Origin of the sequence: Micromonospora sp. CB01531, from assembly GCF_001905095.1 — a bacterium.
GTDB lineage: Bacteria > Actinomycetota > Actinomycetes > Mycobacteriales > Micromonosporaceae > Micromonospora.
This window is the reverse complement of record NZ_LWLS01000112.1, coordinates 1-56,519: the sequence shown is the minus strand read 5'-3', so window position 1 is coordinate 56,519 and position 56,519 is coordinate 1. Positions and strand designations below refer to the sequence as shown.

Here is a 56,519-nt window from a genome sequence, read left to right as displayed (position 1 = left end):
GCTACGGAAACCGGGAACTGAAGATCTACTCGTACGAGGTGCTCGTCGGCTCCTGAGAGCAGGCCTCCTCGAGAGCCGGGGAGCACCGGAACCGGGTGACCGCGGGGACAAGCTCGGCCAGATTGATCCGGACGGCCGGACTTCGGAGCGTCGAGGCAACCTGGCCAGCATCAGGTCAGCAGTACAACGCCGGGCAACTCCCTGCGGACCGGACAGGGTGGGTTCTGCGAATGCGCGGTGATCGGCATCGGGGACCTGAACTTCGACAGGGAGAAAACCCGAGAGAAGCACGGCCGCCGAAGGTGGTTCCGCCATCTCATCTCCGGCATGCCCACAGGCAAACTCCGCGCCCGGATCACGTCCATAGCCCAAGCGGTCGGGGTCGCGATCATCGCAGTCGACCCCGCCTACACGTCACAGTGGGGCGCCCAGCACTGGCAGAAGCCACTGACCAGCAAACGCCGCAAGACAACCCGCCACGACGCCGCCGTGGCGATCGGACGACGCGCCCGGGGACACCCGATCCGGCGACGGACGACACGGCCCGTGCCCACCGGAGTGATGAGCAGGGGCATCGGATCGCCCAGGCCGGACCGGGAACCCCGAGCGCGAGGGAACCCGTCCCCGCAATCCCGGACCCGCGGGGGCACGATCTGTGTGCGCCGGCTACGGAGCGAACGCGGGGGACCAGTGTGCACAACACCGTTCGGGGCACGCGGCTGAGCACCTGCAACTCATGCTCAGTCCATAGGAACGGTACCTGTGACCGTTGTTGATCTCATCGAGGAGAATGTGGTGCCAATACGCCAGATCCGAAAGGAATGGCCCGGCGCCGGACATGTGCCAGGGTGGACGTTGTGAACCTGGACGGGCGCCGGACGCGTTTCGAGGCCCTGGCGCCGACCATGATCGACGCGTTGCGCCGGTATCTCGTCCGGCGTACCGACGCGGCAACCGCCGACGACGTGCTGTCTGAGACAATGCTGGTCTGCTGGCGCCGCTTCGACGAGATGCCCGGCGATCATCTGCCCTGGGCGTACGGTGTGGCCCGGCGCTGCCTGGGCAATGCCGAGCGCACGCAGCGTCGGCAGAACCGCTTGGTCGCGCGGATCGCCGCGATTGACCCGCCGCAGAGCGTGGCGGAGGAGCCGCCGCTGCGGGACGAGGCACTCACCGCCGCACTATCTCGGCTGCGCGCCGAGGATGCCGAACTGCTGCGGCTGTGGGCCTGGGAAGAACTCGCCCCGGCACAGATCGCCGTGGTCCTCGGGATCTCCGCGAACGCGGCCAGTATACGGCTGCATCGGGCCAAACAGAGACTGCGCGAGGAACTGCGAAAGGTTGGTGACCTGGCCGGACATGAGGAGTCGACAGGAGGGAGATGGCTATGACTGACGATGACCTGTGGGCGCGGCTGCGTCGCGTCGACCCGGCGGCATCGCTGATGCCAATCGCTCCCGACCGGGTTTCGCGACTCTTGGAGGAGACCATGACCGATGCCACTGCTCCGCCCAATGCCACAGCGCATCGTGCCACCATCGGCCGGTATCGGTTCGTTGCCCTGGCTGCGGCGGCGCTCGTGGCGCTCGCCATCGCCAGCGGTTGGAGTCTGATGCGCCCACAGAACACCACGCCTGCGGGGATCGCGGCGGCTACGCCTTCTCAGCCGACCGCGGTGGCCACGCCTTCAAAGCCGACCGCGGTGGCCACGCCCTCTAGGGCGATCCCGACGCCTCAGCCGCCGTCGATCACCCGGCTCACCGCCGCCGGGCGCGAACAGGGCAGGTGCCAAGCACCGTCGCCGCAGAGCCTTGCCACCCAGGCCGACTTCGTGTTCGCCGGTAGGGTGACCGGAATCTCCGGCGACGTGGTCACGCTGCAGGTCACGCATCTCTATAAGGGCGCGACGACCGACGTGGTCCGGGTGACTCAAGAGGACGACACCGCAGTGGAGCTGCTGGGCGGCGTCAGCTTCGCAACCGGCGAGAAGTACCTAGTCGCGTCGTTCGAGGGCGGCGTGATGGGCTGTGGCTACAGCGGCGTGGCAGACACACCGGACCTGCAAGAGCTCTACGAACGGGCGTTCTGAGTAGGCACGAGCCGTCGGCCGCGGAGGTGGTCGACGGCTCGCCGGCGTGGTGGGTGCTACGTTCACCGCGTTTCCAAGGCACCGTTGTGGATCCTCGCCGTGCCGGCGAGCGACTCCCCATCTGGTGGTTGGGGGGCCTCCGCGGGACAACTGATCCGCGCGCCGTCAGAGTGGGCGGCGGGGGTCACGCCGGGACTGGCCGGCCACCGGGAGGTATCGGCCGGCTCAAGGGTGCGTGACCACGTTGGGCAGCACGACGGCTGTGGGGATGGGGGTCCGCCGCCGGGGGTGCGGGTGGCGATGATGGCGGTCGTGGTGAGGTCGTGGACCGGGCCAGGCAGTGCGGGTGGGGCCCGGATCAGCCGCCCGGCGGCATCGGCCAGGACCTGCACGTTCACCCCGTGGCGCTTGCGCTTGCCGAGTGGTAGGGACGCTGGTCGGCGATCCGGTCGATCGGCGTGCCGTCGAGGATGGCGTACGCCAGCCGGACGGGTCGGCGCATCGCAGCGGCGAGGTCGTCGGCGCAGGCGGCAAGCATGTCGGCGGCTTCGCGCAGGTCCCGCCACACGGTGGTGATCGACGCCCCGAAACCGGCTGCGAGGCGGGTGAGGGTGTAGCGGTTGTGCAGGTGGGCCAGGGCCATCAGCGCCTGTTGCTGCGCGGGCAGCCGGTGCCAGCGGCCGCCCGGACGTGGGTGACGACACCTTGCGGTGGACATCAAGGGCACTGTCGTTGGGTGGTGCGCCGTGCGCAATGTTCGCGGCGGCCCTCCCGATCGGCACAGGTGACGACGACAGCTTCACCCCGGTGGGCTACTTGTGGCTGCGCTTGGCGGCCGCACCGCTGTCGATGTTGACGGCGAGGACGCCGCCGCGCCCATCCGTCGCCGTTGCGATGGTCGTCGAGTAACTGCTTGTCGATGCATTGGGTGGTGGTAGCAGTTGGCGGAGCATCCGCAGCAGTACGCCCGGCTGGTCGCCGATCTCGTTGAATCGCACGTCGAGGTAGTTCTCTAGTGTCCACTTGATCGAATCCTGCCACCGGACGGGGTGGTCGATATGCTCGGCGAGGGCAGTGGCGATGGTCGCTTGGAGATGTGGGCGGGCGGTGCGGTTGGCGACGACCGGAAGCCGTGGTTGCCTCATCTTGACGGCTGCTAGTGCCTGTGTGTAGGCGACGGCTGCGGGGTGCATGAGGGAGGAGTGGAACGGGCCGGAAACGTCCAGCCGCCGCACATCGAACGCGCCGGCGGCGAGGAGCACCTGTTCGGCCGCGACGATGTTGGCTGTCGACCCCGCCAGTACTGTCTGAGTCGGCGTGTTGAGGTTGACGAGTTCGACTGCGGTGAGGTTGGCGTCCGTGAGTGCGTGGTGGATTGCGGATACGGGCAGTCCGAGCACGGCCGTCATTGCACCGCTGATGCTGGCGGTCAGCTGGGCCCGTTGCAGTACCAGTCGCAGGCCTTCGTCGAAATCGAACACGCCGGCTGCTTCCAGCGCGTTGTATTCGCCGAGGCTGTGGCCGAGGGCAATGTCGGGTGGGCTGCCATGTTCGCGTAGCCACCGGCGGTAGGCCAGCGCGTTGACGGTGTATACGGCCGGTTGCGCGTATCGGGTGTGGCGTAGGGCATGTTGTGGGTCCTCCTGGCACAGTGCTGGCAGGTCGTAGCCGCAGATCGCGTTGGCGGTGGCCACGAGGTCGGGGAACTGGGCGAACAGGTCCCTGCCCATTCCGGGCCGTTGTGAGCCCTGGCCGGGGAACAAGATGGCTTCGGTGGTCATAGTGGCCCACCCGCGGGGTGGCGCCGCAGCAGCAGGCAGGCGTTGATGCCGGAGAAGCCGAAGCTGTTCGACATTGCGAGTTCGATCGGCATGTCGACGGAGCGGGTGCCGGCCAGGTGTGGTGCGTCGGCGTCCGGGTCGGTGGTGGCCGGGTTGGCGTGGACGAACCCGTCCCGCAGTTGGATGACGGTGGCGATGAGCTCGACCAGGCCAGCGGCGGCCAGGCAGTGTCCGGTCAGCGGCTTGGTCGAGTTAACCAGCGGGCGTGTCCCGGTGCCGAACACGGCGCGGATCGCGGCTGCCTCGCTGGCATCGCCGGCTCTCGAGCCGGTTGCGTGGGCGTTGAGGTAGTCGACTGCGGTGGGTTGTGCGCCGGTGTGTTCGAGTGCCCGCGTCATGGTGGCTGCCTGGCGGACGGGGTCGGGCTCGGTCCCGCGGTTGGCGTCCAGGGCCTGGGCCCAGCCGGCCAACACGGCGGCGGGTTCAATGCCGCGGGTGCGGGCCTGATCCAGAGGTTCCAGCGTCACGGCCGCGGCGCCGTGGCCGTAGACGAAGCCGGTGCGGTTGCGGTCAAACGGGCGGCACAGCTGCTGCGGTGCGGTCCGGATGTCGTCGGGGGCCAGCGCGCCGGCGGCCTCGAGCGCGCCCAGTTCCAGCGGCCCGAGCTCGGTTGCCGGCGCCACCACCAGGCAGTGTTGCAGGAATCCGGCGGTGATCAGGCGAGCGGCGGCGATCACGGCGAGCGCGGCGCTGGCTGAGGCACCGCCGATCGTGCAGCCTTCGCCGCGGATGCCCAGCAGTTCGGAGACCCGGCCGAGGACGTCGGTGTCGAGGTGGTTGGTGAAATACGAGGGGCGGGGTGGCTTGTTGCTGTTGGCGGCGGTGTACTGGCTGTCGTTGACGAGGTTGTTGCCGGCGACGATCAGACCGGCGGCGGCGAGGTCGCTGGCGGACATGTTCGCTGCTTGGACCGCCTGGGCGGCGACGCATGCGCCGGATCGGGCGGGAAGGCCGCCCTGCTGCACCACTCGGTCCCATGCGGATGCGGTCCGGGCGGGCAGGTTCGTGGCGGCCCAGTCGGAGAACGGGAAGTCGTGGAGGAGGGCGGCGACAGCGCCGGGCGCGCCGGGTGTCCGGACCCGGCGCAGTGCTGATGTTCCCTGTCGTAGCGTGGCGGTGAAGCTGTCGAGGGTCCAGGCGAGTGGGCTGAGGATCGCCATTCCGGTGATGGCGACGGGGACGCCGGCGGTCATGGTGTGCCCGCGTAGTCGATGGTGGGCGGTGGCGGGCTGGTGAACCAGTGGGTCCGGCGTTGGAACGGGTAGGGCGTCAGCGGCACGCGGCGTACGGCCGGGGCGGCGTGCTCGGCGGGCCACTGGTCTTGGCGGCCGGCGAGCCAGTCGGCTAGGGCGGGCGGGGGCGGCGGGCCGTTGCTGTCGCTCTCGCGGAGCGCGTGTGCGAGGCTGGTTGGGTCGGTGGCGTGGACGAGCCGCCGGTGTTGTAGGTGGGCCCTGCCTGCCTGCAGAGTATGGACGACTGCTGGCATCGCCGATGTGGGTAGGTCTTGGACGTGGTCGGCTAGGTCGGCGGCAAGGCACTGTAGCGCCTGCGGGTCGGCGGCGCTCATTGGTATCCAGTGTTGATCGGTGTGCGGTGGGGCTGGCGTGCGGGGATTGGGGTGGGGTGGGTCGGCGAGGGTCAGGTGGCCGCTGGACCCACCGACGCCGAAGGAGTTGACTCCCAGCAGTCGGGCCGGTTGGTCACCGGTGGGGGCGGGCCAGGGCAGGAGATGGTCGGCGATGCCCACCGCCGTTCCGGCTATCGGCATGCCTGGGTTGGGGATGCGGAACCCGGGCGTGGGTGGTATTTGGCCGAATCGAAGGATTAGCAGGGCTTTCATCAGGCTTGCGGCCCCGGCGGCACCTTCCAGGTGGCCGATGTTGGCTTTTACCGAGCCTACCCACAGTCGACCGGCGGGTCCAGCAGCGGTATGTGTGCCGAGCAGGTCCACCAGCGCGGCCACCTCGGTGGCGTCGCCGATGAGGGTGCCGGCCGCGTGTGCCTCGACGTAGCCCAGCTCCGTTGGTGTTGCGCCGGCTTGGGCGAGGGATCGGCGGATGAGTCGTACCTGTGAGTCGCGGTCGGTGCGGGTCAGCCCGCCGCTGCGGCCATCGTGGGAGAGTACGCATCCTTTGATTACCCCGTGGATGGGGTCCTGGTCGGCTATCGCGTCGGCCAGCCGCTTGAGGATGAAGCAGAACACCCCGTCTCCGCGGACGTAGCCATTGGCGTCGGCGTCGAAGCAGCGGGGGGTGCCGGAGGGCGAGACGGCGCCGAACTTCAGCATCACCGACTGCATGTACCCGTGGCCGAGCACATTGACGCCGCACGCTACTCCGAGATCGATTTCGCCGCTGCGTAGGCCGGAGACCGCGAGGCCGACCGTGGTCAGGCCGGCCGCGCATGCGTTGTCGAGGGTGATAGAGGGGCCGCGCCAGTCGTACTGGTAGGAGATGCGGTTGGCGTGGTAGGCGGGCAGCAGACCGAGGGCCGAGTACGGTTCGACCGCGGCCGCGTCGCGGGCCTGGTCGCGGAAGTCGTTGCTGGTGGTGGAGACGTAGACGCCGGCCTGGGCGCCGGCGGTGGTGCGCGGGTCGATCGCGGCGTCCTCGAGGGCCCGCCAGGTGGTCTCCAGCAGCAGCCGCTGCTGCGGGTCCATCCAGTTCGCCATGCGGGGGCTGATGGCGAAGAAGCGGGCGTCGAAGTCGGCTGGGTTTTCCAGCAGGCTGGCGCGTAGCGGTGCGGGCGCGGTGTATCCGGGGAGGCGGGCGTCGGGGACGTCGGCGATGAACTGTCGCGCGGCGGCCAGGTTGTCGCGGAACGAGTACAAATTGTCGGCGCCGGGCACCTGGCAGGCTGCGCCGACGACGGCGATGTCACCGCCGTTGTCGGTCGGGTTGCCGGTCATTCGTTGCCCGCTTCGCTCGGATCCGATCATGGCTTCGCCGGTGAAGCTGCGGCGCGAGCGGAGGCCGGGGGTCCGTAGTGGGCCGCAGCCCGCTGCCGGACCTCGGCATGGTTCCAGGAGGTCTGGTGCGGTTCCAGTTCGCGGCTCATGGCCGTGTCGGTGTCGGCCAGCATTGAAGCCGCGAGCTGCTGTTTGACCAGGGTGAGTGCGTGCCGGGGAGCTTGGGCGATGCGTTGGGCGATGTCGGTGGCGGTGGGCCATACCTGGTCGTGGGGCACGACGCGTACGTTGGCGCCGCGGTCGCGGAGTTCGGCTCCGTGGTATCCGCGGGCGGTCAGGATCATCTCGGTGCCTAGTGCCGAACCCATCCGTAGCGGCAGTAGGTGGGTGGTGCCGACGTACGGAGCGACGGCGTACTGCAGGAAGTTGGCGGCATAGACCGAGCGTTCGCTGAGTACCGGCACGTCGGCGTACAGACCCATCACGAGACCGCCGCCGATTGCGTGGCCCTGCATTGCCGCGACGACGGGCAGCGGGCAGTGCAGGAACGCGCGCGCGAACGGCTCGTACTCGTCGAAGGGCATTTCCTGATCGCCGCGCAGCAGGGCCTGCGGCGCGCCGGTGCAGAAGACGTTGCCGCAGCCGGTGACGAGTACCACTCGGGTGTCCGGGTGGGCGACGACTGCGGCTACCGCCTGGATGATGCCGTTGCGTAGCGGGGCGTGCAGTACGTTACGTCCTTCGACGTCCCTCATCTGGATGATGCCGACGTACTCGTCGATGCTGACGTGTACCGGTCCGAAGTCCTTGTTGTGTCTGCTGCTCATGGTTGGTCCTCGTTGGCGCGCAGGCGGTCGATGCGTTGGCGTACCTTAGGGTCGTCGAGCCGGCGGGCGAGGAGCTGGCCGGCGTAGAGCCCGTAGTCCGGCGCGACGGAAAACAGCAGCCGGTGCGAGGCTTTGAGCTGTTGCACGGTGTCGCGGTCGGTGCGGGCGATCGCGGCCATCAGTCGGCGTACGGCCTGGTGCGGGTCATCGGCGACCATGTCGACCAGGCCGGCCGATTCGGCTGCCTGCGCGTCGAGCGGCTCGGCGAGCAGCGACATGCGGAATACACGGTGTTCGCCGATGCGGCGGCTCAGCACCGGTGTGATCATTGCCGGGAGCAGGCCGTAGAAGACTTCGGGCAGCCGGAATGTCGCCTGCCGTCCGGCGATCAGCAGGTCGCAGGCCGCGGCCAGGCCGACGCCGCCGCCGGCGGCCGGGCCGTTGACCACCGCGATGGTGACCAGCGCGGTAGAGCGCAGCCGCCCAAGCAGCCGCCAGTACGATTCGTCAGCTCGGCCGGTGTGCCACTCGTCGGCCAGCGGTGGGTGGCGCAGATCCAGGCCGAGGCAGAATGCGTCGGCGTCGGAGGCTAGCACCAGCGCCCGGCAGGCCGGGTCCGTTTCGGCGCTGTCCAGTGCCCGGTGTAAGGCGGTCAGGCTGTCCGCGCGCAGGGTGTTGCCGGCCTCGCTGCGGTTGAGGGTCGCCCACAGTGCCCCGGGCCGGGTGGTGGTGAGGACCGGCGGCTCGTCGGTGTGCATCAGTTTTCCCTTTCCCACCAAACATAGTCGCGGTGGTAGTCGCTGATCTCGCGCAGCACCAGCCGTGGGGTCTCAGAATCCAGCAAGGGTGCGTACTGTTCGAGCGGCAGGCGGATATCCCGTACGCCGAGAACGGTGTCGCCCAGGTGTTCGACGATCTTGTCGTAGCTGGCGATGTCGAGGCGGTGCCGGGTGGCACTGGGAAGGTGGAGGCGGGCGTGGCGGTCGGCCGGGCCGCTGGTGACGGTCACCGGGTGGAACTCCGACGCGCAGCCTCCGCCGTAGCTGAACACCCCGATGCGGGCGCCGATGTCGAGGTCATTGTGGGCCAGGGCGCTGAGCAGAGCCAGTTGCGTCGACCCGGCGTAGATGTTCCCGGTGTGTTGAGGCAGGATCAGCGAAGCGGCGACGCGGGCGTCGAAGTCCTTCTCGATTGTGGCCGGCCCGTCGCCGGTGAGCCGGCGCAGCATGGTGCGGTGCGCGCCCTTGACCATTCCAGGGAACGGGGTGTGCATGGCCAAGGCGGCGAAGTCCGCGACGATGTCGGCGCCGCCGCGTCGTGCGGCGTAGGCGGCGAACGCACCTAGCAGGCAGTCGAGGTAGGACAGCAGTGACAGGTCGACGTCGACGCGGTCCACGGTGGGGAGGGGGCGGAAAAAGTCGGTGATCTCGTAGGAGAAACTGCCGCCTTCGCCCGGGTGCAGCGCCGCGATGATGGGCCGGCCGACCAGGATCGCCACCGCCCCGGCGCCCTGGCTGGGCTCGGCGTATCCGCCCCGCTGCGGTGCGGGAAGGTCACCGGCGATGACCAGGGCGCGGCTGTGCGGGGACGCTGCCACGAGCGCGGCCGCCGAGACCAGGGCGGCGGTGCCGGCGTAGCAGGCCTGTTTGATCTCGAATAGGCGGCATTCGCGGGGCAACTCCAGCAGCCGGTGCACGTAGGTGGCCGCGGACTTGGCCATGTCGATACCGGTCTCGGTGGCGACGATGAGTGTTTGGATGGTCGCCAGTTGGTCGGGCGGCAGCGATGCGACGATAGGCCACGCTGCGTTCACCGCGTATGACACGACGTCTTCGCACGGCAGCGGTACCGCCTTCTGCACCATCATGAGGTTGCTCATCCGGGTGGTGTCCAGTCCGCGGGCGGCGAACAACTCCGCGACGTCCACATAGGCTGGACCGGTGTCGGCGGAGATGGCCTCGATGCCGACCGCCATCACGCTGTTTCCTGGACAGCCGCCCACAGCACGTCCACCAGCCCGTCGATGGTGTCCACGTCGCGTAGCCGGTCGGCCGTCACGATGATGTTGAGCCGGTGGCTGGAACAGACCACGACGTCCATCCGCTCCAGCGAGTTGGCGCCCAGGTCCCGCATGCTGATGTCACCGGCGATCGAGCCCTGCTCGACGTACGGCAGCGCATCACAGATCTCCTGGCAGACCAGGGCGAACACCCCTTGCCGGTCCCGAAACTCAACCTTCATCGCTGGCCGCCAGATGCAGCAGGTGGGCGGTGAGCTTCTGCGGGGTCGCGCATTCGTAAACGGTCGCCGCGGTGATGGTGGTACCGGTCCGCTCACGCAGGGCCGCGCACAGCTCGACCACCAGGATGCTGTCGATGCCGAGCTCGGTGAACGCGGCTGCCGGGTCGATGTCCTTTGCCTCGCTGTACAGAATTTCGGCGAGGACGCCCAACACCAGCTGCTCGACCTGCTCACCGTCGTGTGGGCGAGTGTCAACCGTCTTCTCGTTGCCCGTCATCGTCACTCCTGTTGGCGCTCGTTGGCTGATGCGTCGACGCTGCACCGTGCACCTGACACCTACCCTGACAGGTGGCCCTAGCGCGGAGGTCGGCATCGGTGTACGGGCGGGCGTGGAGGCAGCACGGCGATGCTGGTGCGGTGAGCAATGCAGCAGCGGATGACGGCCGGCTCGATCTCGGGGATCCGGCGACCTATGACGCCGGGCCACCCTGGCAGGTCTGGGACGAGCTACGGACCTCGGGCCCGGTGGTGGCAACCCGGTCGACGATGCTCGGCGCGAGCTTCTGGTCTGTGCTCAACTGGCCCGAAGTCCGTCAGGTGCTGGGTAACGACACCAACTTTTCCTCGCGGTACGGATCGTTCCTGGGCTTCGGCCCGGACAACCCGGACCCGGCCGGCCAACGGATGCTGGTGGCCACCGACGGTGAGCGGCGCCGGGCCCTACGGGCGTCCATGCAGTCCTATTTCAGCTCTGCCTGGCATGAGCCCTACCTTCCGGCCCTATTGGACGACTTCCGGTCGAGTGTCGCCGACCGGCTCGGTGAACGGATCGACTTCGCCCAGGAGATCGCCTGGCGGGTACCGGTATTGGTGGCCTGCCGCATCTTCGGACTACCACCGAGCGAAGCACCAACGCTGTCCCGCCTGGCCAACGGCGTGCTGCTGGCCGAGCCCGGCGTGCCGCGGGCGGTGGCCACCCACCAGGCGACGGTCGTCCGCGCGGAGATCATCGAATACTTCGAGGCGCTGGTGCGTGAACGGACGGCACGCCCCGGCGATGACGTGGTCTCCGCCCTGCTCGGCGCTGGCGCGGACGGCTCGGTCAGGCGCGAGGATGTGGTCCTCAATCTGCTAAGCCTGCTGGTGGCCGCGAACGAGACAACCCGGTTGGCGCTGTCCGGGGCGGTGGTGGCCTTCGGTCAGCATGCCGATCAGTGGCGGCGCATCCGGGCGGACTCGTCGCTGATTCCCAGCGCGGTGGAGGAGATCCTACGGTGGACCTCGCCTGCGCTCGGTGTGTCGCGTACGGCACTGTCGGAATGCGTCCTGGGCGGGGCTGTGATCGAGCCCGGCGACGTGGTGGCCGCGTGGTTGCCATCGGCTAACCGGGATGCCCGTCAATTCCCTGACCCGTACCGCTTCGACGTCGGCCGCACCGGCAACCGCCACGTCGCCTTCGGGCACGGCCCACACCACTGCATCGGTGCGGCGCTCGCCCGGCTGGAGATCACCGCGCTGCTGTCCGCGTTCCGCCCGCAGGTCGCTGAGGTCGTCATCGACGGCCCCCTTCGCTACACCCACTCCAACATCCTCAACGGATTCGCCCACACCCCGGTGCGGCTGATGCCGGCACACGAACCCGGGCGCCACCGTGCCAGGCAGGCGACTCACGCCGGCACGGTGGCGACCGATCGATGACCGACCTCCATGGAATCCTCGTGACGCAAGATCGCCACATACCGGCGCTGCAACGCCGGGCTGGGTGTCAGACCGAGGTCGTCGGCCAGAACCTGGACCAGCCGATGGTAGGTGCGCATCACCCCGTCCGGGCGCCCCGCCCGATAGTGCGCGACCATCAACTGGTCATAGAACCGCTCGCAGTACGGGTAGCGGTAGGTGAGCTCCTCAAGGTCCGGGATCAGCATCGCGTCCTGACCCAGATCCAGTGCCAGATCGAAGGTGCCGATCATGAGGTTGAGGTGCTCCTCCTCCAGCCGGACCTTCGCGATCGACGCGGCCGGGCCCAACTCGACGCCGGGAAACGGGGTTCCCGGCCAGATCGCCAACGCCCGCCTGGCCGTGGACAGCGACGCGTGCGGCGCGTGTTCGCGCAACTGCGCCGCCTGCGCGGCGAGGTCACGGAACCGGTTGAGGTCCAGCTCCGCTGCACCGAGCTCGAGCCGGTACCCTGGCCGGCAGGTCGCCAACCGCAGGCCGCTGCCGCCGCCCCACCGCTGCAGATCCGCGCGCAGACGGGTGACGTGTGCGTACAGGTCGTTGACTAGGTCGCCGGACGCGTCTTCCGGCCACACCTCGGCGATCAACTCCCGGGTGGGTACGATCCGGTCGGCGTTGATCAGCAGCAGAGCGAACAGCTGAGCTCGCCTACTGGGGCGAACAACCTCATGGCGTCCGCCGCTCTCGATGGACCACTGCCCCAGGCATGTGATGCGGGTCGGCCTGCCCGTCAGGTTGCGCATCGGTGAATCCTTTCTCCGCTGGGCCGGCGGCCGTAGCGGTGTATCCTGATCAGCACGGCCTGCGACGGGCCCAGACGCCGCTTGGCGGCGTCCTGGAAAGGCCCGGTTACAACACCGGTAGCTGAGGCTGTGCCGCCGCGGGAGAGCGTAAGCACACCAACGTCGTAACGGGGCTCGTACCACTGCGAACGTCAGCCGTCGTTCATCGCGGAGACGTCGGGCCTGCAACTCCTCCTCTTGCTGTCAGTGGCCGGTCAAGGTCACCGGCATCTACCGGGCCCACCGTTGCGGCCCATGACGGCCGTCGCGCCCGGGGAAAGCCCTGGTCCGCATACTGGCCCGCACCCTGGCTTTCCAAATAGAGCCCTCTGACTGTCGTCTTTGCCCAAGCGATGGATTAGCGTCGACTTCCAACCCGCGAGGGCGCAAACAGGCCGTCAAGCGGGGGAAATCAATCCACTTCGAAGGGAGCTGCTGTGGACCATCGCGGCGATAGCATCGCGTTAAACGACGTGCTCACAGACCCGGACACAAGGACCGACCTTCAGAAGCAAGGGCCGGTACACCGTGCGACACTGCCCAACGGAATGCCGGTCTGGTTGGTGGTTGGCTACGACGAGGCCGTCGCGGCGCTGAACGACGACAACCTCTCGACGGCGTTGGCGACCGGGGGACTCGACGGCGGAGCGCTCAGCCCAGACATGCGGGACGCCCTGCTGAAGAGTCTGACCAACTCCGATCAGCCGGACCACACGCGCCTTCGTCGCCTGGTGTCCAAAGCCTTCACCGCCCGTCGCGTCGAAGCTATGCGACCGTGGATCAGCCGACTGACCGACGAGCTGATCGACGGCTTCGCGCAGCACGATCAGGTCGACCTGATGGCCGAGTTCGCCGCACCGTTGCCGATCCTGGTCATCACCGAACTGCTGGGCATCCCCGAAGCCGACCGGCCGCAGGTCCGGGCCTGGTCCCGAACAATCATATCCCGCCTTGGCATGCCCGACTTCCCGGTGCGGGCTGCCACAGAATTTGTGGAATACCTGCGCGACCTGATCGCGCAAAGGCGCGACGATCCCGACGAGGGCCTGATCTCCGCGCTCATACGGGCCAGGGACGAAAACGACGCCCTCAGCGCGAACGAGCTCACCGCGACGATCTTCTTGATGATCGTCGCTGGACACGACACAACCCTGAGCCTGATCGGCAACGGCGTGTACTTGCTCATGCAGAAGCCCGATCGAGCCGCGCAGCTGCGCGCGGACCCCAGCCTGCTCCCCGCAGCGATCGAAGAGTTCTTGCGCCTGGAAAGCCCCGTTCCGGTGGCCAACTTCCGGGCCGCAGTCAATTCGTTTGACATCGGCGGGACGCGCATCTCGGCAGGCGACCTCGTCGTCATCAGCCTCCAGGCAGCCAACCGGAACGACTCCCAGTTCTCGGACCCCTCCCGATTCGACCTGGCCCGAACGAAAGGTCGACACCTTGCCTTCGGCCACGGGATCCACTTCTGCCTGGGAGCTCCGCTGGCTCGGCTGGAAGGCGAGCTGGCTATCGGGACCTTGCTCAAGCGCTTCCCGGATCTGAGGCTCGCGGTTCCCGCTGCCGAACTAACCTGGAGTCAGGCGCCATTCATACACCGGCTGGACAAATTGCCGCTCTTGTTGTCCTAATCCTCGATCCCCGAACTGTCACCGACGACATCGCCGTTGACCTGGCCAGCCCCGGGCTGGACCTGACCGAAGTGCACATCGACCGGGCCTGCCTGGCCTCGAGCATGGTGGCTGTTCGAAGTTGAGCGGGATTCGCGTTGGATTGGGTCCGGATGTGAAGAGCTCGCAGCTCATCAGCGATCATCTGAGTGTCTGGTTCGGATGGTCTCAAAGTGAAGAGCTGCGCTCATGGTCCACGATACGGCCCGGCTGCTGGGCTTGGACGGCCTGATGGTGGAGCGAGTCGAGCTGGACGCCGATGGTGTCCCGCTAGTGGACGTGTCCACCGGTGATGAGCAGGCACGATGTTGCACGCGGTGCGGGCAGCGGGCGACCCGGGTGAAGCAATGGACCACGACCAGGCTGCGGGACCTGCCGGTGGGCGGGCGGCCCGTGCGACTGCGCTGGCGGAAGCGACGCTGGTACTGCCTGACGGTCCGGTGTCCGCGGAAGTCGTTCACCGAGCAGGTGGTGCAGGTCCCGGCCCGGTCGCGGTTGACCTGCCGGCTGCGTGAGGCGGCCGGGACGGCGGTTGCCGATGCTGGCCGGACGATCGTGCGGGCCGCCCGCGACCACGGCATCTCTTGGCCGATCGTGGCGGCCGCCTTCACCGCACACGCCACCGCAGTGCTGCCCGACGAGCCGGACCCAGTCGAGGTGCTGGGAATCGACGAGGTCCGCCGGGGCAAGGCCCGCTGGAGCTACGACGAACCGGCCGCCTCGTGGACCACCACCGCCGACCGATGGCACGTCGGCTTTGTGGATCTGTCCGGTGGGCAGGGCCTGCTCGCCCAGGTCGAAGGCCGCACGCGTGATGCTCGATCGAGCCGTCCTGAGAGGGCGGCTGGGCGTGAATGTTCGCGCTCGGTCAGGCCGCGCGCCCGGCCTGGGTGGCGTGGGCGATCGCGCGGCGCAGCGCGGACAGGGACACGGGTCGGTCGTTCTCCAGCTCGGTCAGCCCCAGCTCGATCCACTCGCGGATAAGGGTGGATGCCTTCACGCCGGCGGCGTCGGCGGCGGCGCGTACCCGCTGGTCCAGGTCGACCGGCAGGCGTACTCCACGCATCACCATCGGCTCGGTTTCGGGCGCCGGCGGCAGCTCGACCTGAGCGGTCTCGTCGTACTCGACCTCACCGCGGGCGAACGCCTCAGCCGCCCGGACCATGTCCTCGCTCATGCGTTCATCTCCCATGCCTCGAACCGCTTCAGCTCCGCCGGGGTCATGTCCCGGGCCCCGATGATCTGCTGGTCGATGTCGCCGACCTTACGGACCGGCCACGACCAAGGGCCTTCCGGCCTGGGTGCGTCCCATGACCGCGATGAACGGCACGCCGCCGCTGCTGGCAGCCAGCGGCAGACGCCGCCGGGCCGCGAGCACCTGCGCGACCTCGTACGGCTCGACGCCTGCCAGCGCGGCCAGGGCCTCGGGAAGCCAGTCGTAACCCACGAGACGAGTGTAATGCGTTCGTTGGACAACGGCACCGCCTCGAACATGATGCGGTCCTGGCGTTTCTACGACCATCTGCGCACCGACGCCGACGCGCCGGCGCGTAGGGCGCAGATCGGCAGCCGTACCCTCGTGCTCGGCCATGACAGCGCGGACCCCACCGCCCTGCAGACGATCCGGGAGATCGGGGACCATGCCAGGCTCGCGGCCGCCGTCGACTCGGCATTCCCCCGGCAGCGAGGTGGCCATCAGCGTCGAGGCCGGGCGGTTCGAGCTTCGGCTGCGGCAGCCGGGTCTGCTGAGGGCGTTGGGCGCCGCCGCGAGCTTGCATCCGGAGCTGTTGCAGCCCCTCGCCAGGCTGACCAACTTGATTAGGAATCGTCGGTGATCCTAGGTTAACCGTGTGGACCGTGGCGCTTCGCTTTTGGGCTGGTTCGGGGGAGATTCCGGTGAGGTGGGCCGGTTGTGATCGTGGGTTCTCTTGGATCGATGGCGGGGCGATGAGCCGGTGACCGGGAAGCTGCCGCTGGCCGGGGGCTTGACCTCCCGCACCGCTTGCGCCCGTGCTTTGCTCCGATCAGGGGTGGACGAGGAGAGCGGTGAGGTTCTGTCGCAGGCGGTGCTGGCGCAACGTGTTGGCTGGTGTGCCGATCTGGTGGTGGGCATGGTGTCCGGCCTGTTGGCGGAGCGGTGGAACTGCGCGGATGTGGAGGCGTTGGCCTCCGGACAGGACGCGGGTGGCCGGAAGCTTCCGTCGAACGCGTGGATGGCGCTGCGACGCTTGGGCTGGACCGCCACCGCGCCTGAGGGTGTGAGGGTCAATGACCGGATCGTGCGGATGGCGCAGGAGCAGGCGGGGCGGGCACTTCGTTCGGCGTCGTGGCGTGCTGATCTGACCGGCGGGGTGCTGGCGACGTGGCCGGCCGATCCTCGTGAGCGCACCGTGCAGGAGTGGGAGCAGGTACGCAAGGCGGTTCCGGGCGGGGAGCATCTGCCGTCCAGCATCGTCAAGTCCCGCACGCGGCAGGCTGCGAAGTTCCTTGCCGTCACTGGGCGTCTGCCGGTGGACGTGCTCGAGCTTGAAGGCGTCCCGAGGGTCGCGCGGATGCTGCTGTTGGCCGCGTGTGATCGGCAGCAGGCCACCATCGAACGCAGCGACACCGAACCCGGGAGGGTGTTGCTGCGGTTGCAGCTTCCCACCCGGCCAGATCCGAGAGCGTATCGGGATTGGACGTGGGTGGCCTGTCCGATCCTGCTGCCGCCCACGGTCCCCGCGGGCGCGGTGCTGCACCTGCCCACCCTGCGCGTGACCGGCCGGCAGGTGCACGCCGACCTGGCATACAGCCACCCGGTGCCGAAGGCCCGGCGGACCGGCCACACTGTCGCGCTCGGGGTGGACTGGGGGCTGAACACTCTCCTCGGCGCGGGAGCCCTGCGCCGGCACGAGGACGGGCGGATCACCGCGTTGGGGGCCGGTGGCCAGTTCCGCGCCGCCGGGGTCCTCGCCAAACAGCACCGCCTGCGCCGGCACAGTGAGCGGCTGCACGCCAAAGCCGACCACTACCAACGCCTCGCCGGCCGTGACGAGCGGCATCACCTCGTCGGCAAGCACGAGGTGCTGCGCGCCGAGATCCGGCACGTCTCCGACCGCCGCCAGAACCTGAACGCCGCCCTCTCGTGGGCCGCCGCCAGATAGGCCGTCGACCAGGCCATCGCCTCCCGGGCGACCGTCATCTACGTCGAGGACCTGCGGTCGTTGGAAGCGCGGGGCATGGGCGCCACACTTAACACTCGGCTGTCGCAGCAGGTGCGCGGGCAGATCGTCGACCGGATGCGGCACCTCGCCGCCGAGGCGGGTATCGCCGTGGTCACCGTCCCCGCCCGCAACACCTCGAAGCACTGCCCCCAGTGCCTGACACCGCTACGGCACTGTAAGGCCCCCGACAAGCCCACCACCCCAGGCTGGAAGTGGGCGATCTGCCCCCACCAGTCCTGCCGCTGGCAGGGCGACCGCGACCACGGAGCATGGCGGCGCATCGCCGCCCGCGGCCTCACCCACCAGGCCAAGACCGTCACCGACAAGGCCAGCGGTCAGATGGTCATCCGCGCCGTGGTCGACAAACTCGAAGCATCGGCGGTCATCACGAAGACCTGCCGGGGGGACCGGTCGAAGGCTGGCCCCACCCGGCGCAAGCCATCACGCCCCGCGCCCAGGCGACGCAGGGCACCCTCCCCCACCCGGCCCCACAGCCGGGCGGGTAAGCGTCCGGAGGGACACGCACCAACGGACCGGAGGCTGCCCCGCGCAGCCCACCGACACCAAGGCGTGACGACGATCAGCACACCCACCATCGGCCACCAGCCACGCGGAGCCGCGTTGGGCGCGGGATTCCACTTCCACGCCCACGCCTCCCCACCACGGTGGGAAACGATCCCGGAAACTCAATCCGACTCAGGATCACTAAGCTGATCAGGGACGCTGATGGTGTAGCCGCTGGACTCACTGAGTCCGAGGTAGATGGCGCCGGAGGAGAACAGGTCGAAGGTGCTGATGCCCGCCGCCGCTCCACGAGGCCAGCGGCGGCGTCGCCGGGCCGACGACCATCTTGCCGGTCACCCGCATGTCGCCGCCGAAGGAGCTGCGGTTCTCGACCCAGAGGCAGCCGCTGTCGTTGCCGGCGACCCCACCGAAGCCGACGTACACGCCGGCGGCGTTGAGCAGGTGCAGGCGTTCCGGACCGCCGATGTGCAGCCGGGTGCCGCCGTTGATCCAGCTCCAGTTGGGCAGGGTGAGGTTCCCGTTCACCCACGCGTTGCCCTGGACGGTCAGGTCCCCGTTGCCGGTGCCGTCCCTGAACACGGTGACCCCGCCGCTGGCCCGGACCGAGGTTGCCCTCGGCGGTCAGCGACAGGCCGCCGCGCACGCGCAGGGCGCTCGCGCGCAGCTCCCGCACACCGAGGTCGGCGTACGGCTTGCTGCCCTCGGCGTAGCTGAGGTTCGGCCCGTCGGCGCTGCGGTCGACCAGCTCGAAGCCCTTGCCGGCGCGGAACGACAGCTGGGCGTGCTGTATCCCCCACAACCATGGGTCCGACGACGGGCGCCCCGATCCGTCTGGGGTGGTTGAACGTCTACTCAGGTCTTTCGGCTGACGGGGACCCGACGGTCGCTTGCCGGGGCCGACGGGCGGGCGCTGGTGCGCCGTCCACCAACGTTCGCCGGGTTGGCCGCCGACTGCGGGCCTCTCGTTGGCCGCTGGCGTTGACACCTGCGGCGGTCAGCTCGTGGACGTTGACCGGCGTCCGGGCTCGCGGACCTTTTATCCGGGTGCTCGACGCGCCCGACAGCAACCGCTACGAAATCTATGGTCATAAATTACACAAGGGATGCGCGGTGTCGGCATACATGCCTAGAGTCTGCGGTCAAGGCCATCCATAACATCTATGAAACACAATGGACATGATTGTCCATTCGGCCCCGCCCCGCCATGATTGCGCCGGCCGAGTGAACGGTGGACAACGACCGAACGTCGCATGGAAACCGGGTGATCGCCCAGGATCTTAATTGCCGGAGCTGTTGTTCCGTCCTGGCGAGGCATCGCACTCGCCACGTGGCCGACCATTGGTCGACTGGCCAATGGTGTCGGTTCCTCGCGGAATCCGAGGCAAGCTGTGTCAGATTTCTCCGGAAAGTGAGTTGAGATCCCATCATGAACAGACTCTCACGGGGCGTGAGCGTCCTCGGTCTGGTTTCCGTCCTCGCAGTCAGTGGCGCAACCGTCGTGCAGGCGACTGGTAACGACTCCTCGGCAGGGCTGGTCTCCTGGGGCGTTCCGCATCTGCCGACGAACATCCCACTCACCGAGGAAGAGAAGGCGAGGGGGCGAGAGCACGGCCGTGCCCTGCCGCAACCGGAGTTGCTCCAGCCGTCCCTTGACCCCGCCCTACCCACCTTCCAGCCCGCGTACCAGGGCAACGAACTCAGGGGTGACCTGAAATGCGCCTCGTCTGACGTCCTGCCCGGCCTCGCGAAGGCGTGGATCGCCAAACTGAAGGAGTACTACCCGAAGGTCAACATCTCGGTCGACCCGCCCTACGCCGGCAGCCTGGGTGCCCTGGAGTTGATCGAGGGCAATCTGGACTGTGTCTTCGTGTCCCGGGAGCTCAAACCCACGGATGTCTCCGGCTTCCGCGAGGCCTTCGGCTACGACCCGTTCAGCGTGCCGATTTCAGGTGGCAGCTACCGGCATTATGGATTCCTGGACGCCATCGGCTTTGCTGTGCACAAGGACAATCCGATCGGAAGGCTGTCATTCGACCAGCTCGACGCCATCCTGTCGACCACGCGTCACCGCGGCGGTGCGCCGATCCGGACCTGGGGCGACCTGGGGCTCACCGGCGAGTGGGCGGACAAGCCGATCCACATCTATGGCATTGCGCCGTGGAACGGCTTCGAGGAATTCACCCGCCAGCGGGTGCTGAACTACAACGGTAACCGCGGTGAATGGCGCTCCGGCGTTGCCGCCCCGGGTGTCCCGAAGGATCCGGACGTCACCTGGGAGAGCACCGTCTTCAAGGTTGCCGAGCATATCGCCAACGACAGGTACGCCCTTGGCTACACCGGTTTGGCGTACGTGGATCAGCCGGTGAAGATGCTGGCCCTGTCCGATCACAACAACAGTCCGGTATACGCGCCGACCTACGAGAACGTCGCCACTGCGGAATACCCGCTGAGTCGGCTGATCTATCTGAACTTCAACCGTGACCCGCAGCGACCGGTGAACCCAATCTTCGCAGAGCTCCTCCGCCTGATCCTCAGCGAACAGGGCCAGCAGATCGTCAGAGCCCAGGGGATCTACCTGCCGCTCCGGTCCGAGCAGGTAGTCCGAAGCAGAGAGATGCTCCGGTAATCGATCAACAATGGCCTTCCCGGCGTGCGGCAGCCGGGAAGGCCATTGTCGCGGTGTCGGGCCTACCGTTACAGCGGTGGGCTGACCGGGGCGGTGGGTCAGTAGACGGTCACGCCGTAGGCGCTGGCCGCCTCCGGGACGGGCTGGTAGAAGGTGGTGCCGCCGGACCGGCAGTCACCGCTGCCGCCGGAGGTGATGCCCAGCGCCTTGGTGCCGTCGTAGAGCGGGCCGCCGGAGTCGCCCGGCTCGGCGCAGACGGTGGTCTGGATCATGCCCTTCACGGTGCCGCTGCCGACGTAGCGGACCGTGACGTTCAGGGCGGTCACCGTGCCGCTGTGCGTGCCGGTGGTCGAGCCGGTGCGCTTGACCGCCTCACCGACGAACGCGTTCGCGGCGGTGTAGCCGCCCGGGTGGGTCAGCGACGTGTTGTCGTAGCGGACCAGGGCGTAGTCGTTGCCCGGGAAGCTGGAGCCGACGGTCGGGCCGATGAGGGTGCTCTGGCTCGAGTTGGTGTACCAGGTGTTGGCCACGTTGCCGCAGTGCCCGGCGGTGAGGAAGTAGTAGGTGCTCCCCTTGACCACGTTGAAGCCGAGGGAGCAGCGGTAGCCGCCGCCGTAGATGGCATTGCCGGCCGACAGCAGCGGGCGGAAGGTGCCCCGGGCCCGGTCGACCCGGATCGCGCCCGCCTGGGCGCCGGCGCTCTTCTTGAGCGTGGCGAGTTCGGCGGCGGAGACGCTCTCGTCGGCGGTCACCAAGACCCGGCCGGACGCCCTGTCCAGGTGCCAGGCGATGCCCTCCACTCCGGAGGCGCCGACGGCGGCCTCGACCCGGGCGAGCTGGTCGGCGGTGTAGGTCTGCGGGGCGGCCGAGGCGGCGCCCGGCACGGTGAACGCGCCGGCGGCCACCAGCCCGACGGCCGCGGCGAGCAGTGGGGTGAGTCGGCGGATTCTCACGGTCTCCTCCTTGGAGGGTGCTGGCCACCGGTTGCGTCGGCGCCTCGGACGTCGCCGGGGAGCGCGTCGGGGTTGACCTCGGCGAACGCTTCAGCCGCGAGTATCCATCCACGTCGATGCAAATTGCAAGGGGTCGATTGCTGCCGGATCACCGCTGGTTAGGGTGGAACCGGGGAGGTGGGCGATGACGCCGGAGATGACTGGGACGCTGCTGGCCGGGCTGGAGGCGGCGGTCCCCGGCGGGGTGCGGACCCGGGCCGCCGACCGGCTCCGGCTGGCCCACGACGCCTCCCACTACCTGCTGCACCCCCGCGCGGTGGTCACCCCGACCAACGCCGACCAGGTCGCCGCGCTGCTGCGACACAGCCGGCAGACCGGCACGCCGCTGACCTTCCGCTCCGGCGGCACCAGCCTCAGCGGGCAGGCGGTCAGCGACCAGCTCCTCGTCGACACCCGCCGGCACTTCCGCGGGCTGACGGTGCTCGACGACGGCCGCCGGGTCCGGGTGCAGCCCGGGGTGGTCCTGCGGCAGGTGAACAACCGGCTCGCCCCGTACGGCTGGCGGCTCGGGCCGGACCCGGCCAGCGAGTCCGCCTGCACGGTCGGCGGTGTGGTCGCCAACAACTCCAGCGGGATGACCTGCGGCACCGAGTTCAACACCTACCGGACGCTGGAGTCGCTGCTGCTGGTGCTGCCCAGCGGCACGGTGCTGGACACCGGCGCCCCGGACGCCGACGCCCGGCTCCGGGCCACCGAGCCGGAGCTGCACGCCGGCCTGCTGCGGCTACGCGACCGGGTCCGCGGCAACCCCGACTCGGTGCGCCGCATCCGCGCCCAGTACGCCATGAAGAACACCATGGGGTACGGGGTGAACGCCTTCCTCGACCACGACTCGCCCGCGGACCTGCTCACCCGCCTGGTGGTCGGCAGCGAGGGCACCCTCGCGTTCGTCGCGGCGGCCACCTTCCGCACCGTACCGGCGCACCGGCACGCCGCCACCGGCCTGTTGGTCTTCGACACCCTGGCCGCCGCGATGGCGGCGATGCCGGTGCTGGTGGCCGCCGGGCCGGCGGCGATCGAACTGCTCGACGCCGCCGCGCTGCGGGTCGCCCAGCGCGACCCGAAGGCGGACGCCGCGCTGCGCGGCCTCGCGGTCCGCGACCACGCTGCGCTGCTCGTGGAGTGGCAGGAGTCCGACCCGGACGCGCTCGCCGAGCGGGTGGCGGCGGCCGGACCGGTGCTGGCCGAGCTGCCGCTGACCACCCCGGCCCGGCTCAGCGGCGAGGCGGCCGCCCGCGCCGCGCTCTGGCACATCCGCAAGGGCCTGTACGCGGCCGTCGCCGGCGCCCGCCCCTCGGGCACCACCGCCCTGTTGGAGGACATCGCCGTCCCGGTGGCGGCGCTCGCCGACACCTGCGCCGCGCTCGCCGACCTCTTCGACCGGCACCGGTACGAGGAGAGCGTGATCTTCGGCCACGCCAAGGACGGCAACCTGCATTTCATGCTCAACGAGCGGTTCGCGCACGGCGAGGCCCCGGCCCGGTACGCCGACTTCACCGAGGAGATGGTGGATCTGGTCCTCGGCCACGGCGGCACGCTCAAGGCCGAGCACGGCACCGGCCGGGTGATGGCCCCGTACGTGCGGCGCCAGTTCGGCGACGAGTTGTACGCGGTGATGCGCGAGGTGAAGACGCTCTGCGACCCCGACGGGGTGCTCAACCCGGGGGTGCTGCTCAGCGACGACCCCGACGTCCACCTGCGGCACCTGAAGACCGTGCCCACGGTCGAACCCGAGGTGGACCGCTGCGTCGAGTGCGGCTACTGCGAGCCGGTCTGCCCCAGCCGCGACCTGACCACCACACCGAGGCAGCGGATCGTGCTGCGTCGGGAGATCGCCGCCGCCCGCGCCGACGGCGACCTCGCGTTGGCCCGGGAGCTGGCGGACGCCTACGACTACGACGCGGTCGACACCTGCGCGGTCGACGGCATGTGCGCGACCGCCTGCCCAGTCCTCATCAACACCGGCGACCTGGTGAAACGGCTGCGCGGCGACCGCACCGGCAGCGTGGCGCAGGCCGGTTGGCGCGGGGCGGCCAACCGGTGGGGCGCGGCCACCCGGGGCATGGCCCGCGGCCTGGACCTGGCCGGCGCGCTGCCGCCCGCGCTCCCCGAGGTGGCCACCCGCGCGGCCCGCGCCGTGCTCGGCGCCGACCGGGTCCCGCAGTGGCGACGCGACCTGCCCCGCGGTGGCCAGGTCCGCCGGCCGCGCCCGGTCGACGAGCCGGACGCGGTCTTTGTCCCGTCCTGCCTGGGCACGCTCTTCGCACCCGCCGAGGGCGGGTCGGGTGTCGCCGCCGCCGTGCTCACCCTGGCCGCGCGGGCCGGGGTGCGCCTGCTCGTGCCGGACGGGGTGGCCACCATGTGCTGCGGCACACCCTGGTCGTCCAAGGGCCTCACCGCCGGCTACCAGCGCGTCCACGACCGGGTGCCGCCGGCGCTGCGGGCGGCCAGCCGCGACGGGGCGCTGCCCGTGGTCAGCGACGCGGCCTCCTGCACCGAGGGCTTCGCCAAGCTGCTCGCCGAGGCCGGTCCGCTGCGGGTGGTCGACGCCGTCGCGTACGCCGCCGCGGAGCTGCTGCCCCGGCTTACCGTGCGGCGCCGGCTCGGCGCCCTCGCGCTGCACCCGACCTGCTCGTCGACCCGGCTGGGGCTGGACGAGGCGCTGCTCACCGTGGCCCGGGCGATCGCCGACGAGGTCGTGGTTCCGGACGGATGGCAGTGCTGCGGCTTCGCCGGGGACCGCGGGCTGCTGCACCCGGAGCTGACCGCCGCGGCCACCCGCGAGGAGGCGGCGGCCGTGTCCGCCCGGCCCTTCGACGGGTACGCCTCGGTCAACCGGACCTGTGAGATCGGGATGGCCCGGGCGACTGGGCAACCGTACCGCCACCTGCTTGAACTCCTGGCTGACGCGACGGCCTGAGGCCTTCGCCTGGCCGCCGAGGCCGGCGCGCAGGGCGACCCGGCGGTGGCGGGTAGCATTCCGCGGCGTGCTGCGGAGTTGGTGGTTGGCGTGCGTGATGCTGGCGTGCGGGGTGTACGTCGCGGTCACCCAGGAGGTCCGCGGGGTCGCGGTGACCGAGTTCCTGATCTTCCTGGTGCTGGCGGTCCTGTTCTCCCCGCTGGTCTTTCCGCGGTCGCTGTCGGCCGGGCAGGCGCAGCAGCGCAGCGCGCGGGACGGTCGACCCATCGTGTACTGGCGGCCCGGCTGCCGGTACTGCCTGCGGTTGCGGCTCCGGCTCGGCCAGCGGGCCGGCCGGGCGTACTGGGTCAACATCTGGCGTGATCCGGCCGGCGCGGCGGCGGTCCGCGCCGTCACCGGCGGCGACGAGACGGTCCCGACGGTCGTGGCGCGCGGCGAGGCGGTGGTGAACCCGGAGCCGGCGTGGTTGCTCCAGCGGCTGACCCCGTAGCGGGCGGCGGTAGCACCGGCTCAGGTCTGGCCGCCACCGCCGGGAGACCTCAGGTGGACGCGGTGTCGGAGGGGTCCGGTGAGGAGCCAGGCGGCGAGGACGGCGGCGGCGATTCCGGAGACCAGGAGGGGGAGGGTGCCGTCGCTTCCCCAGGCGAGCCCGGCCCACAGACCGGCGCCCAGGACCGCCAGGCCGGTCAGCCCTTGGAACATGCCCTGGCCGGAGCCCTGTTCGTGGCTGCCCAGGAGTCCGGAGATCCAGGCTTTCCCGACTCCGTCGGTGAAGGCGGTGAATCCGCCGTAGGCGGCGAAGAGCAGCCACGCGGCGGTGTGGGAGCGGGTCAGCCCGAGCCCGGTGTAGGCGAGGGCGAACAGGATCAGGCCGGCGCCGAAGACCGTGGGTGGTGACAGCCGATCGGCGATGACCCCGGCCGGGTAGCTCAGCACGGCGTAGACCGCGTTGTAGGTGACGTAGGCGCCGATGACGGCGGGGACGGAGAAGCCGATCTCGTTCAGCCGCAGGAGCAGGAGCGCGTCGGGGAAGTTGACCAGGCCGAACAGCGCCAGGACGGCGACCACCCGCCAGTAGCGGCCGGGCAGCTGCCGCAGGTGCCAAGTGCCGGTGCGAGGAAGGCGGCGGGGTGCCTCGCGGACGGCGACGACCAGGACGGCGCTGGCCACGGCGGGCACCACGGCGATGATGAGCAACGGCCGGATGTGGTGGTGCAGCAGCTCGTAGCCGGCGAGACCGATGAGCGGCCCGATTACCGCGCCGGCGGTGTCCATCGCCCGGTGGAACCCGAACGCCCGCGCTCTGGCGGCCGCCGGCACTCCGGTCGCGATCAGCGCGTCGCGGGGCGCACCCCTGATGCCCTTGCCCAGCCGGTCCACGCTGCGACCGGCGAGGACGACCGGCCAGACGGTGGCGGCGGCAATGACGACCTTCCCGAGCGCGGCGAGCCCGTACCCGAGGCCGATCATCGGGCGGGCCCGGAATCGGTCGGCGATCCGGCCGCTGACGATCTTGCTCAACGCGGCGGCGCCCTCGGCGATACCTTCCACCACCCCCACCACGGCGGCGGGCGCCCCCAACACGGTCGTCAGGAAGATCGGCAGGATCGGGTACAGCAACTCCGACGCGGCGTCCTGTAACAGCGACACCCCGGACAGGACCTTCAGGTTCCGGGTCAACCAGGAACCAACGGGCTGACCAGCGTTCGGCTCAGCGGGCGGCTGCTCAGTCATGTCACCCCCGACCCGCGCGGACCCTGCCGTCAACGGTGGCAGACCGGGGACCTCGGCGGGGCCGATCCCGCACCCCGGCACACCGCGCTCGCCGCGCTGGCCCTGGTCGTCGCGGCCGCTGGGCCCCGCGACCGACCGGTCGCGGGGCCCGCCGGCGTCACCAGGTGGTGGGCTTGCCCTTCTGGTAGAGCCACACGTCGAAGAAGGCGTCGAGCTGCTGCCCGGACTCCTTCTCGGCCAGCGCGATGAAGTCGGCCGTGGTGGCGTGGCTGTAGCGGTTGCTCGCCGCCCACTCGCGCAGGATGCGGAAGAAGGTGTCGTCGCCGACCTTGCCGCGCAGCGCGTGCAGTGTCATCGCACCCCGGTTGTACGGGATGCTGCTGAACATGTCGACGGGGCCCGGGTCGGCGAGGACGGTCTGCCAGAACGACGACGAAGCGGCCCGCCCGTAGTTGCTGCTGCTGTTGAAGGTCTGGCTCACCGACGCGCCGCCGTTGTACTCGGTGTACATCCACTGTGCGTAGGTGGCGAAGCCCTCGTTGAGCCAGATGTCCGACCAGCGCTCCGGCGAGACGCTGTCGCCGTACCACTGGTGGGCCAGCTCGTGGGCCATGGTGCCGACGCTCGCCGTGCTGGAGAAGATCGGCTTGGTCTGGGTCTCCAGGGCGTAGCCCACGTTCGGGGCCCGGTCGATGATCGCCCCGGTCGAGGCGAACGGGTACGGGCCGAACTTCGAGGCGAAGAAGTCGATCATCTTGGGGATCTGCGCCACCGCCGGCGCCGAGCCGGCGACCAGCCGCGGGTCGACCGCGACGTACACCGGGATGCCGCTCGGCGTGGTCGACTCGGTGACCACGAAGTTGCCGATGGTGATGGTTGCCAGGTAGGTGGCCATCGGCTCGGTCGAGTCCCAGACGAAGGTGGTCCAGCCGTCCTGGGTCTCCTGGGAGAGGAGCTGGCCGTTGCCGACGGCGGTGAGGCCCTCCGGCACCTTCGCGGTGAAGCGGAAGGTGGCCTTGTCGGTCGGGTGGTCGTTGGTGGGCAGCCAGGCCGGCGCGCCCTGCGGCTCCCCGGCCACGAAGACGCCGTCGTCGGTCGGCACCCAGCCCTCGATCGACCCGTCCGGGTCGGTGATCGGGCCCGGTACGCCGGCGTACTTCACCACCACGGTGAACATCTGCCCGGCCTTGAGCTTCGGGCGCGGGGTGACGATCAGTTCCTGACCCTCGCGGGTGAACTCGTGCGCGTGCCCGTTGACAGTCACCGAGGTGACGTCCGGGCCGCGGAAGTCGAGGTTGAACTGGTCGAGGTCCTGGGTGGCGACCGCGGTGATCGTGGCGGTGGCGTCCATGAACCGGGTGGCCGGGTCGTAGGCGAAGTTGAGGTCGTAGTGCTGGACGTCGTACCCGCCGTTGCCCTGGTCAGGGAAGTACGGGTCGTTGACGCTCGCCGCACCGGCAGAGTAGCGCGGAGCACCGGGATTGCCGGGTGCCGCGCCGGCCGCGTCCGGTGCCACCGCCGACCCGGCAGCCACCAGGGCGACCGTGGCCAGCGCGGCGCCGCGCAGGCGTGGGATGGTCATGGGAATCCTCTCTCCGGGAAAGCCAGGACAGCGCTGGCCTTCAGTTGAGTAGGCCCTATCCACCCGCACCGACGCGAAGTCGTCAAGATCTACAGGCGAGCCTCGCCTTTCCGGCCCACCCGGTCTCGCCCGCCAGGAGGGCTCCCGGGACCGGGTGGGCCGGGATCTCTGGCGGAACTGGGACTGTCGCCGCCGGCGGTCGACCCTGGTCGCGGCGCCGCCGCAGGCCGCGCCGGCGTTGCAAAGGCGGAGGCCGGCGGCGGCCAGGCGACGCCGGCGGCGGGAGGCGGGTGCTGATCGGCCCCGCATCAGCTACCCCGCCGACCTCAAGGGCAAGACGATCGCCTCCACCGCCGCAGCCGGGAGCCACCGGGGATGGGTGGATGCCGGCCCGCCGGGTCAGCCGGGAACGCTGGCCAGGTAACGCTCGGCGGCGTCCGGCGTCATGAACCAGTCCCGGAAGTCGTTCGGGTCGCTGAAGCCGTTGGCGAAGCGGCGGGCGACCACCGGGTTCCCCGCGGCGGCGCCCAGGATCTGCTGCACGTGCGGCGGCAACGGTTGCAGCATCGCGTTGGTCCAGCCGGTGACCGCCTCGCCAGCGGCCGTCCAGAACCGCTCGAAGGTCTGCGTCATCCACTCCCGGTCGAACGGCCGGTCGCCGCGCTCCATGATTGACTCCAGGTACGAGTACGCGCACTTGGCCGCGGTGTTGCTGCCCTGACCGGTGATCGGGTCGTTGGCGACCACCACGTCGGCCATGCCGAGCACGAGCCCGCCCGAGGGCAGTTCGGCCACCGGGCGGCGGACCGTCGGGGTGTACCGGCCGGAGAGGGTGGCCCGGCCGTCGGTCAGCTCCACGTCGCTGCACCGCTCGTAGACCCACGGGGTGTAGCGGCGGGTCAGGTCGAGGGTGAGCTTGAGGTGCTCGGCCGGGTCGCGCCGTTCGGTCCACAGGTCCAGCGGGCCGCCGGGCACCGCCTCCCAGAAGAGGATCTCGCACGGGCCGGAGTGGGTCAGCGCCGGGATGACGAACAGCTCACCCAACCCCGGAACGGCGTTGAAGCCGACGTGCGGCATCGGCAGCAGCGGGTCCGGGGCCATCCCGTGCACGTACGCCACGGCCAGCCCCCGCTGCGGCGTGTCGTAGACCGAGCGCTGCGGGTCCCGGTCGAAGACGGCCACCAGGTCGCCCTTGCCGGCGGCCACGACGGTCAGGTCGTAGCGGCCGAGCCGGGTCAGCCCGTCCAGGTCGGCGGTGGTCACCGTCTGGTAGAGCACGGTCCCGCCGCGCTGCTCGAACAGCTCCAGCCAGGCGGCCATCTTGATCCGCTGGTCGGTGCTCTGCGCCGGTTCGTCGATCGGGCACGGGATCCGCAGCGCCCGCTCGCCGGGCGGGGCGGACAGCGAGACCTGCAGCCCCTCGATCCGGGGGGCCAGGTCCTGCCACAGATCCAGCCCGTACCGGCGTTCGGTGGCCAGCGCGCTGCCGAACATCGCCTGGGTGCTCATCACCCAGCCGCGGCGGATCTCGTCCGGCGTACGGGCGGACATGACGGTCACGTCGTAGCCCTCGGCGAGCAGGCTCAGGGCGAGCTGGAGCCCGGACTGTCCGGCCCCGACGATCAGGATCTTGCGCATCGTTCCTCCAGGTTGAGCTACCGGCCGGCGAGCGCGCCCGCGGTCGGCCGGACGGTGCGGGACATGGTGTGTTCCACGACCGTCAGCAGCGCCCGCGCCACCGACGACGGATCACGGGCGTCGCAGGCGGTCAGCGGTACGCCGGCGGGTAGCGCGAGCGCCTCGCGTGCCTCCTCGAGCGGGTGGTGCAGCACCCCGTCGAAGAGGTTCACGCAGACCACGAACGGCAGGTCGCTGTCCTGCTCGAAGTAGTTGACCGCCGGGAACGCGGCGGCCAGGTTCCGGGTGTCGGCCAGCACCAGCGCGCCGACCGCGCCCCGGCACAGGTCGTCCCACATCGGCCAGAACCGGGGCTGGCCCGGGGTGCCGAACAGGTACAGCACCAGGTCGGGGCCGATGGTCAGCCGACCGAAGTCCATCGCCACCGTCGTGGTCTTCTTGTCGATCCCCGGGTCCATCCGGTCGACGGTCTCGCTGGCCGCGGTCATCCACGCCTCGGTGTTGATCGGCGGGATCTCCGAGATGGACGCGACGCAGGTGGTCTTGCCGACCCCGAAGCCGCCGGCGATGACGATCTTCGCCGAGGTCAGCAGGGGGGCATCAGGCAAGCTTGCGGAGGCCATCGCGCAGTCTCTCCAGGAGGCGGAAGTCGACGTTGTGGTGGTCGGTGTGGATCAGCAGCCGGTCGGTGGCGGCCAGGTCGTCGACAACCACCCGGGTCACTCCCAGCGACATCCCGCAGACCGCCGAGAGCTCGGCCACGGAGCGGGCCGCCCGGCGGGCATGCTCGTACAGCGTCCGGGCCTCGGGCAGCAGCGCGGAGGCGAAGACGGCGTCGTAGTGCGGCACCGACACCAGGGTGTGCACCAGCAGCGGCTGCCGGGTGCGGGTCCGCCCGGCGGTCAGCACGTACGGCCGCACCTTCCAGTAGGTCATGGACATGATCTCCTTCACCCCCGGTCAGCCGGGCTGACTGGCGGTCATCCGGTGCAGCTCGTGGCGGACCTGTGGGGTGAGGGCGTGCCACACCGCGCCGACGAACTGGGTCATCCGGTACGAGACGACCCGCAGGTCGCAGCCGGTGGCGGCGGCGACCGCCAGGCCCGCCGAGTCGCCGACCCGCATGAACAGCAGGTGCCCGCGGGGCAGCCGGACCGTCAGGTACTCGGAGGCGCCGAGGTCCAGCAGGGACGCGCTGCGGTCGGCCATGCTCAGCAGGCCCGCGGTCAGCGCGGAGAGCTGGTCACCGAGGTCGCGGTTGACGCTGCGGGAGGCGGCGAGCTGGAGGCCGTCCAGGGACACCAGCATCGCGTGGGTGACCCCGGGTACGTCCTCGGCGAACTGACGGATCAGCCAGGCGCAGTCGGGCAGCCCCTGGCCGGTGGCCGCCGGGCCGGTGCGGGGGTATCCGTGGGTCATCGCTGCGGTCCTTCGTCGCTGGTGGTCCGGGCGTCACTGACGCCGGCGGCGAAGGCCGCCGTCTCGTCCGGCCACGCCTCGGGTGGGGATCCGGCGCCGGGGTCGGCCGGGGGCGGGGGCGCCGCCGCGGGGTCGTCCCGGACGCTCGTCGGTACCCGCCGGGGCAGGCCGCCGGACGGCTGCGGTTCGGCGGCCTGGCCGCCCAGCGTGGCCAGGCGCACGGTCGGCGCATGGGTGCTGTCCGGGGGCGTGGCCATCGGCGTACTCCAGGGGTCGGTGCCGCCTGCGATAGGTGGGGGTGGCCAGGCCGGCGGCGGGGGGATGGGCACGCCGGCCTGGCCGGGTACCGGTCTGGGCGGGGGCGGCCAGACCGGCGACGGGGTGGCGGGGTCCGGGCCCGCCGGGGTGGGGATCTCGCAGAGCAGTGCGCCGGGGACCAGCACGGTCGCGGTGGTCCCGCCCGAGGGCCGGTTGGTCAGGGTGACCCGCAGCCGGTGGCTGCCGGCCAGGTGGGCGACGACGGCGAGCCCGAGGTGGGCCGCGGGGTCGAGGGTGGCCGCCGGGCTGAGCGGCCGGCCGCCGAGCAATGCGTTGAGCTGGGCGACGTGATCGGGGTGGAGGCCCACCCCGGCGTCCTCGATGCGCAGCAGGACGCCGCCGTCCTCGGTGATGAACGCCGACACGATCACCGGGGCGGTGGGCGGGGAGAACCGGGTGGCGTTGTCCAGCAGTTCGGTGAGCACCCGGATCACGTCGTCGGCGGCGAACTCGACCACCGCCAGGTCGAGCACGTGACCCATCCGGATGCGGGGGTAGTGCTCGACGGCCGAGCTGGCCGCCCGGACAACGTCGACCAGGGGGACGGTCTGCGGGTTGGCGTCCTCGACCCGGCGGCCCAGCAGGACCTGGAGGTTCTCCGCGTGCCGCCGGATCCGGGTGTTCGCGTGGTCGATCCGGTAGAGCCGCTCCAGCCGGTCGGGGTCCTGCTCGTCGGCCTCCACCGCCTCCAGGTGGGAACCCATCTGGTACGCCGACGCCATGATCCGCATCGCGAACTGCTCGCAGATCGCCGGCCAGGGACTGGGTGGCGGTTCGTCCGGGGGCGGTGGGGGCGGCGCGGGCGTCTCCTGTGGTGCGACGTCCCACTGCGCGACGGTCGGATCCAACCAGCGCGCCGCCCGCTGTCGCCAGGTGACCCGGCGTCGACCAACTGTGGACACTGGGGTGATGTCGGAGCTTCTCACGAAATTACCGGCCTGTCCGTGGTCGTCGGCTCTGGCATGGTGCAGCAGTCAACCATCGTTTGTGTGCCGATTGCAACGGTCAAGGTCAACTTAGGGTGGTTTTCCCGCTCTCCCCGCCGCGTTGCCACGAATGCTTGATCGGGTTCGAGGGCCGGAACGCAACAGCCGGATGGCGGATTTTCCCTCACGTTTCGGCCGGACGTCAGCCGTGGAACGGCTGCGGCATGATCATGGGCGGATCGTCGAGCGGGAGGAGACGGGTGGATGACGGTGGCGGTGCCGCCCAGCGGGCGGGTGCTCTTCATCGGTGACAGCATCACCGACGCCGGCCGGGACCGGTCCTGCGGTGAGGACCTCGGCACCGGGTACGCGATGATGGCCGCGGCCTGGTTCACCGCGCGCCACCCCGAGCACCGGGTCAGCTTCCGCAACCGGGGGATCAGCGGCGATCGGGTACGCGACCTGCGCGTCCGCTGGGAGACCGACTGCCTGGCCCTCGCCCCGCAGGTGGTGTCGGTGCTGATCGGGGTCAACGACACCTGGCGGCGGTACGACCGGGACGACCCGACCAGTGCCGAAGAGTTCGCCCGCGACTACCGGCACATCCTCCAGGAGACCCGCCGGCTGGGCGCCCGCATCATCCTCGTCGAGCCCTTCGTCATTCCGCTCGACGACGCCCAGCGCACCTGGCGGGAGGATCTCGACCCGAAGGTCGACGTGGTCCGCCGCCTCGCCGCCGAGTTCGACGCGACGCTGGTCGCCGTGGACGAGCTGTTCCAGGCCGCCGACGTCGACGACCGGGTGTGGACCCGCGACGGCGTACACCCGACCCCGTTCGGCCACGCCCTGATCGCCCAGGCCTGGCTGCGGGCGGTCACGCCGACGGCCTGAGGGCCGGGCACCCGCCCGGCCCTCACGTCAGCTCGTCAGGTCCAGTTGGACGGTGGCGATCTCCCACGCCCGCAGCGGCAGTCGGACCAGGCCGTCCCCGTCGACCGGCAGGGCCTCGCCCGGCCGGCCACGCAGGTCGGCCCGCGAGGCGCCGCGTACGCGGCGGCCGGCTCCGATGACGGCGGCGGTGTCGCGGGTCGCCACCATCCGCAGCTCGACCCGGCCGTCCCGGTGCCGGACGCTGGTCAGCGTGACGCCGTCCCCGTCGACCGTCAGCCCGGTCACCGGCGCCGGCAGTCCGGCCGACGGGTCACCGGCGCCCGGGAAGGCCAGCAGTTCGTGCCGGTACGCCTCGGCCGCCGCCGGTACCCGGGCAGAGTCCCAGTCGCCCCGGAACGGCAGCACCGCCAGCTCGACGCTGCGCTCGCCCCGGCACTGGGCCTGCGGCGTGGGCAACTGCGGGCCGGCGGGTTCGTCCCGCAGGGCGTGCCGGTTGCGGGACAGCATCCCGATCGCCCGCAGCACGGTGATCGCCAGCTCCCGGCCGGACTCGGTCAGCTCGTACTCGGTGGGCTGGGTCAGCAGCACCGCGAGCGAGCCCTCCGCACCCCCGGCCGCGACGAAACCGGAGGCGGGAAAGGTCGGCAGCGGGACCTCGCCGCCCCCGCCCTCGGCGGTCAACCCGCGCTCGACGACCGCGAACTGGCCTTCGGCGTACGAGGAGCGGGCCGGCGCCGGCAGCGGCAGGTGCAGCCGGACCCGGTGGTCGTCGCAGCGGTTGTCGAAGGCGAGCCGCAGCCGGGCGAACGGCTCACCGGCGCGGACCTCCACCCGGGTGGTCACCGTGACCGTCTCCCGCTCCACCCGGCGCGAGCCGGCGTCCACGTCCGCCCCGACCGGCCACCGGTACTCCCGGATCACGTCGAGCACGGCGACCACCGGGCCCTCGTGCACGACGACGGTACGCACCGCCCGGGGCTTGTCGACCAGTTCGTCGGCGGCGGGTGGGGCGTAGTTGTAGCTGTCGCCCACGTCGCCACCGTCGACGAGCCGGCCGACCCCGGCGACGCTCAGCCCGTCCGGGGTGGACAGCCGCAGCGTGCCGTCCTCGGCGACCTCCACCCGCAGCAGACCGTTGTCGACCGTCCGGCCGGCCACCGCGACCGGCGTGCTGCCATCCGGCGCCGGGCCCGCCGGGGTGCCCGGGGGCAGGGCGACCGGGCGGACCGCGGCGTGCCCCAGCGCGGGGACGTCCACCAGCGCGGCGACGGTCATCCGCGGGGCGGCGACGATGCGTACCCGCCACCGGTCCGGGCCGGTGGCCGCGGCGAGCGCGAGCCGGACGTCCTCGACGTCGAAGGCGGGATCGCCGTGCCGGGCCACCTGGAAGGTCAGGGTGGCGTCGGCAGGGGACACCGACCAGCCGGTGATCTCCTGTCCGTACAGCTCGGTTCCGTGCACCCGGGTGAGGATCGCGGGCAGGTCGGCGGCCGGCACCACGTCGTCGGCGAGCAGCGTCCGTGCCTGGTCGAGGACCTGGGCCGGCGCGACCCTGCCGTCCGCGCCGGCCAGCCCGACCGGCCCGTCCGCCGGGGCCTCGACGTCCAGCCGCACCAGCGCCGTCCGGGCCGCCGGGGTCGGGTTGAACAGCAGGTACCCGTCGCGGGGCACCGCGCCGGCCAGCCGCGCCCCGACCAGGTCGCAGACCGCCCGCCCGAGCTGGTCCGCCTCGGCGAGCCGGGCGGCCACCTGCTCGGCCGTCTCGTCGCAGCCGCAGCCGGTCACCGAGTCGTGGCAGCTCGCGTCGATCAGCCGGGTCCAGGCCATGTCCAGGAACCGCTGCACGGACGGGTCATGGTAGAGCGCGGCGAGCGGTTCGGCGTACCGCTCGACGCGCCGCTCGGCCCGGCCCATCGCCTGCTTGAGGTGGGCGCGTACCGAGATCACACCGGGCAGGATGTTGGCCCGGGCGTGCGAACGCAGCTCGCCGGCCACCGTGGGTAGCCCGTCCACCGTGGTCGGCTGGGTGGCGAAGTACTCGGCGAGGGTGCCGAGCCGCAGCCGCACCCCGTCGACGGCCGCGGCGGCCAGCCGGTCCGGGGCGTCCGGAGCGGGCGCGGCGTGGTCGGTGCCGTACATCGCCAGGATCGGCGTGTCGTCGCCGGTGGACCGCCAGCCGCGCAGCCGCTCCGCCAGGTCGGTGGCCCGGCGGGTGACCAGCCGCGGGTCGTCCATCAGCCCGGCGGCGTTGCCGTAGCCGCCGGGTAGGTACTCGGTGCGGATCGTGGTGCCGTCCGGGGACTGCCAGGCGAACGCGTGCGACCGGACCCGGTCCGGTACGCCCCGGAACACGCAGGCGTGGGCCAGCCCGGCGCCGGCCAGCAGCTGTGGCATCTGCGCGATGTGCCCGAACATGTCGGGCAGGTAGCCGACCGGCATGGCCCCGCCCAGCGCCGCGCTGCGGGCCAGCCCGCGCTCCAGGTTGCGGACGATGTTCTCCCCGGAGCAGAGGAACTCGTCGAGCAGGATCTGCCACGGCCCGACGGCCAGCCGGCCTGCCCGGACCAGCGCGATCACCTGCTCCCGACGCTCCGGGCGTACCTCCAGGTAGTCGTCGACCGCGGCGAGCTGGCCGTCCAGGGTGAACCGCTGGCGTTCGTCGGTCGCCATCCGGTCGAACACGTCGTCGAGCAGCGCCACCAGCCGCAGCCGGAACCGCTGGAACGGCTCGTACCACTCCCGGTCCCAGTGGGTGTGTGGCACCACGATGATCTCGGTCGGCCCGTCCATCAGCTCGCCGCCTCTCCGCCGATCGCCGCCCCGGTCAGCTCCCCGTAGCGGCGTACCACCTGTTGGCTGGTGCGTAGGTCGGCCGCGCCCTCGGCGACGCCGGTCAGCGGGCGCGTACCCGCGGTCACCATCGCGTGGAAGGCGACCAGTTCCTGCTCGAACGCCTCGGTCACCGACCGGAACTGCGCTCGCCGCTCGCCGCCGCAGTGCCGGTCCACCGCGGTCAGCGTGGTCGGTGCGTTGAGCAGGTACGGCGACGGGAAGACCAGCTCCAGGGCGCCCCGGGCGTGGTGCAGGGTGACCGTCTCCCGGTAGGCCGGGCAGTCCGGCAGGTTGAGCCAGCGGATGCCGTACCGGCCGCCGGCGGGCAGCCGGCCGGAGATCTCCACCGACGGCTCGGCCGGCCCGTCGGGCGTCAGCGGCCAGGTCGCCACGTGGTCCACCGTGGCCGGCGGCCCGGTGAACAACCGCAGCAGGGACAGGTCGTGCGAGATGCTGTTGATCAGGATCTGGTAGAGGGCGCGCGCCGTGACGTCCCCGCCCACCGCGGCGTCGAGCAGCCGCGCGTCGGCCTCCCGCAGCCGGGACTCCGCCGCGGCCGGCACGTCCCGCGGTGGCGGGGGCAGGTGGGCGAAGGCGAGCTGCTGCTCCCCGGCGGCGTGCAGGACGGTCACCTCGACCGCGTGCACCGCCGCCGCACCGCCGATCCCGTCCAGCAGGCGGGCGGCCTCGGCCACCGCCGGGTCGTACTGCTTCATGTAGCCCACCATCAGCGCCGCCCCGGTCAGCCGGTCCGTTTCGGCGAGGGTGTAGGCGAGCGGCTTCTCGCAGAGCACGGGCAGCCCCCGGTCCAGCGCCGCGGCGGCGAGTTCGCCGTGTGACCCGGAGGTCGCCAGCAGCACCGCGTCGCAGCCGCCGCCGTCCAGCAGGTCGGCCGCGTCCGCATACCGTCGGGCCGGTTCGACGCCGTACTGGTCGCCGAGTTCGGCCAGCCGCGCGGGGGACAGGTCGCTGAGCGCGACGACGTCGAACAGGTCGGCGCGGCGCTGCAGCAGGGGCAGGTGCACCGTACGGGCGATGACGCCCAGCCCGGCCACCGCGATCCGGATCCGCTTGCCCGGTTCCGTCATCGCCGCACCTCCGCCAGCCAGCGCAGGTTGGCCCGCTGGTCGGCGCGGATCCGATCCAGGTTCCGGCCCCGCTCGGGCGCGTCCTGCTCGATCACCAGCCAGCCGGTGTAGCCGGTCTCGTCGAGCCCGCGCAGCACCCCGGCGAGGTCGACGTCGCCGGCGCCCAGGGCGCAGAACCCGCCCGCGGCGACCACGTCGCCGAGGCCGCCGCCGGCGTCGCGGGTCCGGCGGTGCGCGGCCAGGTCGGCGTCCTTGAGGTGCACCTGGCCGGTCCGGCCGGCCCAGCGGTGGACCGCCGCGACCGGGTCGCCGCCGGCCAGGGTCAGGTGCCCGGTGTCGAGGCAGATCGCCACGTCGGTCAGTTCCAGCAGCCGATCGGCCTCCGCCTCGGTCTCCACGTCGGTGCCCAGGTGGTAGTGGAACACCGGCTCCAGGCCGCGGTCCCGGCACCGGTCGACGGCCTGCTGCACCCGGGCGGCGAAGCCTGGCCAGGCGGCGGCGGGCAGCGCCGAGGCCAGGTCCGGCGGGGTGCCGGGGCGGGCCATCCGCGCCGGGTTGGCGGAGCAGGCCAGGGTGGGCCGGGGCGCGAAGCGCGGGTCGTCGACCGGCGCGGCGGTGAACACGTCCAGGGCCGCGTCGAGCTGGGCCAGGTCGGCGGTGAACCCGTCCGGGTCGGCGAAGCGCAGGTCGACCCAGCCGCCGGCGAGCCCGACGCCTGCCGCGGTCAGCCGGCGGGTGAGCACCTCGCCGGTCCCGAGGTAGCCGATCGGCCCGGAGTCCACGCCGGTGTAGCCGTCGGCGGCCAGCGACGCGAGCAGGTCCTCCGGACCGACGTCCGGGTCGGTCGCCTGGTAGATGCCGTAGTTGACCGGGGCTCCGGCCACTCTGGTGCGTCCGGTCAGCTGCACAGTGCGATCACCTCCATGCGGTGGGATTCCAGGACGTGCAGCCCGTCGGCGGCCGGTAGCAGGCACCGGTCGCCGCGGACGACCCGGTGCCGGCCGTCCGGGTAGCCGAGCAGCGCGCTGTCCGCGTCGAGCGCCAGCAGCTCGTCGCCGAGGCGCAGCAGCCGGGGCGCGTCGGGGCCGGCGGAGATGGCGGTGCGACCGGCGGCCAGCGCGGCGCGGACGGCCGCCTCGTCGGTGGGGTCGCCGTCGACGAGCACCCAGGTGGTCGGCGCGCCGGGCAGCGCGTCCGCGCCGGGCCGGTGGAAGTCGCTGCCTCCGATGGGTACGACGTCCGGCCGCCACGCCTGCGCCCAGGCGAGGGGGGCGCCCCAGGTGCGGTCCCACCAGCCGGAGTGCCACACCTCGGCGAGCCGGGTCCGGGTGGTGAGCGGCTGCCGCCAGGCGCAGTCGCCGCCGAGCGGGTGGTTGACCGACATCAGCCCGCCGGCCCGCTCCGCGGTGGCCAGCCACTCGTCCGGCGGCTGCCGGAAGTCGATCCAGCCGACCGGGCCGAAGACGTTGGCGTGTCCCCGGTCGGTGGTCACCTCCTGCCCGGGCACGAGCGTGATGCCGTAGCGGGCCGAGGCGGCGGGCAGCCAGGGGTGGTGGCTGACGGTGTTGTGGTCGGTGACGGCGAGGAAGTCCAGGCCTCGCGCGGTGGCGAGGGCGGCCAGTTCGTCGACGGTGTACGCGCCGTCGCTGTGCACGGTGTGCGTGTGCAGGTCTCCGGCGAGCCACCGCCGCCCGTCCACCTCGGGCAGCGCGGGGCGGGGCGGGCGTGCCGGTCGGGGCGGCGGCTCGGGCGCGGCCGGCGGGGCTGGGGAGCGGGTGCTGGTGGTGGCGGTGACCTCGTAGGGCAGCCCGTCGGGCGGGATGCGGTGCAGCCGGAGCAGCACCTGCCATTCGCCGGGCACCAGCTCGCCGGGCAGATAGCCGGGGGTGGCCCAGTCGGCGGTGATGGTCCAGCCGTCGCGGGCGCCGCCAGACCAGCCGCGGAAGCCGGTCGGCCCGAGGCAGCCGAGGTCCAGCACGCCCGCGTCGCGGGGGTGGTCGAGGCATACGGTGAGTGCGGCGGTGCCCGGGGCCACGGTGACCGGGAGGGCGCGCATGATGCTCTCGGCGCGGTCCCGCAGCGTCCACCTGCCCCGGTGCGTCACCATGTCAGGCGTCCGCCGCGACGCCGGTACGCGGCGCCGGCACCGGTGGCGCCGCCGCGCCGGTGACCAGCTCGCCGTCCCGGTAGACCAGGGTGCGCCCGGGGCGCGGGACCACCCAGCCGGTGTCGCCGGGCGCCGGTTCCCGTCCCTCCGGCACCACGACCTGCACGCTGGTCGCCCCGTCGTCCCCGGCCGGCACGTCCAGCGACACGAGGGAGAAGCTGCCCAGGTTCTCCACCACCACGACCTGGCCGGTGAGGGCGTCGGGGACGGGCTCGGGGGAGTGGTCGAGGTATTCGGGGCGGACCCCGTAGACCACCTGTTCGCCGTCGGTCAGCCGGCCGCGGACGTCCTCGGGCACCGGCAGCCGTACCCCGGCGACGGCCAGCTCGTCGCCGTGCACCCGGGCCGGGACCAGGTTCATGGGGGTGGAGCCGATGAACCCGGCGACGAAGGTGTTGGCCGGCCGGCGGAACACCTCGGTCGGGGTGCCGACCTGCCGGATCCGGCCGCCTTCCATCACCGCGATCCGGTCCGCGAGGGCGAGGGCCTCGGCCTGGTCGTGGGTGACGAAAACGGTGGTGACGCCGAGTTCCCGTTGCAGCCGCTTGAGGAACGTCCGCGCCTCCAGCCGCAGCCGCGCGTCCAGGTTGGACAGCGGCTCGTCGAGCAGGAACACCTGCGGGTGGCAGGCCATCGCCCGAGCGAGGGCGACCCGCTGCTGCTGGCCGCCGGAGAGCTGCCCGGGCCGGCGGTCGAGCAGCGCCGACAGACCCAGTTCCTCGGCGGTGCCCGCCGCCTTGTCGTGCCGGGCGGCCCGGCCGACCTTCTTGATCCGCAGCGGGTACGCGATGTTGTCCCGCACGGTCATGTGTGGGAAGAGCGCGTAGTCCTGGAAGACCATCGCCACGTCCCGCTGCCCCGGAGGCAGGTTGGTCACCGCCCGGTCGCCGATGCGTACGCTGCCGGCGGAGGCGAGCTCCAGGCCGGCGATGGTGCGCAGCAGGGTGGTCTTTCCGCAGCCGGACGGGCCGAGCAGGGCGAAGAACTCACCGTCGGCGATCTCCAGGTCGAGGGCGTCCAGGGCGCGTACCCCGTTGGGGTAGACCTTGGTCAGCTCGCGCAGGGTGATGGCGGACATCAGCGCTTGATCCCTCCGTGGAAGCGGAACCCGTACCTGCTGCTCACGAAGACGAACATCAGCGCCACCGGCAGCGAGTAGAGCAGCGAGAAGGTGGAGAGCAGCCGCAGGTCGGCCTGCCCGCCCTCGGTGTAGAGGGTGTACATGATCACTGCGGCGGGGGCCTTGTCCGGGCCGCGCAGCAGCAGGAACGGCACGAGGAAGTTGCCCCACACGTTCGCCACCGCCCACACGCCGACGGTGGCCAGCCCGGGGCGGACGACCGGCACCACGATGTGCCGCATGATCTGCAGGGCGCTGGCGCCGAAGACCCGCGCCGACTCCTCGTACGACGTCGGCGTGGCGTCCATGAAGTCCTTGAGGATGAAGATCGCCGCGGGCAGCAGGCCGCCGGTGAGGACCAGGATCACCCCGAGCCGGGAGTCGATCAGGTTGAGCCGGAACGCCAGCTCGAACAGCGGCACCATGGTGGCCGTGCCGGTCACGATGGACGACAGCAGCAGCAGGCCGTAGAGCAGCGCGTCGCGCCCCGGCACCCGGACCCGGCTCAGCGCGTACGCGGCCAGCGCGGCGAACACCACCACCAGCACGGCGGTGCCGCCGGCCAGCCACACCGAGTTGACCAGCGAGGTCAGCGCGTACGGGTTGTCCAGCAGGGTGCGGAAGTTGTCGAGGGTGAACCGCGGCAGCGAGGTGCCGATGGTCGGGGTGTCGTCGAACGGGGCGGTGGCCAGCCAGAGCAGCGGCAGGGCGAAGAAGGCGAGCACGAGGCAGAGGAAGACGTAGCGCCCGACGCGGGCCAGCAGGTGCCGCACCGCCGCCCGCGCCGCGAGGTCCGTTCGGGCCTCTTTCGCCAGGTCCGCGCTCACGGCAGCACCTTCGTTCGCGACTGCGGGGCTCGCAGAACCGGCTCACTCCTCGCGCTCATGGCAGCACCTTCGTTCGCGACTGCGGGGCTCGCAGAACCGGCTCACTCCTCGCGCTCACGCCCGCTCCCTTCGCCCCAGCATGCGCAGGTAGATCAGCGCGATGACCAGGTTGATCAGCAGCATGATGAACGAGATCGCGGCGCCGAAGCCCAGCTCGCCGCCGGAAAGCGCCACCTTGTAGACGTAGACCGCCAGGATCTCGGAGCGCTGCTCGGGCCCGCCGGCGGTGATCAGGAACGGGGTGAAGTCGTTGAACGTCCAGAGGCTGATCAGCAGCAGGTTGGTCAGCACGTGGCCGCGGATACGCGGGAACACCACGTCGCGCAGCTGCTGCCAGGTGGACGCGCCGGCCAGCCGGGCGGTCTCCAGGTGCGAGCGGGGCACGTTCTCCAGCGCCGCGGCGTAGAGCATCATCGAGAACGCGGTACCGCGCCAGGTGTTGAAGACGATGATCGACAGCATCGGGTGGTCGAGCAACCAGGCCATGCCGGGTGTACCGAGCAGGGCGTTGAGGGTGCCGGCGTCCCGGTCGAGCAGGGCGATCCAGAGGAACGCGACGACCGAGCTGGGCAGGATCCAGGACAGCAGGATGAACGCCTCGACCACCCGACGCAGTGGACCGCGCCGGTCGCGCAACGCGAAGGCGATCGCGAAGCCGAGGCCGGCCTGACCGAGCACCGCCGAGCCGAGCACGAACTGCAAGGTCAGCAGCAGCGACGTGCGGAAGCGCTCGTCGGTCAGCGCCTTGGTGTAGTTGTCCAGACCGACGACCTCCGGATGGGCCGCGGCCAACCCGGTGAGCCGGTAGTTGGTGACGCCGAGGTAGATCGTCCAGGCGGCCGGCACCACGAGGAAGAGCAGGATCAGCACCATGCTCGGGACAAGAAACCCGGCGGCGCGGGCACGGCCCAGCCCGGCGGCGTCGGGGGCGGGGGAGGCGCCCGTCGCCGGGCGCGCTCCCCCGACCGTCTCGTCAGGACGAGACGTTACCCGGACCACCGACGATCCCCTCGACCTTCTTCTGGTACGCCGAGGCCGCCTCGTCGGCACTCTTGCCCGACGCCGCGGCCGCGGTCGCCTCCTGCAGCGCCACCGACACCTGCGGGTAGACCGCCAGCGGCGGCCGGTACGCGGTCAACGGCAGCACCTTCTCGGCGACGAAGTTGAGCATCGGGTCGCCGGCCAGCACCTCCTTGTTGACGTCGGCCCGGGAGGTGATCCGCGCCGCGCCGGCGAGCTGAGCCTTGGTGGCCTCCGCCGAGTGCATGAACGCCAGCAGCTCGAACGCCTGCGACGGGTACTTCGAGTTCGGGTTGAGCACGTCGACGCCGCCACCGGACATGCTGACGAAGTCCTGCCCCCGGATGCCCGCGCCGGGCTGCTTCGCCGGGATCATCGCGTACCCGACGGTGCTGTCCCGGTCGGGCATCTTCGCGGTGCCGTCCTTCGGGTTGATGACGCTGCGCCAGAAGTAGTCGCCCTCGCCCAGGATGCCGATCTTTCCGGCGGCGAACTCCTCGAAGGACTTGTCCCGCCCCTTGGCCTCCTGCTGGAGCTTCGGGTCGCCGAGGCCGCCACCGTAGACCTTGGTGTAGAAGTCGAGCACGTCCTTGACCGGCTGGTTGGCGCCGGCCCACTTGCCGTCCTTCCAGATCTCCCCGCCGGCACCGACCAGCAGCGGCAGCGCGCCCTGCATGGTGGTCGCCTCGCCCATCGCCGTGCCGGCGTTGATCTGGATCGGGGTCACCCCGGGCAGCGCCTTGAGCTTCGTGCCGGCGTCCAGGATCTCCTGCCAGCTCTTCGGCTGCCAGTCGGCGGGCAGGCCGGCCTGGGCGAACAGCTTCTTGTTGAAGTAGAGCACCCGGCCGTCGGTGCCCTGTGGAATGCCGTAGCGCTTGTCCTCGAACGTGCCCAGGCCCTGCACGCTCTCCGGGATCTGCGACCAGCCGTCCCACGAGTCGGCCTGGCCACCGGCCACCTCGGACAGCGGCTTCAGGTAGCCGGCCTGCACGAACTCGCCGACCCAGATGCCGTCGACCGAGATGACGTCGGCACCGCCCTTGGACCGCAGGTCCAGGGCCAGTTTGGTCTTGTACTGCTCGTCATCGACGCCGCTGGGCACGAACGACACCTTGGCGGTGACGCCCTTGGCCTTCTGGGCCTCGATGAACCGGGGGATGACCCACTTCTCGATCCACTCCGCACCGGTGGCGTTCTTGCCGCCGGCGATGGCGTTGGCGGCGATGGTGAGGGTGATGTTCTTGGCGTCCTTGCCGGCGGGCTCCGAGCCGCCACCGCAGGCCGTGGCGGCGAGGGTGATCGCGGTGAGCGTGGCGAGCACGGCCGGGACGCGTCTCGGCGTGACTGACATGGGCTGTTCCCTTCGCAAGAAGTGACTTCGAAGAGACTCGCGGGTCGCCCCGCCGGCCGCAGGTCCATGCCGGCGGTGCTTGTCGGCCACAATGTCATGACAGCCTGACGACGTAAATACCTGTCACCGAAATGGGCGAGAAACCTGGGGTTCACCGCTCGGCGACGGTCACCTCCAGCGCGTACCGGGAGGCCCGGTAGAGGTGCTCGCCGTACTCGACGTGCCGGCCCTGGTCGTCGTACGCGGTGCGGGTCATGGTCAGCAGCGGTGCGCCGCGCCGCTCGCCGATCATCTGCGCCTCCGCGGCGGTCGCCGCCCGGGCCCCGATCCGCTGCTGGGCACTGCGGATCCGGACCCCGGCCGCGCGCAGGATGGCGTACAGGCCACGGGCCTGCAGGACGTCCAGGGTTAGCCGGATCGGGTCGATCGGAAGCCAGTTCTCCATCACCGCCAGGGGTTCCCCGTCGGCGAAGCGGAGCCGGCGCAGGTGCTGCACCGGGCTGTCGGCGTCCACCTCGAGCGCCGCCGCCACCTTGGCCGGGCAGCCCACAGTTGCCAGTTCCAACACCGACGTGGACGGTTGCCGCCCGGCCCGGGCGAGGTCGTCGTGCAGGCTGGTCAGCTCCACCGCCCGGCGGACCTCGCCCCGGACGACCTGGGTGCCCACGCCCCGCCGGCGCACGATCAACCCCTTGTCCACCAGGTGCTGGATGGCCTGCCGGACGGTGGGCCGGGACAGTCCCAGCCGGTCGGCGAGCTGCAGCTCGCTGTCCAGCCGGTCGCCCGGTGCCAGGTCACCACGCTGGATCGCGGCGGCGAACTGCTCGGCGACCTGGAAGTAGAGCGGGATCGGGCTGCTCCGGTCGACGACGATTTCGGGGCTGGTCACGGGGGACCTCCTCGTCACGGCTGTCCAGGGGTCCGGGGATGGGCGCCACTGTACCGAAGCGGTCACCCGGTGAAGCCGGCGGATGTCAGGACAATACATTGACACAACTCGCGGTCACGGTTACCAGTCAATGACCAGGAGCGAGCCCGAGGTCGCTGACCTCCTCCCCATCACGGGTCTGGGTAAGGTCGTCCGCATGGCTGACGCTGTCGTGATTCCCGGCGGTATGTTCGGGCCGGGTGCGCCCCTGCTCATGTATGCCGGCGATGTGGCGGAGCAGCGGGGCGCAGCGGTGCACCGATACTCGTGGTCCCAGGAGTTTCCGAGGCCAGACGAGCCAGCAATCGAGGGGTGGGTCAGCGGCGAGGTCGCTCCGCTGATCGACAAGGTCGGCGGTCGCCCCCTGCTGTTGGCCAAGTCGCTCGGCACGAATGCGGCAGCGATTGCCGCCGAGAGATCCCTGCCGGCCGTGTGGCTCACGCCCTTGCTCGCCCTGCCGTGGGTGGCTGACGCGTTGAACCGTGCGACCGCACCGTTCCTTCTCGTGGGTGGCACCGCCGACAAGGTGTGGGACGGTGACCTCGCCCGCCGGCTGTCACCCCACGTGCTGGAGGTGGAAGGAGCGGATCACGGGATGTACGTACCCGGCCCGCTCACGGAATCCATCGCGGTGCTCAGCCGAGTCGTGGTCGCCGTGGAAGAGTTCCTCGACGCGATCAGCTGGCCAGGCTGATCAACCGGATTGAGCATCCCGGGTGCGCCGGGTCAGGCCGCGGACGTGACCGCCAACGGCAACTGGTCGGGCTGCGGCTGCCACGGCGGACCGTCCAGCCGGCGTCTCCGGTGCGTCCTCGTGGGCGGCCGGCTCGGCCGTGCCGGTACGAGGTGCGGCCTGCGCCGCCCGCAGACCCACCTGCGCGCTGTGCCACGGGGCGCAGGGCCAGGCCGCGCCGAAGCAGCTGCCGTTGTCGCAGGCGCCGTGCTCGTCCGGCTGGTGGGTGTCGGCCACCGCGGCGGCGAGCCGCCACAGCAGCGGGTCGGTCACCTCGGCCGGACGGTCGTCGCGGTCTGTGCTGGCATCGGACATGGTCGGGTCCCCCTCTTCGAGCGGGCCTCATCCTTTCCGGTCCGATCCTCCGCCAAACCTGCGAGCTGCAAATTTGTGCCGCGCCCCACCCCGGGCGGGTCCGCGCGGCGAGGCATAGGCTGGGTGCCGTGGCGAGGTATTACGACCTGCACCCGGACAATCCGCAGCCGCGGACCCTGCGGCAGGTGGTCGACGTGATCCGGGACGACGGGCTGATCGCCTACCCCACCGACTCCTGCTACGCCTTCGGCTGCCGGATCGGCAACCGTGGCGGCCTGGACCGGATCCGGGAGATCCGCCGGCTCGACGACCGGCACCACTTCACCCTGGTCTGCCGCGACTTCGCGCAGCTCGGCCAGTTCGTCAAGGTCAGCAACTCGGTCTTCCGCCTGGTGAAGGCCGCCATCCCGGGCAGCTACACGTTCATCCTGCCGGCCACCCACGAGGTGCCGCGCCGGCTCCAGGAACCGCGCAAGCGCACCGTCGGGGTACGCGTACCGAAGCACACGGTCACCCAGGCGCTGCTGGCCGAACTGGGCGAGCCGCTGCTGTCCAGCACGCTGCTGCTGCCCGACGAGGACGAGCCGCTGACCCAGGGCTGGGAGATCAAGGAACGGCTCGACCACCAGCTCGACGCCGTCGTCGACGCGGGGGAGTGCGGGACCGAGCCGACCACCGTGGTCGACCTGTCCGGGCCCGAACCGGAGATCCTGCGCCACGGCGCCGGGGATCCCTCGCGCTTCGAGTAGCCGCCGCCCAAATTAGCCGGTTTGTCCGCACGTCCTCGGTCGGCCGTACCACCATGTTGGGGCAGCGGCGTGCCCGCGATCCGCCCGCCGCCGCACCACGCCGATCGGGTGACGGGGGTACGACGTGGAACCGCTCGTGCTGATCGCGGTGCTGGGCGCGACGGTGCTGATCGGCACCACGATCGGCGGCCGCTACAGTGTCGCGCCCCCGGTCCTGCTGATCGGCATGGGCGCGCTGCTCGGGCTGCTCCCACCGTTCTCGCACGTGGTGCTCCCACCCGAGGTGGTGCTGGTGCTCTTCCTCCCGGCGATCCTCTACCGGGAGAGCCTCGTGATCAGCATCCGCGAGGTCCGGGCCAACCTCGCGGTGATCGCCCTGCTGGCCGTGGCGCTGGTGCTCCTGACGACGGTCGCGGTCGCGTACGCCGCCAAGGCCCTCGGCGTCGATTCGCCGGCGGCCTGGGTGCTCGGCGCGGTGCTCGCGCCGACTGACGCCGCCGCCGTCGCCGGCCTGGCCAAACGGATGCCGCGCGGCATCCTCACCACCCTGCGCGCGGAAAGCCTGATCAACGACGGAACGGCGCTGGTGATCTTCGCCGTCGCGGTCGGGGTGATCGCCGGGGGAGCACTCCCCGGGGCAGCCGGACTGCTCGGGCGGTTCGTCGGCTCGGCCGCCGCCGGAATCGCCGCCGGCCTGCTGGTCGGCGGGGCCGCCGTCCTGATCCGTAGCCACGTCGACGACCCGCTGCGCGAGGGCGGGATCAGCATCCTCACCCCGTTCGTGGCGTTCCTGCTCGCGGACGTCGTGCACGCCAGCGGCGTCCTCGCGGTGGTGGTCGCCGGGCTGCTCATCTCCTGGGCCGCGCCCCGGATCATCCGGGCCCGCTCGCGGATCACCGCGTTCGCGTTCTGGGACCTGTCCACCTTCATGGTCAACGGCAGCCTCTTCGTGCTGCTCGGCATGCAGGTCCCGCGATCCCTACGCGGCATCACCAGCCACTCGCCGACGCAGTCGCTGGGCATCGCGGTGGTGGTGACCGTCGTCGTCGTGGTGACCCGGATGGCCTGGGTGCACCTGGGCGTGTCCACGCTGCAGAACCTCGACCGGCGTGAGTCCCGGCGCGGCCGCGGGTTCGACTGGCGGGTCCGCACCGCGGCCGGCTGGGCCGGGTTCCGGGGCGCGGTCTCGCTGGCCGCAGCCCTCGCCGTGCCGGTCGCCACCAGCGCCGGCACGCCAGTCCACGAACGCGACCTGATCATCTTCGTGACCGTCACGGTCATCGTGCTGACCATGCTGGTCCAGGGCACCACGCTGCCGGCCGTGGTGAACTGGGCCGGCCTCAGCGGCGACCAGGAACGGGAGGACGAGGTCCGCTGGGCGCGCATCCGGGCCACCGAGGCCGCCCTCGACGCCCTGCCCCAGGTGGCCGCCGACGTGGGCGCAGCGCCGGACGCCGTCGAACGGCTCCGCTCCGACTACCAGGAGCACCTCGACGACATCCGGTGCCCGGGGGACGAGCAGGCCGAGGAAGAGCGGGAACTCGCCCGGCGGCTGCGGCTGGGCGTCCTCGACCGCAAGCGGCAGGAGCTCACCCGGCTGCGGCGGACCAACCAGATCGACGACGCCGTGCTGCGCGAGGTGCAGGCGGCCCTGGACATCGAGGAGATCCGGCTGCTCGGCCCGACCGTCGAGGACTGATGGCCGACTACCTGCCCTCGGGGACGGCCATCTCGCCGAGCAGCGACCAGTCCTGCTGCGGGACGGTCACGTTGACGATCCGGGGCGTCTCGGCCAGGTGCGGCGGCAGCGTCCGCTGCGCTGTGCGGAAGTGCTCCGACTGCACGTGCGCGGCGCCGGCCTCGTCGTCGCGGAACGCCTCGACCAGCACGTATTCCGTCGGGTCGGCCACGCTGCGTGACCAGTCGAACCACAGACAGCCCGGCTCGGCGCGGGTGGCCTCGGTGAACTCCGCGACGATCTGCGGCCAGCGGTCGGCGTCCTCCGGCCTCACTCGAAACTTGGCAGTAATGAAGATCATGGCGACCAGGCTATCCGTCCGGGCGCGCGAGGACACCGACGGTCCGGAGCGAGGGAACGGCGCGTCTCAGATCCAGGGCAGCGGATCCACGGCCCGGCCACCGAGACGCACCTCGAAGTGCAGGTGTGGTCCGGTGGAAGCGCCGGTCGAGCCGACCAGGCCGATCACCTGGCCGGCGCGGACCCGCTGTCCGGGCGACACCAGCAGGCGGGACTGGTGGCCGTAGCAGGTGGACAGCCGCTGCCCGGACACCCGGCCGTGGTCGACGCAGATGTAGTTGCCGTATCCGCCGTACCATCCGGCGCGGGTGACCCGTCCGTCGGCGGCCGCCCTGATCGGGGTGCCGATCGGGGCGGCGAGATCGATCCCGGGATGCCGCTGCCAGACGTGGTAGTACGGGTCGAAGCGGACGCCGAACTCGCTGGTGAGCCGGCCCGCCAGGGGGCGGCCCAGCCGCCTCCCGCCGACCCGGGTGGTCGGTGCCGCCGGGGCGGCGGTCACGGCGGCGGCGTGGGCCCGCCGGTCGATCTCCCGCCGGAGCGCCGTCTCCTCCCGCTGCCGGCCGGTGAGCTCGGCCTGACCGGAGGTGATCGCGGCGGACAGGGCGGCGGCGCGGCCGGTGGGCGTGTCGAGCAGGTCCGCGGCGTCGACCACGGCCAGCGGCGGCGCCGGGTCACCCACCGGCGCGGGGCCGCCGGTCCAGGCGGTCAGCAGTTGCAGCACCGGATCGGGTTGGCGCTGCACCGTGGCCAGGTCGTCGCGGGTGCGGGCCAGGATGTTGTGCAGGTACTGGATCCGGCGCTCGACGTCGGTGAGCGCGGCGACCTGACGGGCGTCGGGTGTGATGGCGGCGTCGGCCGGTGGCTGCGGGTACAGGTCGGCGCCGGGGTCGGCGGCGATGAGTGCCGGGGCGGACCCGGGATCGATGGTGGGCGGGGCCGTGGCCGGGGCGGCCGGTCCGCCGGCTCGCGGCGGCGCGGTCGGCGAGGCCGGCGCCGGCCCGGGGGTGTGCCCGGTCGACGGGCCGGCCGACGGGGAGGCCGTGGGTCGGACGGTGGGCGGTTTCGGCGACGGCGGCGTGAGCGGGGGCAGCGTGACCGACGGCAGTGGCAGGGGCGGCAGCGACACGGTCGGCAGTGGCACGGGCAGGGAGAGTGTCGGCAGGGGGAGCGGCCCCTGCGCCGCCGCGGTGCCGGTCCCGGCGTCCAGCCAGGTGGACGTCGTAACCACAGTCGCCGTCCCGGCGACCGCCGCCAGCGTTGCCCGCCGCCACCACCGTCGGTTCATGCCGTGCTCCTGACGTCGCCTGCCTCCGCCTGCTACATCGGATCCGGCCGTCCGGTCGTAACACTTTCCGCGCGACGCTGTCGCAAGCGTCGACGGGTCAGCACCGCCCCGGCCGCGGCCAAGCCCGCCACCACCACCGCCAGCACGGTGGGCACCCGCATCGACCGGGCCGGCGTCGGGTCGACCGTCGCCGCCTGCGGCTCGGCCGGCGGGTCGATGGGCGTCGTGGTCGAGCCGGGCACCAGGTAGGCGTTGCTGGCGATCTGGGCCTCGTTCTCCGGCACCTGCTCGGAGGTGAGGCTGACCCGGTTACGGACCACCGTCCCGGGTTCCGCGCCCGGCCGGACCCGCCCCGTGATCGTGATCCGCGGCGCCGGCGAGCCGCTGGCCAGCCGTACGTCGCCGAGGTCGCAGACCACCTCGCGGGCGGTCACCGCGCACCAACCCGGCTGGGCACGCGCCGTGACCGTCTCCAGATCTGCGGTGGTGGTGAAGGTGATCCGCGCGGCGACGAGCGTCGCCGTGCCGGCGATGGTGACGGTGTGGGTGACCTGCTGCCCGGGCAGCGCACCGAACGGGGTCGAGGTCAGCACGGGGGTCGCGTCCACCCGCAGGCTCGGCGTCGGTGTCGGCGTCGGGACGCCACCCATCACGGCAGCCATGATGGCCACCGCGGACGCGGCAACCGCTTCCCCCATTCCCACACTCTATTCCCGCCGGTGCCCGCCCGCCCGCCGAACCGGACCCACGTCCGGGTGAGTTCGTCAATGCGACGCGGGGGATCCCGCCTGGCCGCCAACCGGTGGATCCGTCGGCACCCTCGACGCGGTGCTGGGCTGCCGCAGGATCTCCGTTTCCCGTACGCGCCACTGCCGCGTCCACCACAGTGGTGGCGTGGTCGAGGGGGTGGCATGAGCGGACTGCGGACCGACTTGTACGAGCTGCGGATGGCGGCCAGCTACCTGCGCCGCGGCATGACCGAGCCGGCCACCTTCAGCCTCTTCGTCCGCCGCCTGCCGCACCGCCGCGGTTTCCTGGTCGCGGCCGGCCTGGCCGAGGCGCTGGACTTCCTGGAGAGCTTCACCTTCGACGACGACGAGCTGGGCTACCTGCGCGAGGTGGCCGGGCTCGACCCGGCGACCCTGGCGGCACTCGCCGGGCTGCGGTTCAGCGGCGACGTGTGGGCCGTACCCGAGGGTCGCGTGGTCTTCGCCGACGAGCCGCTGCTGGAGGTGACCGCGCCGATCGCGGAGGCGCAGCTGGTGGAGACCGGGGTGCTGAACCTGATCACCTTCCACACCACGGTGGCCACCAAGGCGGCCCGCTGCCGGCTGGCCGCCGGCGACGCACAGCTGATCGACTTCGCGTTCCGTCGTACGCACGGCATCGAGGCCGGGGCGGGCGTGGCGCGGGCGTCGGCCATCGCCGGCTTCACCGCGACCAGCCACGTCGAGGCCGCCCGGCGGTACGGGCTCACCCCGTCCGGGACGATGGCCCACTCCTACGTCGAGGCGTTCCCTGACGAGCGGGCGGCGTTCCGCGCGTTCGCCGCCGACTTCCCGACGAACCCGATCTTCCTCGTGGACACCTACGACACGCCCGCCGGCGTCCGGGCCGCCGTGGACGTCGTCACCGAACTCGGGTTGACCGGCCCGATGGCCGTGCGGCTTGACTCCGGCGACCTGGCGGTGCTGGCCCGGCAGGCCCGCGCGATCCTGGACGAGGCCGGGCTGCGGCAGGCCCGGATCGTGGCCAGTGGCAGCCTGGACGAGGACGTCATTGCGGCGCTCGTCGCTCAGGGCGCCCCGATCGACGGGTACGGCGTGGGCACGAAGATGGGCGTCTCCTACGACGCGCCGTCGCTGGACAGCGCCTACAAACTGGTCGCCTACGGCGGCCGGCCGGTGCTCAAGCTGTCGCCCGGCAAGGCCACGCTGCCCGGCCGCAAGCAGGTGTTCCGCGATCCCACCGGCGCCGACGGGGATCTGGTCGGGCTGCGCGACGAGCCGCCCCCGGCGGATCGCGAGCCGCTGCTGGCGCCGGTCATGCGTGCTGGCCGGCGCCTCGAGAACGCCGACCCCGCAGGTGAGGTGCGGTCTGCCCGCCGCCGGTTCGACGCCGACCTCGCCTGGCTGCCGGCGGGGGCGCGGCGGCTGGCCGATCCCACGCCGCTCGCCGTCGCGGTCAGCCCGGCGCTGACCGCGCTGCGGGAGCGGGTCACCGCGCAGCTGGGCCGAGGTGGCAGCTATTGACGATCGCCGCCGCTGTGTACCATCTGGTACATGAACTACGCGGAGACGATCACCACCACGGCGGCCCCCGAGCACGCCTGGGCCGCGCTGGCGAACGTGACGAGCTATCCCCGGTGGACGGCGTCCATGTCGGCGGTGGAGCCGCTCGACAGCCCCGCCCTGGCGGTGGGCAACCGGTTCCGCATCCGGCAGCCCGGCCTGCCGCCCACCGTGTGGCGGGTCGACGAGCTACGGCCGGGCGCCTCGTTCGCCTGGGATTCACACGTCCCCGGGGTGCACACCGTCGCCTACCACCGGGTGGAGCCCGAGCCGGACGGGACGAGCCGGATCGACATCGGCATCCGGCAGACCGGCGCCCTCGCCTGGCTGGTCGCGTTGCTGACCGCGGCGCGGACGCGGCGGTACCTGCGGATGGAGGCGGCCGGGCTCCGAGCCGCCGCCGAGGCCGCAGCCACGGCGGCGTCATCCGCCGGTGCGGCCGGTGCGGCGACGGACGACGGCGCGGCGTCCACCGGTGGCCGGTGACGCCCGCGAGGCATTGCTCGACCGGTGCGTCAGCTTCCTGAAGGAGGGCGGGTTCAGCCAGCTCAGCCTCCGCGAGATCGCCGCCGGTACGGGCACCAGCCACCGCATGCTCATCTACCACTTCGGCAGCCGGGAGGGCCTGCTCACCGAGGTCGTCCGACGGGTCGAGGCCGAGCAACGGGCCGCGCTCGCCACCCTCGCCACGGAGACCGATGATCCGGTCGAGGTGAGCCGACGCTTCTGGCGGCGCCTCGCCGACCCCGCGCTAGCCCCGGCAGAACGGCTGTTCTTCGAGATCTACGCGCACGCGCTGTACGGCCGATCCTGGACCGAGCCGTTCCGGGCCTCGGTCATCGCCGCCTGGGCGGGCCCCGTCGAGGAGCTGTTCGTCCAGCTCGGGTACGACCGCGCGGAGGCCCGCCGGCGGGCCCGACTGAGTCTCGCCGCGACCCGCGGCCTGCTGCTGGACCTGCTGATCACCGGCGACCGGGACGTCCTGGACGCCGCCGCCGACCTGCTCGCGCAGCTCGTTACCGCCCCGCCGCCGTCAGCGGCGTGAACTGCTGGAGGCGCCTCGATATCGTCATGCCCAGAAGGGGCGGTCCCGCGATCCGAGCCAGGGGGTGCCGATGGACTCCGTCGAGGTGCTGGTGGTCGGGGCAGGACCCACCGGGCTCGCCATGGCCGGGCAGCTCGCCGCGTTCGGCGTGCGGGTACGCGTCGTCGACCGGGCGCTCGACCGGGTGCACGAGTCCCGGGCGCTGGGCATCCAGCCGCGCACCCTGGAGGTCCTCGCCGGGCTCGGCGTGACCGACGAACTGGTCTCCCTGGGCAACCGGGCGGTGCGCCTGTGCCTGCACGTGCGCGGTCGGCAGCGGATGGTGCCGCTGTTCGACCTCGGCCTGCACGACACCGCGTACCCCTATCTGCTGTTCCTGTCGCAGGCCGAGACGGAGCGGATCCTGGGCGAGCACCTGACGGCGGCGGGGATCGGTGTGGAGCGGGGGGTCGAGCTAGTCGGGCTGGACCGTACCGGTGACGGCGCCGTCGCGACGCTGCGGCACCGGGACGGCCCTGCCGAACAGGTGTCCGCCCGGTACGTGGTGGGCTGCGACGGCGCGCACAGCACCGTCCGCCACCTGGCCGGGATCCGGTTCGAGGGCGCCGCGTACCCGCAGACGTTCGTCCTGGCCGACCTCGAGGCCGACGGCGTGACCGCCGGCCCGGCGCACGCCTTCCTCGCCGAGCGGGGGCTTTTCCTCCTCTTCCCGCTCGGCCACCCGGCCACCTGGCGGCTGCTGGCCATCCGCCCACCCGACGACCGGACCCCACCGGACGCCCCGCTCACCCTCACCGAGGTGCAGGCCCTCGCCGACACCTACACCGGCGGGGCGGTACGGCTGCGCGACCCGGTCTGGATGACCAACTTCCGGCTGCACCACCGCGCCGCCACCCGCTACCGGTCCGGGCCGTGCTACCTGGCCGGCGACGCCGCGCACATCCACAGCCCGGCCGGAGGCCAGGGCATGAACACCGGCATCCAGGACGCGGTCAACCTCGGATGGAAACTCGCCCACACGCTGCAGAGCAGCCCGGACCCGGCGCTGCTGGACAGCTACGAGGCGGAACGGGCGCCGGTCGGCCGGCTGGTGCTGCGCCTCACCGACCGGACGTTCACCGCCGTCACCTCCACCAGCCCGCTGGCCCGCTTCGCCCGCACCCGGATCGCGCCCGCCGTGCTGCCTACCGTGCTCGCCGCCCGGGGCGTGCGCGCCACCGCCTTCCGCACGGTGGCGGAACTGAACATCCGCTACCGGCGCAGCCCGCTGTCGGTGCAGGGCCCGGGCGCGCCACGCCGGGGCCCTCGGGCCGGCGACCGGCTGCCCGACGCCCCGCTCGCCGGCACCACGCTGCACCGGCTCACCGCCCCGCCCGGCTGGCACCTGCTGCTGGGCGGTCCGCCAGCGGCCTGGCCGGAGGAAGTCGTCACGCCGCTGCGCCGGGCCGGTCAGGTCACCGTGCACCGGCTGCCCGGCGCCGCCGAGGACCGGGTGGCACTGCGCCGGCTCGGCCTCGCTCCCGGCGTGGCCGGCCTGCTGCTGGTACGCCCCGACGGGCACCTCGGCTACCGCTCCGGCGGCGGTGACCTGACCGGGCTGGCGGCCTACCTGCGCCGCTGGCTCGGCTGAGCGACCGCCGGCACGCTTACACTATGGCCCACCCTGGCTGTCTCACCCGTGCGGCGCCGGGCGCTCCGGTGGCCGGCGGCGCCCGTGCGCCGCGTCGGCGACGGCAACGCCGGCCAGGACGAGGGTGGCCGCAGAGGTGGCCGCCAGGGGCGGCGCGAAGGCCAGCACCGGTGCCAGGGCAGCCAGCACGATCAGCCCGACGAGTCGCGGCCGGGACACGCGGCCGAAGAGGCCGTGCCCCAGCCAGGCATGCCCGGCGATGAACAGGGCAGGGCCGCCAAGGACGACGGCCAGCCAGGCGGGATCGAGACGCCCGCCCGGCTGGCCGACGACGAGTTCGTGCCCGACAGCGCTGGCCAGGATGCCCGCCACCATCGCCAGGTGGGTGTAGGCCGCCACCTGGCTGAGACCGGCCGGGCGGTCAGCTGCCGCCACCGCCTCGCGCAGCACGAACCCGGCGCGGAAGAAGTAGACCAGCCACAGCAGCACCGTGCTGGCGAAGGCGATGAGGAAACCCACCGTGCGCTCGGGGGTCAGTTCCCCGTGGCTGAACGCCAGGCCGATGAGCGCGACGGCCTCACCGAGCGCGATGATCAGGAATTGCTGGTACCGGTCCGCCAGGTGCTCGGCCGCGATCAACCACCCTGGGATGCGCGAGCGGCCCAGCCCGGGCGTGGGCCAGCCGAGGACGAGGCCCATGTAGTCCACGGCCAGGGCGAGCGTCCACAGCGCCCCGCCGGCTGGACTTTCGGCGATGGCGGCGCCGACGATCCAGGGGACGGCCGACACGGCGGACCAGCACAGGATTCGGCCAGGGATCCGCCGCTGTTCGTGCCTCCGCAGGAGGAGCACCAGGACGAGCGAGCGGCCGACCTGAATCGCGACGTACGTGGCGGCGAAACCCAGCCTCCGCTCCCCGAACGCCGCTGGCGCGGCGACGGCCATGAACAGGGTGCCGAGCATGATGCCGACGATCAGCAGCTGGATGGCCCGCCGGTCGGGGTCGTACCGGCTGGTCACCCACGCGGCCTGCAACCACACCAGCCAGAATGCCAACAGCAGCAACGTCGTCTGACCGGCCTCGGGCAGCGCTGGCCGTCCCGAGCTGAAGTCTTCGACGAACCGCTGCGAGATGCGGGTGAGCGCGAAGACGAAGACCAGGTCGAAGAACAGCTCCAGGAAGGTGGCGCGGCTGGGCCCGCCGCCCCCGCGTAACAGCCGCGCGGCCAGGTCCGCGGTCATCGGCGCGTCGGTCCGCCGTCCGTCTCCGCCACCCACACAGTCGTACCATGCACGTCTGCCTGCTTCCGGCACGACGACGAAGTCGACGGCCGCCGGCTCCCACCGGTGCTCGGCCGTGATCCCGTCGACGGGGCATACCAGTGCCGGTGCGGTAGTCCCGGGCACCGGGTCTGCGTGCTGTTTGTTCGCCGGGCTTGGCGAAGACGATGTTGTCGTCGTTCAGCTCGGGGATCGAGACGTACTTCTCCGACAGGATGGAGATGAGCGCGTCCTGCACGTCGCTGGTGGAGCGGGTCAGCTCCTCGAAGCGGCCGATCACGCCCTGCTCCATCGCGGTCATGATCGGCGACGGGATCATCGACTCGCGGGACTGCCCGCGGGCGATGACCATGGACACGTTCCACGAGTACTTGATGTGCTCCTCGGTGGTGCCGGCGGTGCCCTGCACGACGAGAGTGGAGTTGCGGCAGATCGCGGCGGCGAGCAGCTCGGCCAGCCAGCTCTTGCCGGTGCCCGGGTCACCGATCAGCAGCAGACCCCGGTCGGAGGCGAGCGTCACAATGCTGCGTTCGACGAAGGTGCGGTCGCCGAACCACTTCTGCGGGATCTCCCGGTCCAGGCCGTCGGCCCGTTCGGAACCGAGGACGAACAGCCGGACCATGCGCGGGCTGAGCCGCCAGGAGAACGGCTTCGGGTCGGTGTCGACCGACTCCAGGTAGTCGAGTTCGTCGGCGTACTTGACCTCGGCGGGGGCACGCAGCATCTCGGACATGAAGGGTGACTCCTATTGCGTGTTTCAGAAGTGTCGTAGGTGGTAGGCATGCTGTGGGGTTGTGGGGAGGTTTACCGCGTTCCGGTTCACGGTCGATCCGTCGCCGTCGCAGGTGGTGGTGTTGGCCCGTCATGCG

At 71.5% G+C, this 56,519-nt stretch carries 52 protein-coding genes and 3 pseudogenes (1 of these 55 running past the window's edge); 19 read left to right on the top strand and 36 right to left on the bottom strand.

Translation table 11 applies throughout. The features are described 5' to 3' along the window. From A6A27_RS34215 to A6A27_RS34200, 3 genes are all read left to right on the top strand, one after another. On the top strand, window positions 1-56 hold the final stretch of the coding sequence (locus A6A27_RS34215; protein WP_338013333.1) for a DUF3421 domain-containing protein. Its footprint begins 538 nt before the window's first position; only the last 56 of its 594 coding nucleotides appear in the window; its start codon lies beyond the left edge, outside the window; the stop codon is at window positions 54-56. An 801-nt stretch (window positions 57-857) separates the two neighbouring features. After that, entirely contained in the window at window positions 858-1,391 is a 534-nt protein-coding gene (locus A6A27_RS34205; RefSeq protein ID WP_198940570.1) for an RNA polymerase sigma factor, read from the top strand. After that, window positions 1,388-2,089: a hypothetical protein gene (locus A6A27_RS34200; RefSeq protein WP_073838790.1), complete on the top strand. Its 702-nt coding sequence runs from the start codon at window positions 1,388-1,390 to the stop codon at window positions 2,087-2,089. The genes A6A27_RS34205 and A6A27_RS34200 overlap by 4 nt, the downstream gene beginning before the upstream one ends. Before the next feature lie 281 nt (window positions 2,090-2,370). On the opposite strand, the pseudogene A6A27_RS34195 reads toward A6A27_RS34200, so the two are convergent. The 9 genes and pseudogenes from A6A27_RS34195 to A6A27_RS42540 all read right to left on the bottom strand — a co-directional run. Then, window positions 2,371-2,807 (bottom strand): annotated as a pseudogene (locus A6A27_RS34195) (transposase family protein); the annotation flags it as partial. Window positions 2,808-2,901: 94 nt separating this feature from the next. Next, on the bottom strand, window positions 2,902-3,870 hold the full coding sequence (gene fabD, locus A6A27_RS34190) for an ACP S-malonyltransferase (protein WP_073838789.1): 969 nt from the start codon (window positions 3,868-3,870) through the stop codon (window positions 2,902-2,904). Next, a complete protein-coding gene (locus A6A27_RS34185; protein WP_073838788.1) occupies window positions 3,867-5,123 on the bottom strand; it encodes a beta-ketoacyl synthase N-terminal-like domain-containing protein in 1,257 nt (418 codons plus the stop codon). The genes fabD and A6A27_RS34185 overlap by 4 nt, the downstream gene beginning before the upstream one ends. After that, the gene (locus A6A27_RS34180; protein WP_073838787.1) at window positions 5,120-6,838 is read right to left on the bottom strand and encodes a polyketide synthase; all 1,719 of its coding nucleotides are present in this window, start codon (window positions 6,836-6,838) and stop codon (window positions 5,120-5,122) included. Before A6A27_RS34180 ends, A6A27_RS34185 begins: the two co-directional genes overlap by 4 nt. A gap of 26 nt (window positions 6,839-6,864) precedes the next feature. Continuing rightward, entirely contained in the window at window positions 6,865-7,665 is an 801-nt protein-coding gene (locus A6A27_RS34175; protein WP_073838785.1) for a polyketide synthase, read from the bottom strand. After that, window positions 7,662-8,423, bottom strand: coding sequence for an enoyl-CoA hydratase/isomerase family protein (locus tag A6A27_RS34170; RefSeq protein ID WP_073838784.1), 762 nt, complete (start codon window positions 8,421-8,423; stop codon window positions 7,662-7,664). The genes A6A27_RS34175 and A6A27_RS34170 overlap by 4 nt, the downstream gene beginning before the upstream one ends. Further along, window positions 8,423-9,640, bottom strand: a complete 1,218-nt coding sequence (locus A6A27_RS34165; protein ID WP_073838783.1) for a hydroxymethylglutaryl-CoA synthase family protein — start codon at window positions 9,638-9,640, stop codon at window positions 8,423-8,425. Before A6A27_RS34165 ends, A6A27_RS34170 begins: the two co-directional genes overlap by 1 nt. Then, window positions 9,640-9,906: a phosphopantetheine-binding protein gene (locus tag A6A27_RS34160; RefSeq protein ID WP_073838782.1), complete on the bottom strand. Its 267-nt coding sequence runs from the start codon at window positions 9,904-9,906 to the stop codon at window positions 9,640-9,642. Before A6A27_RS34160 ends, A6A27_RS34165 begins: the two co-directional genes overlap by 1 nt. Beyond that, entirely contained in the window at window positions 9,896-10,183 is a 288-nt protein-coding gene (locus A6A27_RS42540; RefSeq protein WP_158074112.1) for an acyl carrier protein, read from the bottom strand. Before A6A27_RS42540 ends, A6A27_RS34160 begins: the two co-directional genes overlap by 11 nt. 140 nt (window positions 10,184-10,323) lie before the next feature. Here A6A27_RS42540 and A6A27_RS34150 point away from each other — a divergent pair, with 140 nt between their 5' ends. After that, a complete protein-coding gene (locus tag A6A27_RS34150; RefSeq protein ID WP_073838781.1) occupies window positions 10,324-11,604 on the top strand; it encodes a cytochrome P450 in 1,281 nt (426 codons plus the stop codon). On the opposite strand, the gene A6A27_RS34145 is transcribed toward A6A27_RS34150, so the two are convergent. Then, complete coding sequence (locus tag A6A27_RS34145; RefSeq protein ID WP_073838780.1) at window positions 11,574-12,386, bottom strand: AfsR/SARP family transcriptional regulator; 813 nt, start codon at window positions 12,384-12,386, stop codon at window positions 11,574-11,576. The genes A6A27_RS34150 and A6A27_RS34145 overlap by 31 nt on opposite strands. A gap of 476 nt (window positions 12,387-12,862) precedes the next feature. On the opposite strand from A6A27_RS34145, the gene A6A27_RS34140 reads away from it, so the two are divergent. Together A6A27_RS34140 and A6A27_RS34135 are read left to right on the top strand one after the other, a co-directional pair. Further along, complete coding sequence (locus A6A27_RS34140) at window positions 12,863-14,053, top strand: cytochrome P450 family protein (RefSeq protein ID WP_073838779.1); 1,191 nt, start codon at window positions 12,863-12,865, stop codon at window positions 14,051-14,053. Between the two features lie 228 nt (window positions 14,054-14,281). After that, window positions 14,282-14,911, top strand: a pseudogene (locus tag A6A27_RS34135) (transposase family protein); the annotation flags it as partial. Between the two features lie 49 nt (window positions 14,912-14,960). Here A6A27_RS34135 and A6A27_RS34130 read toward each other — a convergent pair. Further along, on the bottom strand, window positions 14,961-15,269 hold the full coding sequence (locus A6A27_RS34130) for a hypothetical protein (RefSeq protein WP_083673094.1): 309 nt from the start codon (window positions 15,267-15,269) through the stop codon (window positions 14,961-14,963). Between the two features lie 87 nt (window positions 15,270-15,356). Continuing rightward, complete coding sequence (locus A6A27_RS34125; RefSeq protein WP_241825591.1) at window positions 15,357-15,539, bottom strand: hypothetical protein; 183 nt, start codon at window positions 15,537-15,539, stop codon at window positions 15,357-15,359. Window positions 15,540-16,122: 583 nt separating this feature from the next. Here A6A27_RS34125 and A6A27_RS45340 point away from each other — a divergent pair. Together A6A27_RS45340 and A6A27_RS45335 are read left to right on the top strand one after the other, a co-directional pair. After that, the gene (locus A6A27_RS45340) at window positions 16,123-17,235 is read left to right on the top strand and encodes a hypothetical protein (RefSeq protein WP_198940569.1); all 1,113 of its coding nucleotides are present in this window, start codon (window positions 16,123-16,125) and stop codon (window positions 17,233-17,235) included. Between the two features lie 75 nt (window positions 17,236-17,310). Then, window positions 17,311-18,009 (top strand): zinc ribbon domain-containing protein, encoded by a 699-nt coding sequence (locus tag A6A27_RS45335; protein WP_198940568.1) that lies wholly within the window; start codon window positions 17,311-17,313, stop codon window positions 18,007-18,009. Window positions 18,010-18,039: 30 nt separating this feature from the next. Here A6A27_RS45335 and A6A27_RS34115 read toward each other — a convergent pair whose 3' ends face one another. After that, window positions 18,040-18,399, bottom strand: a complete 360-nt coding sequence (locus A6A27_RS34115; protein ID WP_073838777.1) for a hypothetical protein — start codon at window positions 18,397-18,399, stop codon at window positions 18,040-18,042. Between the two features lie 868 nt (window positions 18,400-19,267). On the opposite strand from A6A27_RS34115, the gene A6A27_RS34110 reads away from it, so the two are divergent. Next, window positions 19,268-20,446, top strand: a complete 1,179-nt coding sequence (locus tag A6A27_RS34110) for a PstS family phosphate ABC transporter substrate-binding protein (RefSeq protein WP_198940567.1) — start codon at window positions 19,268-19,270, stop codon at window positions 20,444-20,446. Between the two features lie 98 nt (window positions 20,447-20,544). Here A6A27_RS34110 and A6A27_RS34105 read toward each other — a convergent pair whose 3' ends face one another. Continuing rightward, window positions 20,545-21,399 carry a S1 family peptidase gene (locus A6A27_RS34105; RefSeq protein WP_073838776.1) on the bottom strand — a complete coding sequence of 285 codons (855 nt, stop codon included), beginning with the start codon at window positions 21,397-21,399 and terminating at the stop codon, window positions 20,545-20,547. 184 nt (window positions 21,400-21,583) lie between these two features. On the opposite strand from A6A27_RS34105, the gene A6A27_RS34100 reads away from it, so the two are divergent. Beyond that, window positions 21,584-24,379: an FAD-binding and (Fe-S)-binding domain-containing protein gene (locus A6A27_RS34100; RefSeq protein WP_073838775.1), complete on the top strand. Its 2,796-nt coding sequence runs from the start codon at window positions 21,584-21,586 to the stop codon at window positions 24,377-24,379. A 67-nt stretch (window positions 24,380-24,446) separates the two neighbouring features. After that, on the top strand, window positions 24,447-24,869 hold the full coding sequence (locus A6A27_RS34095) for a glutaredoxin domain-containing protein (RefSeq protein ID WP_073838774.1): 423 nt from the start codon (window positions 24,447-24,449) through the stop codon (window positions 24,867-24,869). Between the two features lie 20 nt (window positions 24,870-24,889). Here A6A27_RS34095 and A6A27_RS34090 read toward each other — a convergent pair whose 3' ends face one another. The 7 genes from A6A27_RS34090 to A6A27_RS34060 form a co-directional block, all read right to left on the bottom strand. After that, window positions 24,890-26,059: an MFS transporter gene (locus A6A27_RS34090; protein ID WP_198940566.1), complete on the bottom strand. Its 1,170-nt coding sequence runs from the start codon at window positions 26,057-26,059 to the stop codon at window positions 24,890-24,892. Window positions 26,060-26,270: 211 nt separating this feature from the next. Continuing rightward, window positions 26,271-27,695 carry a M1 family metallopeptidase gene (locus tag A6A27_RS34085; RefSeq protein ID WP_073838772.1) on the bottom strand — a complete coding sequence of 475 codons (1,425 nt, stop codon included), beginning with the start codon at window positions 27,693-27,695 and terminating at the stop codon, window positions 26,271-26,273. 399 nt (window positions 27,696-28,094) lie between these two features. Continuing rightward, window positions 28,095-29,333 (bottom strand): styrene monooxygenase/indole monooxygenase family protein, encoded by a 1,239-nt coding sequence (locus A6A27_RS34080; RefSeq protein WP_073838771.1) that lies wholly within the window; start codon window positions 29,331-29,333, stop codon window positions 28,095-28,097. A gap of 17 nt (window positions 29,334-29,350) precedes the next feature. Continuing rightward, window positions 29,351-29,941 carry a GTP-binding protein gene (locus A6A27_RS34075; protein ID WP_443190025.1) on the bottom strand — a complete coding sequence of 197 codons (591 nt, stop codon included), beginning with the start codon at window positions 29,939-29,941 and terminating at the stop codon, window positions 29,351-29,353. Then, the gene (locus tag A6A27_RS34070; protein WP_198940564.1) at window positions 29,934-30,269 is read right to left on the bottom strand and encodes a DUF742 domain-containing protein; all 336 of its coding nucleotides are present in this window, start codon (window positions 30,267-30,269) and stop codon (window positions 29,934-29,936) included. The genes A6A27_RS34075 and A6A27_RS34070 overlap by 8 nt, the downstream gene beginning before the upstream one ends. Window positions 30,270-30,293: 24 nt before the next feature. Further along, window positions 30,294-30,752, bottom strand: a complete 459-nt coding sequence (locus A6A27_RS34065) for a roadblock/LC7 domain-containing protein (protein ID WP_073838770.1) — start codon at window positions 30,750-30,752, stop codon at window positions 30,294-30,296. Then, on the bottom strand, window positions 30,749-31,996 hold the full coding sequence (locus A6A27_RS34060; RefSeq protein ID WP_143194310.1) for a sensor histidine kinase: 1,248 nt from the start codon (window positions 31,994-31,996) through the stop codon (window positions 30,749-30,751). Before A6A27_RS34060 ends, A6A27_RS34065 begins: the two co-directional genes overlap by 4 nt. Before the next feature lie 264 nt (window positions 31,997-32,260). Here A6A27_RS34060 and A6A27_RS34055 point away from each other — a divergent pair, with 264 nt between their 5' ends. Further along, window positions 32,261-32,887: an SGNH/GDSL hydrolase family protein gene (locus A6A27_RS34055; RefSeq protein WP_073838768.1), complete on the top strand. Its 627-nt coding sequence runs from the start codon at window positions 32,261-32,263 to the stop codon at window positions 32,885-32,887. Between the two features lie 27 nt (window positions 32,888-32,914). Here the strand turns inward: A6A27_RS34055 and A6A27_RS34050 are convergent, their stop codons facing one another. From A6A27_RS34050 to A6A27_RS34010, 9 genes are all read right to left on the bottom strand, one after another. Next, on the bottom strand, window positions 32,915-35,677 hold the full coding sequence (locus A6A27_RS34050; RefSeq protein WP_073838767.1) for a glycoside hydrolase family 38 C-terminal domain-containing protein: 2,763 nt from the start codon (window positions 35,675-35,677) through the stop codon (window positions 32,915-32,917). Then, on the bottom strand, window positions 35,677-36,807 hold the full coding sequence (locus tag A6A27_RS34045; RefSeq protein ID WP_073838766.1) for a Gfo/Idh/MocA family protein: 1,131 nt from the start codon (window positions 36,805-36,807) through the stop codon (window positions 35,677-35,679). The genes A6A27_RS34050 and A6A27_RS34045 overlap by 1 nt, the downstream gene beginning before the upstream one ends. Next, the gene (locus A6A27_RS34040; protein WP_198940563.1) at window positions 36,804-37,715 is read right to left on the bottom strand and encodes a sugar phosphate isomerase/epimerase family protein; all 912 of its coding nucleotides are present in this window, start codon (window positions 37,713-37,715) and stop codon (window positions 36,804-36,806) included. Before A6A27_RS34040 ends, A6A27_RS34045 begins: the two co-directional genes overlap by 4 nt. After that, the gene (locus A6A27_RS34035) at window positions 37,706-38,914 is read right to left on the bottom strand and encodes a CehA/McbA family metallohydrolase (protein ID WP_073838765.1); all 1,209 of its coding nucleotides are present in this window, start codon (window positions 38,912-38,914) and stop codon (window positions 37,706-37,708) included. The genes A6A27_RS34040 and A6A27_RS34035 overlap by 10 nt, the downstream gene beginning before the upstream one ends. Window position 38,915: 1 nt before the next feature. After that, a complete protein-coding gene (locus tag A6A27_RS34030) occupies window positions 38,916-40,052 on the bottom strand; it encodes an ABC transporter ATP-binding protein (RefSeq protein WP_073838764.1) in 1,137 nt (378 codons plus the stop codon). Next, window positions 40,052-40,921 carry a carbohydrate ABC transporter permease gene (locus A6A27_RS34025; protein ID WP_198940562.1) on the bottom strand — a complete coding sequence of 290 codons (870 nt, stop codon included), beginning with the start codon at window positions 40,919-40,921 and terminating at the stop codon, window positions 40,052-40,054. The genes A6A27_RS34030 and A6A27_RS34025 overlap by 1 nt, the downstream gene beginning before the upstream one ends. 114 nt (window positions 40,922-41,035) lie before the next feature. Continuing rightward, window positions 41,036-41,980, bottom strand: coding sequence for a carbohydrate ABC transporter permease (locus A6A27_RS34020; protein ID WP_073838809.1), 945 nt, complete (start codon window positions 41,978-41,980; stop codon window positions 41,036-41,038). Next, complete coding sequence (locus tag A6A27_RS34015; RefSeq protein WP_073838763.1) at window positions 41,955-43,352, bottom strand: extracellular solute-binding protein; 1,398 nt, start codon at window positions 43,350-43,352, stop codon at window positions 41,955-41,957. The genes A6A27_RS34020 and A6A27_RS34015 overlap by 26 nt, the downstream gene beginning before the upstream one ends. 151 nt (window positions 43,353-43,503) lie before the next feature. Beyond that, window positions 43,504-44,241: a GntR family transcriptional regulator gene (locus A6A27_RS34010; protein WP_241825590.1), complete on the bottom strand. Its 738-nt coding sequence runs from the start codon at window positions 44,239-44,241 to the stop codon at window positions 43,504-43,506. 196 nt (window positions 44,242-44,437) lie between these two features. Between A6A27_RS34010 and A6A27_RS34005 the strand changes: the two genes are divergently transcribed. Beyond that, on the top strand, window positions 44,438-44,974 hold the full coding sequence (locus A6A27_RS34005; protein WP_073838807.1) for an alpha/beta hydrolase: 537 nt from the start codon (window positions 44,438-44,440) through the stop codon (window positions 44,972-44,974). Here the strand turns inward: A6A27_RS34005 and A6A27_RS45330 are convergent, their stop codons facing one another. Then, complete coding sequence (locus A6A27_RS45330; RefSeq protein ID WP_073838761.1) at window positions 44,975-45,328, bottom strand: hypothetical protein; 354 nt, start codon at window positions 45,326-45,328, stop codon at window positions 44,975-44,977. A gap of 128 nt (window positions 45,329-45,456) precedes the next feature. On the opposite strand from A6A27_RS45330, the gene A6A27_RS33995 reads away from it, so the two are divergent. Both A6A27_RS33995 and A6A27_RS33990 read left to right on the top strand, forming a co-directional pair. After that, a complete protein-coding gene (locus A6A27_RS33995) occupies window positions 45,457-46,077 on the top strand; it encodes an L-threonylcarbamoyladenylate synthase (RefSeq protein ID WP_073838760.1) in 621 nt (206 codons plus the stop codon). A gap of 124 nt (window positions 46,078-46,201) precedes the next feature. Beyond that, on the top strand, window positions 46,202-47,776 hold the full coding sequence (locus A6A27_RS33990; RefSeq protein ID WP_241825589.1) for a Na+/H+ antiporter: 1,575 nt from the start codon (window positions 46,202-46,204) through the stop codon (window positions 47,774-47,776). 7 nt (window positions 47,777-47,783) lie between these two features. Here A6A27_RS33990 and A6A27_RS33985 read toward each other — a convergent pair whose 3' ends face one another. From A6A27_RS33985 to A6A27_RS33975, 3 genes are all read right to left on the bottom strand, one after another. After that, window positions 47,784-48,116 carry a putative quinol monooxygenase gene (locus A6A27_RS33985; protein WP_073838759.1) on the bottom strand — a complete coding sequence of 111 codons (333 nt, stop codon included), beginning with the start codon at window positions 48,114-48,116 and terminating at the stop codon, window positions 47,784-47,786. 66 nt (window positions 48,117-48,182) lie between these two features. After that, window positions 48,183-49,403, bottom strand: a complete 1,221-nt coding sequence (locus A6A27_RS46475) for a M23 family metallopeptidase (RefSeq protein ID WP_073838758.1) — start codon at window positions 49,401-49,403, stop codon at window positions 48,183-48,185. 32 nt (window positions 49,404-49,435) lie between these two features. Next, a complete protein-coding gene (locus A6A27_RS33975; RefSeq protein WP_073838757.1) occupies window positions 49,436-50,101 on the bottom strand; it encodes a hypothetical protein in 666 nt (221 codons plus the stop codon). A 213-nt stretch (window positions 50,102-50,314) separates the two neighbouring features. Between A6A27_RS33975 and A6A27_RS33970 the strand changes: the two genes are divergently transcribed. From A6A27_RS33970 to A6A27_RS33955, 4 genes are all read left to right on the top strand, one after another. Then, the gene (locus A6A27_RS33970; RefSeq protein ID WP_073838756.1) at window positions 50,315-51,655 is read left to right on the top strand and encodes a nicotinate phosphoribosyltransferase; all 1,341 of its coding nucleotides are present in this window, start codon (window positions 50,315-50,317) and stop codon (window positions 51,653-51,655) included. 30 nt (window positions 51,656-51,685) lie between these two features. Then, entirely contained in the window at window positions 51,686-52,180 is a 495-nt protein-coding gene (locus tag A6A27_RS33965) for an SRPBCC family protein (RefSeq protein WP_073838755.1), read from the top strand. Continuing rightward, a complete protein-coding gene (locus A6A27_RS33960; RefSeq protein WP_073838754.1) occupies window positions 52,170-52,739 on the top strand; it encodes a TetR/AcrR family transcriptional regulator in 570 nt (189 codons plus the stop codon). Before A6A27_RS33965 ends, A6A27_RS33960 begins: the two co-directional genes overlap by 11 nt. A 70-nt stretch (window positions 52,740-52,809) precedes the next feature. Beyond that, the gene (locus A6A27_RS33955) at window positions 52,810-54,369 is read left to right on the top strand and encodes an FAD-dependent monooxygenase (RefSeq protein ID WP_073838753.1); all 1,560 of its coding nucleotides are present in this window, start codon (window positions 52,810-52,812) and stop codon (window positions 54,367-54,369) included. Window positions 54,370-54,411: 42 nt separating this feature from the next. Here the strand turns inward: A6A27_RS33955 and A6A27_RS33950 are convergent, their stop codons facing one another. Together A6A27_RS33950 and A6A27_RS33945 are read right to left on the bottom strand one after the other, a co-directional pair. Then, window positions 54,412-55,611 (bottom strand): low temperature requirement protein A, encoded by a 1,200-nt coding sequence (locus A6A27_RS33950; protein ID WP_073838752.1) that lies wholly within the window; start codon window positions 55,609-55,611, stop codon window positions 54,412-54,414. Window positions 55,612-55,794: 183 nt separating this feature from the next. After that, window positions 55,795-56,383 (bottom strand): annotated as a pseudogene (locus tag A6A27_RS33945) (AAA family ATPase); the annotation flags it as partial. Between the last annotated feature and the right edge of the window lie 136 nt (window positions 56,384-56,519).

Bases quoted from the DNA above. Each gene is read 5' to 3' on its own strand.
- A6A27_RS34015 (WP_073838763.1), bottom strand. From the start codon at position 43,352: ATGTCAGTCACGCCGAGACGCGTCCCGGCCGTGCTCGCCACGCTCACC.
- A6A27_RS34050 (WP_073838767.1), bottom strand. From the start codon at position 35,677: ATGGACGGGCCGACCGAGATCATCGTGGTGCCACACACCCACTGGGAC.
- A6A27_RS34055 (WP_073838768.1), top strand. From the start codon at position 32,261: ATGACGGTGGCGGTGCCGCCCAGCGGGCGGGTGCTCTTCATCGGTGAC.
- A6A27_RS34180 (WP_073838787.1), bottom strand. From the start codon at position 6,838: ATGACCGGCAACCCGACCGACAACGGCGGTGACATCGCCGTCGTCGGC.
- A6A27_RS33955 (WP_073838753.1), top strand. From the start codon at position 52,810: ATGGACTCCGTCGAGGTGCTGGTGGTCGGGGCAGGACCCACCGGGCTC.
- A6A27_RS34080 (WP_073838771.1), bottom strand. From the start codon at position 29,333: ATGCGCAAGATCCTGATCGTCGGGGCCGGACAGTCCGGGCTCCAGCTC.
- A6A27_RS34170 (WP_073838784.1), bottom strand. From the start codon at position 8,423: ATGCACACCGACGAGCCGCCGGTCCTCACCACCACCCGGCCCGGGGCA.
- A6A27_RS46475 (WP_073838758.1), bottom strand. From the start codon at position 49,403: ATGAACCGACGGTGGTGGCGGCGGGCAACGCTGGCGGCGGTCGCCGGG.
- A6A27_RS34030 (WP_073838764.1), bottom strand. From the start codon at position 40,052: ATGTCCGCCATCACCCTGCGCGAGCTGACCAAGGTCTACCCCAACGGG.
- A6A27_RS33950 (WP_073838752.1), bottom strand. From the start codon at position 55,611: ATGACCGCGGACCTGGCCGCGCGGCTGTTACGCGGGGGCGGCGGGCCC.
- A6A27_RS34185 (WP_073838788.1), bottom strand. From the start codon at position 5,123: ATGACCGCCGGCGTCCCCGTCGCCATCACCGGAATGGCGATCCTCAGC.
- A6A27_RS34045 (WP_073838766.1), bottom strand. From the start codon at position 36,807: ATGACGGAACCGGGCAAGCGGATCCGGATCGCGGTGGCCGGGCTGGGC.
- A6A27_RS34005 (WP_073838807.1), top strand. From the start codon at position 44,438: ATGGCTGACGCTGTCGTGATTCCCGGCGGTATGTTCGGGCCGGGTGCG.
- A6A27_RS34070 (WP_198940564.1), bottom strand. From the start codon at position 30,269: ATGACCTACTGGAAGGTGCGGCCGTACGTGCTGACCGCCGGGCGGACC.
- A6A27_RS33970 (WP_073838756.1), top strand. From the start codon at position 50,315: ATGAGCGGACTGCGGACCGACTTGTACGAGCTGCGGATGGCGGCCAGC.
- A6A27_RS34100 (WP_073838775.1), top strand. From the start codon at position 21,584: ATGACGCCGGAGATGACTGGGACGCTGCTGGCCGGGCTGGAGGCGGCG.
- A6A27_RS34200 (WP_073838790.1), top strand. From the start codon at position 1,388: ATGACTGACGATGACCTGTGGGCGCGGCTGCGTCGCGTCGACCCGGCG.
- A6A27_RS42540 (WP_158074112.1), bottom strand. From the start codon at position 10,183: ATGACGGGCAACGAGAAGACGGTTGACACTCGCCCACACGACGGTGAG.
- A6A27_RS34035 (WP_073838765.1), bottom strand. From the start codon at position 38,914: ATGGTGACGCACCGGGGCAGGTGGACGCTGCGGGACCGCGCCGAGAGC.
- fabD (WP_073838789.1), bottom strand. From the start codon at position 3,870: ATGACCACCGAAGCCATCTTGTTCCCCGGCCAGGGCTCACAACGGCCC.
- A6A27_RS45330 (WP_073838761.1), bottom strand. From the start codon at position 45,328: ATGTCCGATGCCAGCACAGACCGCGACGACCGTCCGGCCGAGGTGACC.
- A6A27_RS33985 (WP_073838759.1), bottom strand. From the start codon at position 48,116: ATGATCTTCATTACTGCCAAGTTTCGAGTGAGGCCGGAGGACGCCGAC.
- A6A27_RS34085 (WP_073838772.1), bottom strand. From the start codon at position 27,695: ATGACCATCCCACGCCTGCGCGGCGCCGCGCTGGCCACGGTCGCCCTG.
- A6A27_RS34065 (WP_073838770.1), bottom strand. From the start codon at position 30,752: ATGACCCACGGATACCCCCGCACCGGCCCGGCGGCCACCGGCCAGGGG.
- A6A27_RS34145 (WP_073838780.1), bottom strand. From the start codon at position 12,386: ATGCGCAACCTGACGGGCAGGCCGACCCGCATCACATGCCTGGGGCAG.
- A6A27_RS34165 (WP_073838783.1), bottom strand. From the start codon at position 9,640: ATGGCGGTCGGCATCGAGGCCATCTCCGCCGACACCGGTCCAGCCTAT.
- A6A27_RS33975 (WP_073838757.1), bottom strand. From the start codon at position 50,101: ATGGGGGAAGCGGTTGCCGCGTCCGCGGTGGCCATCATGGCTGCCGTG.
- A6A27_RS34130 (WP_083673094.1), bottom strand. From the start codon at position 15,269: ATGAGCGAGGACATGGTCCGGGCGGCTGAGGCGTTCGCCCGCGGTGAG.
- A6A27_RS34160 (WP_073838782.1), bottom strand. From the start codon at position 9,906: ATGAAGGTTGAGTTTCGGGACCGGCAAGGGGTGTTCGCCCTGGTCTGC.
- A6A27_RS33965 (WP_073838755.1), top strand. From the start codon at position 51,686: ATGAACTACGCGGAGACGATCACCACCACGGCGGCCCCCGAGCACGCC.
- A6A27_RS34175 (WP_073838785.1), bottom strand. From the start codon at position 7,665: ATGAGCAGCAGACACAACAAGGACTTCGGACCGGTACACGTCAGCATC.
- A6A27_RS45335 (WP_198940568.1), top strand. From the start codon at position 17,311: ATGGGCGCCACACTTAACACTCGGCTGTCGCAGCAGGTGCGCGGGCAG.